Source organism: Clostridium sp. BSD9I1 (assembly GCF_900185645.1).
Lineage (GTDB): Bacteria > Bacillota > Clostridia > Clostridiales > Clostridiaceae > Clostridium_AK.
Genome location: NZ_FYAM01000004.1, coordinates 57,672 through 115,342, shown reverse-complemented (window position 1 = coordinate 115,342; position 57,671 = coordinate 57,672). Strand labels below are relative to the sequence as shown.

56 protein-coding genes, 3 tRNA genes, 1 pseudogene and 1 riboswitch (2 of these 61 cut by a window edge) are annotated in these 57,671 nt (G+C 31.4%); of the genes and pseudogenes, 5 read left to right on the top strand and 55 right to left on the bottom strand.

Annotated elements, in window-relative coordinates; genetic code table 11:
- The 5 genes from BSD9I1_RS01070 to BSD9I1_RS01050 form a co-directional block, all read right to left on the bottom strand.
- On the bottom strand, positions 1–2,186 hold the 5' portion of the coding sequence (locus BSD9I1_RS01070; protein WP_186428756.1) for an ATP-dependent RecD-like DNA helicase. The gene continues 43 nt to the left of window position 1, outside the view; 2,186 of the gene's 2,229 nt are visible here — the first part of the coding sequence; its start codon is at positions 2,184–2,186; its stop codon lies beyond the left edge, outside the window.
- Positions 2,187–2,302: 116 nt separating this feature from the next.
- Complete coding sequence (gene metK, locus BSD9I1_RS01065) at positions 2,303–3,478, bottom strand: methionine adenosyltransferase (RefSeq protein ID WP_186428755.1); 1,176 nt, start codon at positions 3,476–3,478, stop codon at positions 2,303–2,305.
- Between the two features lie 77 nt (positions 3,479–3,555).
- Positions 3,556–3,658, bottom strand: a riboswitch (SAM riboswitch).
- Between the two features lie 135 nt (positions 3,659–3,793).
- Positions 3,794–3,878, bottom strand: a tRNA-Tyr gene (locus tag BSD9I1_RS01060).
- A 6-nt stretch (positions 3,879–3,884) separates the two neighbouring features.
- Positions 3,885–3,959 (bottom strand) — tRNA-Thr (locus BSD9I1_RS01055).
- Positions 3,960–3,981: 22 nt separating this feature from the next.
- Positions 3,982–4,066 (bottom strand) — tRNA-Tyr (locus BSD9I1_RS01050).
- A 329-nt stretch (positions 4,067–4,395) separates the two neighbouring features.
- Here BSD9I1_RS01050 and yyaC point away from each other — a divergent pair.
- On the top strand, positions 4,396–4,947 hold the full coding sequence (gene yyaC / locus BSD9I1_RS01045) for a spore protease YyaC (RefSeq protein ID WP_186428754.1): 552 nt from the start codon (positions 4,396–4,398) through the stop codon (positions 4,945–4,947).
- A 73-nt stretch (positions 4,948–5,020) separates the two neighbouring features.
- Here the strand turns inward: yyaC and BSD9I1_RS01040 are convergent, their stop codons facing one another.
- The 20 genes from BSD9I1_RS01040 to BSD9I1_RS00945 form a co-directional block, all read right to left on the bottom strand.
- The gene (locus BSD9I1_RS01040; protein ID WP_186428753.1) at positions 5,021–6,049 is read right to left on the bottom strand and encodes a rod shape-determining protein; all 1,029 of its coding nucleotides are present in this window, start codon (positions 6,047–6,049) and stop codon (positions 5,021–5,023) included.
- A 94-nt stretch (positions 6,050–6,143) separates the two neighbouring features.
- Positions 6,144–6,398, bottom strand: coding sequence for a sporulation transcriptional regulator SpoIIID (gene spoIIID / locus BSD9I1_RS01035; protein ID WP_035304740.1), 255 nt, complete (start codon positions 6,396–6,398; stop codon positions 6,144–6,146).
- A gap of 107 nt (positions 6,399–6,505) precedes the next feature.
- Positions 6,506–7,234, bottom strand: coding sequence for a M23 family metallopeptidase (locus tag BSD9I1_RS01030; protein WP_186428752.1), 729 nt, complete (start codon positions 7,232–7,234; stop codon positions 6,506–6,508).
- A gap of 138 nt (positions 7,235–7,372) precedes the next feature.
- Entirely contained in the window at positions 7,373–8,413 is a 1,041-nt protein-coding gene (gene spoIID / locus BSD9I1_RS01025) for a stage II sporulation protein D (protein WP_186428751.1), read from the bottom strand.
- A 70-nt stretch (positions 8,414–8,483) separates the two neighbouring features.
- Entirely contained in the window at positions 8,484–9,743 is a 1,260-nt protein-coding gene (murA, locus tag BSD9I1_RS01020; protein ID WP_186428750.1) for a UDP-N-acetylglucosamine 1-carboxyvinyltransferase, read from the bottom strand.
- 20 nt (positions 9,744–9,763) lie between these two features.
- Entirely contained in the window at positions 9,764–10,456 is a 693-nt protein-coding gene (locus BSD9I1_RS01015; protein ID WP_186428749.1) for a YwmB family TATA-box binding protein, read from the bottom strand.
- A gap of 220 nt (positions 10,457–10,676) precedes the next feature.
- Positions 10,677–11,855 carry an acetyl-CoA C-acetyltransferase gene (locus tag BSD9I1_RS01010; protein ID WP_186428748.1) on the bottom strand — a complete coding sequence of 393 codons (1,179 nt, stop codon included), beginning with the start codon at positions 11,853–11,855 and terminating at the stop codon, positions 10,677–10,679.
- Positions 11,856–11,985: 130 nt separating this feature from the next.
- Positions 11,986–13,140: a non-hydrolyzing UDP-N-acetylglucosamine 2-epimerase gene (gene wecB / locus BSD9I1_RS01005; RefSeq protein ID WP_186428747.1), complete on the bottom strand. Its 1,155-nt coding sequence runs from the start codon at positions 13,138–13,140 to the stop codon at positions 11,986–11,988.
- Between the two features lie 18 nt (positions 13,141–13,158).
- Positions 13,159–14,193, bottom strand: a complete 1,035-nt coding sequence (locus BSD9I1_RS01000) for a glycosyltransferase family 4 protein (RefSeq protein WP_186428746.1) — start codon at positions 14,191–14,193, stop codon at positions 13,159–13,161.
- Between the two features lie 14 nt (positions 14,194–14,207).
- Positions 14,208–14,696 carry a cytidine deaminase gene (locus tag BSD9I1_RS00995; RefSeq protein WP_035304730.1) on the bottom strand — a complete coding sequence of 163 codons (489 nt, stop codon included), beginning with the start codon at positions 14,694–14,696 and terminating at the stop codon, positions 14,208–14,210.
- A gap of 115 nt (positions 14,697–14,811) precedes the next feature.
- The gene (gene upp, locus BSD9I1_RS00990) at positions 14,812–15,441 is read right to left on the bottom strand and encodes a uracil phosphoribosyltransferase (RefSeq protein ID WP_035304729.1); all 630 of its coding nucleotides are present in this window, start codon (positions 15,439–15,441) and stop codon (positions 14,812–14,814) included.
- Between the two features lie 21 nt (positions 15,442–15,462).
- Positions 15,463–15,912, bottom strand: coding sequence for a ribose 5-phosphate isomerase B (rpiB, locus tag BSD9I1_RS00985; RefSeq protein ID WP_186428745.1), 450 nt, complete (start codon positions 15,910–15,912; stop codon positions 15,463–15,465).
- Positions 15,913–15,979: 67 nt separating this feature from the next.
- Positions 15,980–16,429 (bottom strand): low molecular weight protein arginine phosphatase, encoded by a 450-nt coding sequence (locus BSD9I1_RS00980; RefSeq protein ID WP_186428744.1) that lies wholly within the window; start codon positions 16,427–16,429, stop codon positions 15,980–15,982.
- A gap of 80 nt (positions 16,430–16,509) precedes the next feature.
- On the bottom strand, positions 16,510–17,562 hold the full coding sequence (locus BSD9I1_RS00975) for an L-threonylcarbamoyladenylate synthase (RefSeq protein WP_186428743.1): 1,053 nt from the start codon (positions 17,560–17,562) through the stop codon (positions 16,510–16,512).
- A gap of 35 nt (positions 17,563–17,597) precedes the next feature.
- Positions 17,598–18,317, bottom strand: coding sequence for a ZIP family metal transporter (locus tag BSD9I1_RS00970; RefSeq protein ID WP_186428742.1), 720 nt, complete (start codon positions 18,315–18,317; stop codon positions 17,598–17,600).
- A 65-nt stretch (positions 18,318–18,382) separates the two neighbouring features.
- Positions 18,383–18,985, bottom strand: coding sequence for a hypothetical protein (locus BSD9I1_RS00965; RefSeq protein WP_186428741.1), 603 nt, complete (start codon positions 18,983–18,985; stop codon positions 18,383–18,385).
- A 25-nt stretch (positions 18,986–19,010) separates the two neighbouring features.
- On the bottom strand, positions 19,011–20,084 hold the full coding sequence (gene prfA / locus BSD9I1_RS00960) for a peptide chain release factor 1 (RefSeq protein ID WP_186428740.1): 1,074 nt from the start codon (positions 20,082–20,084) through the stop codon (positions 19,011–19,013).
- Between the two features lie 93 nt (positions 20,085–20,177).
- The gene (gene prmC, locus BSD9I1_RS00955) at positions 20,178–21,053 is read right to left on the bottom strand and encodes a peptide chain release factor N(5)-glutamine methyltransferase (protein WP_186428739.1); all 876 of its coding nucleotides are present in this window, start codon (positions 21,051–21,053) and stop codon (positions 20,178–20,180) included.
- The gene (locus tag BSD9I1_RS00950; RefSeq protein WP_186428738.1) at positions 21,054–21,986 is read right to left on the bottom strand and encodes a DUF1385 domain-containing protein; all 933 of its coding nucleotides are present in this window, start codon (positions 21,984–21,986) and stop codon (positions 21,054–21,056) included.
- Positions 21,987–21,990: 4 nt separating this feature from the next.
- A complete protein-coding gene (locus BSD9I1_RS00945) occupies positions 21,991–22,572 on the bottom strand; it encodes a thymidine kinase (protein ID WP_186428737.1) in 582 nt (193 codons plus the stop codon).
- A gap of 168 nt (positions 22,573–22,740) precedes the next feature.
- On the opposite strand from BSD9I1_RS00945, the gene rpmE reads away from it, so the two are divergent.
- On the top strand, positions 22,741–22,953 hold the full coding sequence (rpmE, locus tag BSD9I1_RS00940) for a 50S ribosomal protein L31 (protein WP_035304707.1): 213 nt from the start codon (positions 22,741–22,743) through the stop codon (positions 22,951–22,953).
- Between the two features lie 42 nt (positions 22,954–22,995).
- Here rpmE and rho read toward each other — a convergent pair whose 3' ends face one another.
- The 7 genes from rho to ypeB all read right to left on the bottom strand — a co-directional run bounded on the left by rho (position 22,996) and on the right by ypeB (position 29,426).
- Positions 22,996–24,387 carry a transcription termination factor Rho gene (gene rho / locus BSD9I1_RS00935; protein ID WP_373419333.1) on the bottom strand — a complete coding sequence of 464 codons (1,392 nt, stop codon included), beginning with the start codon at positions 24,385–24,387 and terminating at the stop codon, positions 22,996–22,998.
- A 187-nt stretch (positions 24,388–24,574) separates the two neighbouring features.
- Positions 24,575–24,916: a hypothetical protein gene (locus BSD9I1_RS00930; RefSeq protein WP_186428735.1), complete on the bottom strand. Its 342-nt coding sequence runs from the start codon at positions 24,914–24,916 to the stop codon at positions 24,575–24,577.
- 93 nt (positions 24,917–25,009) lie between these two features.
- Positions 25,010–25,315 (bottom strand): hypothetical protein, encoded by a 306-nt coding sequence (locus tag BSD9I1_RS00925; RefSeq protein WP_035304701.1) that lies wholly within the window; start codon positions 25,313–25,315, stop codon positions 25,010–25,012.
- A gap of 106 nt (positions 25,316–25,421) precedes the next feature.
- Positions 25,422–25,844: a DUF1934 domain-containing protein gene (locus BSD9I1_RS00920; protein ID WP_186428734.1), complete on the bottom strand. Its 423-nt coding sequence runs from the start codon at positions 25,842–25,844 to the stop codon at positions 25,422–25,424.
- A 36-nt stretch (positions 25,845–25,880) separates the two neighbouring features.
- On the bottom strand, positions 25,881–26,861 hold the full coding sequence (locus BSD9I1_RS00915; RefSeq protein ID WP_035304697.1) for a DUF814 domain-containing protein: 981 nt from the start codon (positions 26,859–26,861) through the stop codon (positions 25,881–25,883).
- Between the two features lie 12 nt (positions 26,862–26,873).
- On the bottom strand, positions 26,874–27,905 hold the full coding sequence (locus BSD9I1_RS00910) for a D-alanine--D-alanine ligase family protein (protein ID WP_186428942.1): 1,032 nt from the start codon (positions 27,903–27,905) through the stop codon (positions 26,874–26,876).
- 153 nt (positions 27,906–28,058) lie between these two features.
- Positions 28,059–29,426, bottom strand: a complete 1,368-nt coding sequence (gene ypeB, locus BSD9I1_RS00905; RefSeq protein WP_186428733.1) for a germination protein YpeB — start codon at positions 29,424–29,426, stop codon at positions 28,059–28,061.
- A 242-nt stretch (positions 29,427–29,668) separates the two neighbouring features.
- On the opposite strand from ypeB, the gene BSD9I1_RS00900 reads away from it, so the two are divergent.
- A complete protein-coding gene (locus BSD9I1_RS00900) occupies positions 29,669–30,799 on the top strand; it encodes a glycosyltransferase (protein ID WP_035304693.1) in 1,131 nt (376 codons plus the stop codon).
- An 83-nt stretch (positions 30,800–30,882) separates the two neighbouring features.
- Here BSD9I1_RS00900 and spoIIR read toward each other — a convergent pair whose 3' ends face one another.
- The 12 genes from spoIIR to BSD9I1_RS00840 all read right to left on the bottom strand — a co-directional run bounded on the left by spoIIR (position 30,883) and on the right by BSD9I1_RS00840 (position 44,679).
- On the bottom strand, positions 30,883–31,566 hold the full coding sequence (gene spoIIR / locus BSD9I1_RS00895; RefSeq protein ID WP_186428732.1) for a stage II sporulation protein R: 684 nt from the start codon (positions 31,564–31,566) through the stop codon (positions 30,883–30,885).
- A 92-nt stretch (positions 31,567–31,658) separates the two neighbouring features.
- The gene (locus tag BSD9I1_RS00890; protein WP_186428731.1) at positions 31,659–32,843 is read right to left on the bottom strand and encodes a Ger(x)C family spore germination protein; all 1,185 of its coding nucleotides are present in this window, start codon (positions 32,841–32,843) and stop codon (positions 31,659–31,661) included.
- Entirely contained in the window at positions 32,827–33,933 is a 1,107-nt protein-coding gene (locus BSD9I1_RS00885; RefSeq protein WP_186428730.1) for an endospore germination permease, read from the bottom strand. Before BSD9I1_RS00885 ends, BSD9I1_RS00890 begins: the two co-directional genes overlap by 17 nt.
- 19 nt (positions 33,934–33,952) lie before the next feature.
- Entirely contained in the window at positions 33,953–35,410 is a 1,458-nt protein-coding gene (locus tag BSD9I1_RS00880; RefSeq protein ID WP_186428729.1) for a spore germination protein, read from the bottom strand.
- A 14-nt stretch (positions 35,411–35,424) separates the two neighbouring features.
- Complete coding sequence (locus tag BSD9I1_RS00875) at positions 35,425–35,631, bottom strand: CLC_0170 family protein (RefSeq protein WP_186428728.1); 207 nt, start codon at positions 35,629–35,631, stop codon at positions 35,425–35,427.
- A 115-nt stretch (positions 35,632–35,746) separates the two neighbouring features.
- Complete coding sequence (ispE, locus tag BSD9I1_RS00870) at positions 35,747–36,592, bottom strand: 4-(cytidine 5'-diphospho)-2-C-methyl-D-erythritol kinase (protein ID WP_186428727.1); 846 nt, start codon at positions 36,590–36,592, stop codon at positions 35,747–35,749.
- A 114-nt stretch (positions 36,593–36,706) separates the two neighbouring features.
- Entirely contained in the window at positions 36,707–39,331 is a 2,625-nt protein-coding gene (gene cphA, locus BSD9I1_RS00865) for a cyanophycin synthetase (protein WP_186428726.1), read from the bottom strand.
- Between the two features lie 3 nt (positions 39,332–39,334).
- Positions 39,335–40,132 carry a cyanophycinase gene (locus BSD9I1_RS00860; protein WP_035304679.1) on the bottom strand — a complete coding sequence of 266 codons (798 nt, stop codon included), beginning with the start codon at positions 40,130–40,132 and terminating at the stop codon, positions 39,335–39,337.
- Positions 40,133–40,261: 129 nt separating this feature from the next.
- Entirely contained in the window at positions 40,262–41,824 is a 1,563-nt protein-coding gene (locus tag BSD9I1_RS00855; RefSeq protein WP_186428725.1) for an SPOCS domain-containing protein, read from the bottom strand.
- 360 nt (positions 41,825–42,184) lie between these two features.
- A complete protein-coding gene (locus BSD9I1_RS00850; RefSeq protein ID WP_035304675.1) occupies positions 42,185–42,418 on the bottom strand; it encodes a Veg family protein in 234 nt (77 codons plus the stop codon).
- 275 nt (positions 42,419–42,693) lie between these two features.
- Positions 42,694–43,560, bottom strand: coding sequence for a sporulation peptidase YabG (gene yabG / locus BSD9I1_RS00845; protein WP_186428724.1), 867 nt, complete (start codon positions 43,558–43,560; stop codon positions 42,694–42,696).
- A 114-nt stretch (positions 43,561–43,674) separates the two neighbouring features.
- Positions 43,675–44,679 (bottom strand): CotS family spore coat protein, encoded by a 1,005-nt coding sequence (locus BSD9I1_RS00840; RefSeq protein WP_186428723.1) that lies wholly within the window; start codon positions 44,677–44,679, stop codon positions 43,675–43,677.
- Positions 44,680–44,850: 171 nt separating this feature from the next.
- Here BSD9I1_RS00840 and BSD9I1_RS00835 point away from each other — a divergent pair, with 171 nt between their 5' ends.
- Positions 44,851–45,975: a glycosyltransferase family 1 protein gene (locus BSD9I1_RS00835; protein WP_186428722.1), complete on the top strand. Its 1,125-nt coding sequence runs from the start codon at positions 44,851–44,853 to the stop codon at positions 45,973–45,975.
- Positions 45,976–45,990: 15 nt separating this feature from the next.
- Here BSD9I1_RS00835 and BSD9I1_RS00830 read toward each other — a convergent pair whose 3' ends face one another.
- The 3 genes from BSD9I1_RS00830 to BSD9I1_RS00820 are packed head-to-tail and all read right to left on the bottom strand — an operon-like array spanning position 45,991 to position 48,792.
- On the bottom strand, positions 45,991–47,010 hold the full coding sequence (locus tag BSD9I1_RS00830) for a CotS family spore coat protein (RefSeq protein WP_186428721.1): 1,020 nt from the start codon (positions 47,008–47,010) through the stop codon (positions 45,991–45,993).
- Positions 47,011–47,021: 11 nt separating this feature from the next.
- Positions 47,022–47,762 carry a spore coat protein gene (locus tag BSD9I1_RS00825; protein ID WP_186428720.1) on the bottom strand — a complete coding sequence of 247 codons (741 nt, stop codon included), beginning with the start codon at positions 47,760–47,762 and terminating at the stop codon, positions 47,022–47,024.
- A 22-nt stretch (positions 47,763–47,784) separates the two neighbouring features.
- A complete protein-coding gene (locus tag BSD9I1_RS00820; RefSeq protein WP_035304666.1) occupies positions 47,785–48,792 on the bottom strand; it encodes a CotS family spore coat protein in 1,008 nt (335 codons plus the stop codon).
- Positions 48,793–48,970: 178 nt separating this feature from the next.
- On the opposite strand from BSD9I1_RS00820, the gene BSD9I1_RS00815 reads away from it, so the two are divergent.
- The gene (locus BSD9I1_RS00815) at positions 48,971–50,089 is read left to right on the top strand and encodes a glycosyltransferase family 1 protein (protein WP_186428719.1); all 1,119 of its coding nucleotides are present in this window, start codon (positions 48,971–48,973) and stop codon (positions 50,087–50,089) included.
- Between the two features lie 3 nt (positions 50,090–50,092).
- Here the strand turns inward: BSD9I1_RS00815 and BSD9I1_RS00810 are convergent, their stop codons facing one another.
- The 8 genes and pseudogenes from BSD9I1_RS00810 to BSD9I1_RS00775 form a co-directional block, all read right to left on the bottom strand.
- On the bottom strand, positions 50,093–51,364 hold the full coding sequence (locus BSD9I1_RS00810; protein WP_186428718.1) for an ABC transporter substrate-binding protein: 1,272 nt from the start codon (positions 51,362–51,364) through the stop codon (positions 50,093–50,095).
- A gap of 30 nt (positions 51,365–51,394) precedes the next feature.
- Entirely contained in the window at positions 51,395–51,532 is a 138-nt protein-coding gene (locus tag BSD9I1_RS00805) for a hypothetical protein (RefSeq protein WP_186428717.1), read from the bottom strand.
- Between the two features lie 78 nt (positions 51,533–51,610).
- Positions 51,611–52,372, bottom strand: a complete 762-nt coding sequence (larB, locus tag BSD9I1_RS00800) for a nickel pincer cofactor biosynthesis protein LarB (protein WP_186428716.1) — start codon at positions 52,370–52,372, stop codon at positions 51,611–51,613.
- Entirely contained in the window at positions 52,365–53,180 is an 816-nt protein-coding gene (gene larE / locus BSD9I1_RS00795) for an ATP-dependent sacrificial sulfur transferase LarE (RefSeq protein ID WP_186428715.1), read from the bottom strand. The genes larB and larE overlap by 8 nt, the downstream gene beginning before the upstream one ends.
- A 1-nt stretch (position 53,181) precedes the next feature.
- A pseudogene (gene larC, locus BSD9I1_RS00790) lies at positions 53,182–54,383 on the bottom strand (nickel pincer cofactor biosynthesis protein LarC).
- A 69-nt stretch (positions 54,384–54,452) separates the two neighbouring features.
- The gene (locus BSD9I1_RS00785) at positions 54,453–55,058 is read right to left on the bottom strand and encodes a DNA-3-methyladenine glycosylase (RefSeq protein WP_186428714.1); all 606 of its coding nucleotides are present in this window, start codon (positions 55,056–55,058) and stop codon (positions 54,453–54,455) included.
- Between the two features lie 69 nt (positions 55,059–55,127).
- Positions 55,128–57,461 (bottom strand): ATP-dependent Clp protease ATP-binding subunit, encoded by a 2,334-nt coding sequence (locus tag BSD9I1_RS00780; RefSeq protein WP_186428713.1) that lies wholly within the window; start codon positions 57,459–57,461, stop codon positions 55,128–55,130.
- Positions 57,462–57,607: 146 nt separating this feature from the next.
- On the bottom strand, positions 57,608–57,671 hold the 3' end of the coding sequence (locus BSD9I1_RS00775; protein WP_186428712.1) for a VanW family protein. It continues 1,265 nt past the right edge of the window; 64 of the gene's 1,329 nt are visible here — the last part of the coding sequence; its start codon lies off the right edge, out of view; its stop codon occupies positions 57,608–57,610.

The window sequence follows — 57,671 nt, the reverse complement described above, 5'->3', positions numbered from 1 at the left end:
TTTAGCAAAGAATATCTTTCAAAACTTCTATTATTATCTATCATAAATTTCATAGCCTTTATTGAACCTACTAGAACTACTAACTTCTTTGCACGAGTTATTCCTGTATAAAGCAAATTCCTATTCATAAGCATCGGAGGTCCCATAAACATAGGTATGATAACCACTGGAAACTCACTGCCTTGGCTTTTATGTATGGTTACAGCATATGCTAAATCTATCTCATCTAAATAAGTATCTTCATAAACTACTTTTCTTTCTTCATCAAATATTATACTTAAAGTATTTTCTTCCTCATTTATTTCATCTATATATCCTACATCCCCATTAAACACTCCTACCCCTTCTTCTTCCCCATCGCCTTTAATTCTCTTCCACTTCAAAGAATAGTTATTCTTTATTTGCATTACCTTATCTCCAACTCTAAGGACATTATCTCTAGATTTCTTTTCATTTTTCCACTTTCCAGGGGGATTTAATACTTCTTGAAGTCCCTTATTAAGATTTTCTACCCCCAATATGCCCTTTCTCATTGGTGTAAGTATTTGTATATGCTTTTGTTTATCCCATTCCTTATTAAACTTTGGTAATCTTTCACTTATAAGCGCCATTAATATATCCGATGTAGATGAGCTTTCTTCACTATTTATAAAATAAAAGTCCTTATCCCTTCCGTTTAGCAAAGGCATTTCTCCATTATTTATTTTATGGGCATTTACAGTTATCATGCTTTGTGAAGACTGTCTAAAGATGTCTTTAAGCCTTATTACCTTAACACAATTACTATCAATTAAATCCCTAAGCACATTTCCTGGTCCAACTGATGGTAACTGATCCACATCCCCAACAATTATAAGCCTAGTTCCAAGGGCTATAGATTTAAGAAGATTATTCATAAGCATTATATCTATCATAGATGCCTCATCTATAATTACTGCATCACATTCTAGGGGAGTTTCTTCTGTTCTTGAAAACATCATATCTTCATCTTCTCCTGCACCCATTTCTAAAAGCCTATGAATAGTTTTCGCTTCTTTTCCAGTAGCTTCTGTCATTCTCTTTGCAGCTCTGCCAGTAGGTGCCCCCATAAAGACCCTAAGTCCATGTTTTTCAAATATATATGTAATGCAATTTATTATAGTCGTTTTTCCTGTCCCTGGGCCCCCTGTTATAATTTCCACTCCATTAGCTACTGCACCCTTTATAGCTTCTATTTGAGAAGATGCAAAAGATATCCCTCTCTCCTGCTCAAATTCCATTATTTCCTCATCTACATTCAACTCCAACTCATCATATTTCGCTATAGATAAGGTTAGTATCTTCTTTGTTACCCCAAGCTCACAATAATAATAGGGAATAGTAAATATGCATTCTTTATTGTTAACCGTTTCTACTTTTATTTTTCCATGAATTGCACTCTGCATTATTCCCTCTTTTATATCTTCATCACTTACTCCTAATATATCTCTTCCGTCATTTAAGAGCCTTTCCACAGGTATATAGGTGTTTCCCAATGCACAAAATTGATTTATTATATAATTTATTCCGCTCTCTATTCTAAAGGATGAATTCAAATCTATTCCTAAGCTTCTTGCAATCTTATCCGCAGTTTTAAATCCTATTCCTGAAATTTCTTCTGTTAATATATATGGATTTTCTTTTATAATCTTTACAGAATCAGCCTTAAATCTTTTATATATTTTTACACATTGGTTAGGAGTAACTCCATAACTTTGAAAAAACATCATTACAGTTCTTAATTCCTTTTGTTTACCGTAGGACTCATATATAATAGCTATCTTTTTTTCTCCTACACCCTCTATTTCCCTTAACTTCTCTATATCATTTTCTAATACATTTAAAGACTCTTCTCCAAACTTCTCCACTATTTTTTTAGCAGTTACAGGCCCTATCCCAGCTATTACTCCCGATGCTAAATATCTTTCTATACCACTTACAGAATCAGGGACCACTTCCTCACAACTTTCAACCTTAAACTGTTCTCCAAATTGAGGATGAACTGCCCACTGTCCTTTAAGCTTCAAGCCCTGTCCTTCACTAATATAGGGAATGCATCCAACAAAGGTTGTATAATAACTTTTATTATCTTTTAATCTTGCTACTACATAACCATTTTCATCATTTTTAAATATTATCGAATCTACAATTCCCTGTATTTCTTCCATATAATCTTCTCCTGTTCTACTTAATACTATAAGACGATATCTATAATACAATTATAACATAATTATATTGATTAAATAAAAAAACCCCCTTCATGAATTGAAGGGAGTTTTTACTACTATAAATATTTTTTTATTTCTTCTACTTTATTAAGTTTTTCCCATGGTAAGTCTAAGTCATTTCTTCCGAAATGTCCATAGGCTGCCACTTGCTTATAAATAGGTCTTCTAAGATCAAGATCTCTGATTATTGCACCTGGTCTTAAATCAAATACCTTATTTATTATTTCAATAATTTTATCATGTTCAACTTTGTTAGTTCCAAAGGTCTCCACCTCCACTGATACTGGATGTGCAACACCTATAGCATACGCTAGCTCTATTTCAAGCTTATCAGCTATTCCAGCAGCTACTAAGTTCTTAGCAACCCATCTGGCTGCATAAGCTGCGGATCTATCAACCTTTGTTGGATCTTTTCCTGAGAAAGCTCCACCACCATGTCTTCCATATCCACCATAAGTATCAACTATAATTTTTCTTCCTGTAAGTCCAGTATCTCCTTGTGGACCTCCAACAACAAACTTACCAGTTGGATTTATGTAGTATTTGGTTTTTTCATCAAGTAATTCAGCTGGAATAACAGCTTTTATAACATGCTCCATTAAATCCTTATTAATCTGTTCCTGTGTTACTTCAGGTCCATGTTGAGTAGAAATAACAATTGCATCTATTCTCATTGGTTTATCATCTTCATATTCAACTGTAACCTGAGTTTTTCCATCTGGTCTTAGATAATTTAATGTGTCATTTTTTCTAACTTCTGTTAGTCTTCTTGATAATCTATGAGCCATTGCTATTGGCATTGGCATAAACTCTGGAGTTTCAGTAGCTGCATAACCAAACATCATACCTTGGTCTCCTGCGCCAACAGACTCAACCTCATCCTTGCTAGTACCTCTTGATTCTAATGCGTCATCAACCCCCATTGCAATATCAGGAGATTGTTCATCTATTGAAGTCAATACTGAACAAGTATCAGCATCAAAGCCATACTTAGCTCTTGTATATCCTATTTCTCTCACTGTTTCTCTAACAACTTTAGGAATATCAACATAACATGATGTTGTTATTTCTCCCATAACCATAACCATTCCTGTTGTAGCCGTAGTTTCACATGCAACTCTTGCCTTAGAATCTTGAGCCAATATAGCATCTAATACAGCATCAGAGATTTGGTCACAAATTTTGTCTGGATGTCCTTCAGTAACGGATTCTGATGTGAATAATCTTCTCATTTTTGCACCTCCAATGAAAAATATAATATGTAAAATAAAAAACCTCTTCGATAAGAAGAGGCTTAATTTGCATTCCTCTCTTATCTCGCAGAACAAACCTGCAGGAATTGGCACCTTGGTACAAAGTACTTGGTTGCCGGGTTTCATAGGGCCCTTTCCCTCCACCTCTCTTGATAAGAGTTTTCTATTAAATTCACTAGCATATATTAGCACAATAATAATCTTGTGTCAATATCAAGTTTAATTGTTATGTATTCTATGATCGATAATCTATTAAACAAATGAATGTAAAAAAAGACACCGCTTTGGTGTCTTTGGTGGAGGAAGATGGATTCGAACCATCGAAGTCACTGACAACAGATTTACAGTCTGCCCCCTTTGGCCGCTCGGGAATTCCTCCATATAATGGAGCTGGCAATAGGAATCGAACCTACAACCTGCTGATTACAAGTCAGCTGCTCTACCGTTGAGCCATGCCAGCATATGGATATATTAAGTTATTGTGGTGGAGGAAGATGGATTCGAACCATCGAAGTCACTGACAACAGATTTACAGTCTGCCCCCTTTGGCCGCTCGGGAATTCCTCCATTATAAGTTTCATAACTTGTTTAACAAGTTAATAACCTTATTATTAAATTATCTTAGCGCGTTTCCGCACTTAATAACTTCAACATGGATTAGTATACAATCTTATAGTCTAAATTTCAAATGCAATATAGGACTATTAAACAAATCCTTCTTTAATATACTCTATTTTATTCTCATTTACTCCATATTAGACCATTATTTTATTATATTTATCATATTTCTTATAATTGATTTAGCTAATAAAAATTAATATTATCTAAAAAACATCTTTTTTCTTTTAATATTTATCACACAGCTCTCATATAAATTATTAAGGGAGGTGTAACTATTGAATAAAGCTAGAACTCATTTTAACAATTCTTTAGGATATTATGAAATTGGAGAGTTTATAAAAAATTATATTATGAAAGACACTATAATAGTATGTATAGGTACAGATAGATGTATAGGAGATTGTCTCGGCCCATTAGTTGGCACTCTACTTAAAGATAAGAATTTCCCTCTTCCAGTATTCGGAACAATATCTGATCCTATACACGCTTTAAATTTAGATAGAAAATTATATGAAATAAGTTTACTTCATCCTAGTGCAAATATAATAGGAATAGATGCATGTCTTGGTGATGAAGATAATGTAGGAGAAATACAAGCCAGGGATTACCCAATCCATCCTGGAAAAGGCGTAGGTAAAACCCTCCCCCTTGTAGGAAAGTCCTCCATAATAGGAATTGTAGACTCAACTGATGCTAACGTATTTAACAATAACAATATACGTCTTAGTTTAATTTTTAATATGGCTAAAGTAATCTGCGACGCCTTATTTCATGCTTATCATTTAAACTCCAGTACTCTATCAGATATAAAAGACTGCCTTCTATAAAAAATAAGTGCTTTCGCTTATATTCAATAAGACGAAAGCACTTATTATGCTTTTATTTCACTAAAGCATATCATTATAATAATGATATATCATCTCCAGAAAGGGATCCATCTAATTTGTCCAAATAATCTAAAAACTTACCTGTGCCCATTGCTACACAAGAAACAGAATCCTCTACAATACAAACTGGTACCTTTGTAACTTCTTGAATTAACTTATCAAGACCATTTAAGAGGGCTCCCCCTCCAGTCATAACTATTCCTTTATCTGCTATATCTGCAGCTAATTCGGGTGGGGTTTTTTCCAAAACTGAATGTGTGCATTCTGCAATAGAGTTTACAGTTTCGCTTAGGGCTTGCCTCATTTCTTCTGAGGAAACATTTATATTTTTAGGAAGGCCAGACACCAAGTCTCTTCCTCTTATTTCCATACTAACTTCTTCTTCTCTTACATATGCTGATCCTATATTAATTTTTAAATCTTCAGCAGTTCTTTCTCCTATCATGAGCTTGTGTTTCTTTCTTACATATCTTATAATAGCTTCATCAAAAGTATCTCCTGCAACCTTTATAGAAGATCTTACTACTATTCCTCCAAGAGAAATAACCGCAATATCTGTTGTTCCCCCACCTATATCTATCACCATATTTCCACTAGCCTTAGTGATATCTACACCTGCTCCAATGGCTGCAGCTAAAGGTTCCTCTATCAAAAACACTTTTTTTGCTCCAGCATTCTTAGCAGCATCAATAACGGCTCTCTTTTCTACTCCTGTAGCTTCACAAGGTATACAAACCACAACTCGGGGGGAAACCATCTTTTTCTTTCCACAGGCTTTCCTTAAAAAATGTTCTAACATTTTTTCCGTCAAGTCATAATCAGAAATAACTCCATCTCTCAAGGGTCTAATAGCTACAATATTACCAGGAGTTCTACCAATCATTTGTCTAGCTTCCTCCCCTACAGCTAAGACTCTATTATTAGTTTTATCTATCGCTACTACTGAAGGTTCTTTCAAAATAACTCCTTTACCCTTTGCATAAACTAGTACTGTAGCTGTACCAAGATCTATACCCATATCTGTACCCATTTTAAAAAACATCCCTATTATCTCCACCTACTCTTTCCATAACATTTTGCAACAAAATGCAACTTCATATATTTTACGACATAATTTTATTATAATCGGAATGTTTTTATCCTTCAATAGCTTTATACTTCATTTTAGTAGCTTTTCCACCTCTTATATGTCTTTCTGCTTTATTATAATCCAAAATAATTTTGGCTTCTTCTGCTATTTGAGGATTTATTTTAGGCAACCTTTCTGTCATATCTTTGTGTATAGTACTTTTACTAACACCAAATACCTTAGCTGTTTTTCTAATTGTTGCTTTTGAACTTATAATATAATTTGCTACTTCAAGAACTCTTTCTTCAATGTAGTCTTTCAAGGTGGTACCTCCTTAACCCTTCTATATTTATAAATATGCTTATTCATATACTTAAATTACATCTGTCTGGCCATTTTCCGTAAGATGAACGAAAAATGGCCTAAAGTTTAGTATTTTATATACTTATCTGGATTTACAAAATCTTTATCTTTTAATACTGCAAAATGTAAATGATCTCCATAGGCTTCATACATAGCTCTTAAAGTTGTTCTTCCTACAACTCCAAGTTTATCTCCCTTTTTAACCACTTTTCCCGCTGATATACTTACCTTTGAATCTAAATTTGAATATACTGTTTTTAGTCCATTTTGATGATCTACTATTACTTGAATACCGTCTACTGTATCATTTTTTACAGATTCAACTTTTCCATCTAATGCTGCTACAACAGGTTTCCCTAATTCACATTTAATATCTATACCAAAGTTAGGTCTGTAGCTATTGGTGGATTTCCAAAATACAGGTTCTTCAGAATATTGTCTTCCTATAATTCCTTCTACAGGTTTTCCAAACTTAGTATCTACTGTTTTAGATACTGTGGCAGTTTTTTCGGTATTTTTTACTTCTTTATTTACCTTTGTTTCTGTGTTAGTTGTCTTTTTTACTTGTTCTGCATTGTCATAATCTGTATAAGGCTTTTCAGTAACCTGAGCTGTATCCTTTTTCTTCTCTTGCTCCACCACCGATGTTTTATTTTGTTCAATTTTAGCCTGCCTATTATCTCTTGTAGTTACAACAGCTACTGTAGCAAGTATGCATAGGCATAAAAACAGTACAACGTAAAATCCCTCCCTCTTAAAAAAGTTGAAAATTTTACTAAAGTTTTTGTTTTTCATATCAACACCTCCAATTTCTAGTTTGTCCAGAGCTTATCAAAAAATACATTTTATTATAATTTTATTTCCAATTTATTTCTATTTTTTATGACAATGTTTGACATAAAAAATAGAGCTGTCGGTAACCAGCTCTACACTTTAATTTATTTGCTCTATTTTTACTCCCTGATAATAGTGTGTTAATATTTCATTGTAACTTTTTCCACCCTTAGCATATACATTGGCTCCCCATTGACTCATACCCACTCCATGTCCATAACCAGTACACACTATTTGTATATCCTTTTTACCAAAACTGATAACAAAATTCGTAGAATTAAGTCCAAGCATACTTCTAAATTGACTTCCCTTTAAAGTCCTGCTCCCAATTTGTATCTCCTTTACTCCACCAGCTTCAGTTTTACTTTTGATTTTTATGTTAGTTTTTAAACTACTTGATGACACTATGCTTTTATCAAAGTATTCATTTATAATACTCGTTAACTTAGAATAGCTATATATAGAAGTAGATTTATACTTAGGTGCTATCTCTTCTCCTGGACTTTCAACACTTTTTAAATATGGAAGTGAAGTTGAAAACACATCCTTCACATCCTCAGTTTTCCCACTACTTATAGCGAAATAATAAGCACCTTTTACCACTTCTTCGTTGTATTTTAATACTTGTCCCTTAGTTGAATTTACAGCTTCCTCAATTTTACTCCAGTAATAATTACCCTTATCTTTGGGCCATGCTGACATTCTATCCCCTTTATCCATAAAGGCCTGACAATGTACCGTATCACAAATATCTGCATTTTTATCCTTACTACACCCAGAACCTCCAAGGGACTTTATATGTGTCACTGCATAAGTTCTTGCGGCTACAGCTTGAGCCTTCAGTGCTTCTATATGAAATTCCGCAGGCATCTCCGAAGCTACAACTCCCTTAATATAATCTTCTAAACTCATTTCTTCTATCTTTTTTGTTTTGTCTCTATATACCTTCACCTTAATTTCTTTGATAGTCACTATATTATCAGGCTTCATATTATACGTTATATTATTATTTAATTTATCTTGAGGCAATTTATTGCCACCCTTTGCCAAAGGTAGTGATAAAATAACAATAAAGACTATACTAGCTAAAATAAAAATTAAAAATCTCTTTACAAATAAAAAAACATCTTCTGTTCTCATATACATTTCTCCTTTTTATGTTTATATAAAAATATATGAAAACAGAAGATAAGTTATAACTTACCTTTATTTAATTTTCTTCTCTAAATATGTCTGCGCCTAAGCACTTTAGCTTCTTCTCTATATCTACATATCCTCTATCTATATGATATACATCTGTAACACTAGTGATTCCTTCTGCTGCAAGGCCACATAGCACAAGCGCTGCTCCTGCTCTTAGATCTGTGGCTTTTACTTCACACCCTGTTAATTTATTAACACCTTGGACAATAGCGCTTCTTCCATCTACCTTTATATTTGCTCCCATTCTTTTCATTTCTGAAACATGCATATATCTGTTTTCAAATATAGTTTCCGTTATTAAGCTAGTTCCCTCCACGGTACATAAAAGAGACATCATTTGAGACTGCATATCCGTTGGAAATCCCGGATATGGCATTGTTTTTATGTCTGTAGCATTAAGCCTATTAGTTCCATCAACTATTAAAGTTTCTCCTTTAACATCTATCCTAACTCCCATTTCAATAAGTTTTGCTATTACGGGTCTTAAGTGCTGATCATTTGCACCATTTATCTTTATTAAACTCTTAGTAATTGCAGCTGCCACCATAAATGTTCCCGCTTCTATCCTATCATATATAGGTTTATGAGTTATTCCTTTTAGTTCTCTGACACCATCAATTTTTATTGTATCCGTTCCTGCTCCAGTAACTTTTGCCCCCATCTTATTCAAAAAGTCTGCCAAATCTTCTATTTCAGGTTCTTCTGCAGCATTCTCTATTATAGTTTCTCCTTCAGCCAGTACTCCTGCCATCATTATATTTTCAGTAGCACCCACAGATGGAAAATCTAAATAAATTTTCTTTCCTATAAGCCTTTTAGCTCTAGCTTCTACGTATCCATGTCCTATGTTGATTTCAGCTCCAAGGGCATTTAGTCCCTTCAAATGAAGATCTATAGGTCTTGTTCCTATATTGCATCCACCTGGTAAGGATACTCTAATCCTACCAAATCTTGATATCATAGGCCCCATTATCAAAAATGAAGCTCTCTGCTTTTTTACGAGTTCACTACAAGGTTCAACATCACATACAGATTTTGTATCAATTATTATCTTTCTATTCCCTGCATCTATATCAATATCTGCTGATACAGATCTTAGTATATCACTTATAACAAAAACGTCTTCAAGCATAGGAGCATTATCTATAACACATTTATCTCCGCTTAAAATACTTGCCGCTATAATAGGAAGAACTGAATTTTTCGCAGCACTTATTTCAACTTCACCCTTCAAGGTCTTTCCGCCCTTGATTATAATCCTATCCATATATATCCTCCATAAAATTACTAATAAGTTATAGGTATAACTGGTGTAGCTAAGATTATATAATCTCCCGTATCATAACTGCATAAAGCATAGTTGAAATCTACAAACCTTCCTCCAACATTTAATTCATTATATTGATGAGTATGTGCCGTAGTACTTAATCCATTATTTATTTCTATTGTTTTTATCTCTTTTGTATCAAAAGACTTTAATATACCTATAACTTGTTTATTTAACTCTTTCATATTAGAATTAATAGTTTTTCCTTTTACATATTGAAAAAAAACTACTTCCTTTTCGCACTCAATAGAGTTCTTGATTTTTTCTTTTAATTCAGTTAATTTATTTTCATCACTGTATTCTTTTATATTGATAGATATAATATTATCATTGTCTGAATTTATACTTTGAATATATCCTTCAACTTCAGGGCTTGAAAACTCCATATAGTAATTTCCACCATTTTCTTCTATATTAATTTTAGTGCTTTTATCATAATTTAACTTCATGAGAATAGATTTACATGCCTCTTCTCCAGAATTCTGTGTAGAAAAGTTCACTTGAACTCCATACTCCATTACCTGAGTTCCAGTTTTGTTAATTATTTCGGAAAACATGTCTACCTTTTGGTTTGCTTGAGAGTACATCGGAAATTTATATTCCCATATTATTAACATTATGATAACCACAATAACCCATCTTAACTTTTTCATATATTTGCCCTAAAGAGCCTTCCCCCTTTTAATTCATCTTGAAACCTATTTGAATTATGGACAAATACATGCTATTTATTCAATAAATATATTACTAATATATAATTTTAGAGAAAAAGTGTTACTAAAAAGAAATATAATAAAGCCTACACATAAAATTTTACAAAAAAGTAAAGAGATTGAGCAAATTACTCAATCTCTTTATATAAAACTAATTATATTATCTCTCTACTATTAAAGCAGTTCCCATTCCGCCACCTATACATAAAGTAGCTAAACCTTTTTTAGCGTCTCTCTTTTGCATTTCGTGAAGTAATGTTACAAGTATTCTACCACCTGATGCTCCAATTGGATGTCCTAATGCTATAGCTCCACCATTTACATTAACCTTGTCCATGTTAAATCCTAAATCTTTAGCAACAGCTATACTCTGTGCAGCAAATGCTTCATTAGCTTCAATTAAGTCTAAATCTTCAACTGCTATGTTAGCTTTTTCTAAAGCTACTTTTGTTGCATGGAATGGACCATATCCCATTATAGCTGGATCTAATCCTGCTGAACCATAGGATGTTATTTTAGCTAATGGAGTTAATCCTAATTCCTGAGCCTTTTCAGCACTCATTACTACGAATGCAGCTGCTCCATCATTTATACCTGAAGCATTACCAGCTGTAACTGTTCCGTCTTTCTTGAATGCTGGTTTTAATTTTCCTAATTTTTCTATAGTTGAACCAAATTTTGGGAATTCATCTGTATCAAATACCTTTGGCTCTCCCTTTCTTTGTGGTATAACAACTGGAACTATTTCATCCTTGAATTTTCCTTCTTTTATAGCTGCTTCAGCTTTTAACTGTGAGCTTAAAGCAAACTGATCTTGCTCTTCTCTAGTTAATCCCCATTTTTCAGCTATATTTTCAGCTGTCATTCCCATATGGTACTGGTTAAATGCATCCCATAAACCATCAGTTATCATTTCGTCTACTAATTGTCCATTTCCCATTCTTTGTCCCCATCTTGCATCATTCATTACATATGGAGCTCTGGACATGTTTTCCATACCACCAGCTATAATTACATCAGCATCTCCTGCTTTTATCATTTGAGCTGCTAAGCTTACTGCTCTTAATCCTGAACCACAAACTTTGTTTATTGTGAATGCTGAAACTTCCTGTGGAAGACCTGATTTTATAACTGCTTGTCTAGCTGGATTTTGTCCAAGACCTGCTTGTAAAACATTTCCCATTATAACTTCTTGTACATCTTCTGGCTTTATTCCTGCTCTTTTTACAGCTTCCTTTATAACGATAGCGCCTAACTCAACTGCTGGAACATCTTTTAATCCTCCACCAAAAGAACCTAATGCTGTTCTAACTGCACTAACTATAACTACTTCTTTCATTAGTAACCCTCCTAAAATATATATTTTTATTAGAATTTATTTTATAATTCACAAATTTTTCTGTCAACAATTCCATTATAACCATAAATTAAAATTTAATCAATAGATTTTGTTAAAAAAAACACAAAGTTTATATTACTTTAAATTCTTCTGGCTTTTTCGTATCTTTTTTAAAATGATATAATATAGATTCTACTATTCTCTGAGACGCAAAACCATCTCCATAAGGATTTATTGCCTTACTCATTCTTTCATAACAATTTTTATCCTCTATAAGTATCCTTGCATTTTCTAATATATTATCTATATCTGTCCCTACAAGTTTTACAGTGCCTACAGCTACCGCTTCCGGCCTCTCCGTTACATCTCTTAGAACTAATACTGGCTTTCCTAAATGAGGAGCTTCTTCCTGAAGTCCTCCTGAATCTGTCATAATCATATAGCATTTATTCATTAGGTTGTGAGTTTCCTTAGTATCTAGAGGAGAAAGAAGGTGTACTCTATCCATTCCCCCTAAGTATTTATATACTACATCCTTTACTATAGGATTTAAATGGACAAGGTATACCAGTTCCACATCTTCATATCTTTCAACTAATGTTTTTAAAGATTTACAAATATTTTCTATACCCTGCCCCCAATTTTCTCTTCTATGAGCAGTGACCATTATGACCTTCTTATTCTGGTAATCTATATTGTTTAGTTCATTATTTTCAAAAACATAATTATCTTCTACTGTAACATTCATTGCATCTATTACAGTATTTCCTGTAACATATATATCTTCACTTTTTACTCCTTCTAAAAGCAGGTTATTTTTAGAACTTTCAGTAGGTGCAAAATTTAAATCTGCTATAGCTCCAGTAAGCTTTCTATTCATCTCCTCAGGAAATGGAAAGTGTTTGTTATGTGTTCTAAGTCCGGCCTCTACGTGCCCCACCTTAATTTTTTGATAAAATGCAGCTAGTGCTCCTGCAAAAGTTGTTGTTGTATCACCATGTACTAATATTAAATCAGGTTTTTCTTTTTCAAATACTTCTTCTAGCCCTTGTAATACCTTAACTGTAATCCCTGTTAAACTTTGCTTGCTTTGCATTATGTCCAAATCATACTCTGGAGTTATATCAAATAATCGAAGTACTTGATCAAGCATTTGCCTATGTTGCGCTGTAACACAAACTATACTTTCAACCTTCTCATACTTTTTTAGCTCCTTTACCAGCGGTGCCATTTTTATAGCCTCTGGCCGAGTTCCAAATATAGTGATTATCTTAATTTTTCCCATTACTTTACCTCCAGAAAATCATTCTTTGTGTTGAAAAAATCCAAATTTCCATGCAATAATAACTATTAAAATCATTATTGACGCTAATAAGAAATAAGAATTCGCACTACTTATTTGCATAGCTATTATTGCAAAGGCCCCTAGAACAGTACTTATAAGGTACATTATTATAACTGCTTGCTTTTGAGTTAATCCCATATCCAAAAGCCTATGATGCAAATGCCCCCTATCTGCCCCCATTATAGGTTTCCCATTTATTTTTCTTCTTATCATGGCAAATAAAGTATCATATATAGGAAGTCCCAGTGCTAATATAGGCACTGATATAGCAAAGGCTGCTGCTGACTTAATGGCACCCTGTATAGATATGGCTCCTAATAGAAATCCTAAAAGCTGTGCTCCCGTATCCCCCATAAATATAGATGCGGGATAAAAGTTATATGGCAAAAATCCCATTATAGATCCAATAAGTACAGATGTCAGTATTGCCGCTTCCATTCTAGTACTTATATTAAGCAAAGCTATAATAAACAATGTTACAGTTGAAATCAATGCTACTCCAGCTGCTAATCCATCCAGTCCATCTATAAGATTAATAGCATTAGTTATTCCTACTACCCAAATTATGGTGAGAGGTACTGAAAGCCACATTATATTTATATAAGAATCATAGCTGGAGAAAGGATCTGTAACAGATATTATCTTTATATCATATAAAATCAAACACATTGCTGCTGATATTTGAAGCAATAACTTTATAATTGGTTTTAAATCATATTTATCATCTAAAAATCCTGCTATGACAATAATAGTAGCACCTATAATTATTCCCTTTTCCTGTTTAATTAAATGCCCATTTTTTAATATCATTGTAATGATAAAAGAAAAATATATTGCCAATCCTCCTAAAAGCGGAGTTGGCTTTTTGTGTACTCTTCTTTCATCTTTAGGTACATCTATTGCATTTATTTTTATCGCTAACCTTTTTATTAAAGGAGTAAAAAGAAATGATAAGATTGCTGCAATCACTCCTAAGAAAAGCATATTGTCCATATTTATCTCCCCATTTAATATGATCCATCTCCCGCAAGTGAATCATCATTATCTATCCATTGATTTACGAGTATTTCTCTAAATTCTTCCTTAGTATCTCGTATTACTACTTTATCAATTCCTGAATTTATTATAAACCTTTTACACAAAGAACACGGTGATGCATTTTCTACAAATTTTCCTGTTCTTTCTTCTTTTCCTACTAGGTACATAGTAGAACCTATCATATCCTGCCTTCTTGCAGAAATTATGGCATTTTGCTCAGCATGCACAGATCTGCATAATTCATATCTTGTACCTCTAGGCACATTAAGTTCCTCTCTTCTGCAACATCCTAAATCACAACAATTAACTCTTCCACGAGGAGCTCCACTATATCCAGTTGACATAATTTCATCATTCTTTACTATTATAGCTGCAAAATTTCTCCTAAGACAAGTTCCCCTCTCTAATACAGTTTCACATATATCAAGATAATAATTGTTTTTATCTATTCTATCCATAGTTCCTCCGTTTTTACAAATACTTAGTACTACTATGTACTATTCTATACTAAAAAAATACTAATTAAAAGTATAAGTAATTTAAAAGTCGGCTTAAATTAGCCGACTTTTAATATTATTTAGTTCCAAACAATCTATCTCCTGCATCTCCTAGACCCGGTACTATATATCCATGTTCATTTAATTTTTCATCTATTCCAGCTACATATACATCTACATCTGGATGTACATCTGTAACAGCCTTTACTCCTTCTGGGGATGCTATAAGGCACATAAGTTTCATGTTTTTTGCTCCCTTTTCCTTAAGAAGAGCTATAGCATCTATAGCAGATCCACCTGTAGCAAGCATAGGATCTGTAACTATTATATCTCTTTCTCCTATATCCTGTGGAAGCTTGCAGAAATATTCTACAGGTTTAAGAGTTTCTTCATCTCTATATAATCCTATGTGTCCAACCTTTGCTGCCGGGATAAGTCTTAACATGCCATCTACCATACCAAGACCTGCTCTAAGTATAGGAACTATAGCTACTTTCTTACCTGCTAATACCTTACATTTTGTTTTACATATAGGTGTTTCTATTTCTACTTCTTCCACTTGAAGATCTCTTGTCACTTCATAAGCCATAAGCATTGCTACTTCTTCTACTAGTTCCCTAAAATCCTTAGACCCTGTATTTTTATCTCTTATGAATGCAAGTTTATGTAATATTAATGGATGTGCTATTTGTGTTACTTTACTCATTGTTATTCCTCCCTATAATCTCTATTTATTATATTTTGCTTCTATATCAGAAATTTTATCTATTCTATTTTGGTGTCTTCCACCTTGAAACTCAGCACTTAAAAATGTATCAACTATATCAAGCGCCAACCCTAACCCTACTACTCTCTGTCCTAATGCTAATATATTAGCATCATTATGCTCTCTACAAGAATGCGCACTAAATGTATCTGAACATAAAGCTGCTCTTATACCAGTAACCTTATTGGCTGCAATACTTATTCCTATTCCTGTTCCACATACAAGTATACCAAATTCAAAATTCTTATTAGCTACTTCTTCTGCAACCTTTAAAGCATAATCTGGATAATCAATAGACTCCTCTGAAAAAGTACCAAAGTCTTTTAATTCTATGCCCTTGTTTTTTAAATGTTTTATTATTTCCTCTTTTAATGAAAATCCAGCATGATCACTTCCTAATGCTATTTTCATAAAAACACCTCCAAAATAATTATAATTCTTAGTTTACCCACAAAAAAGGAAGATAGGAGTAGCTATTTTAGATACCTTTATCTTCCTTTAATTTATTTAATAATAATATAATACTATTTTTTAATTGTTCAAAAGTATTTTTGTAAACAGAAAGTGTGCCACCATAAGGGTCTAAAATTTCACCTTCTATGCCGACAAAACTATTTAAAGAATATATGTTATTTTCATATGTTGGATAAACTCTTTTTAAATAATCGCATATACTTTCTGTCATAGTAAGTACAAGATCACTATCTTTAATATGTTCTTCTGTAAGTTGTATTGCTTTTCTGTCACTTATATCAACTTTTAAATTTTCCATAACAACAGCTGAAGAATTTAAGGAGGTTTTACTACCACTTACTACAGCTACTCCTGCTGATAATCCTTGATGTAACTGTTCTGAGCAATAATTAAATATAGATTCTGCCATACAACTTCTACAAGTATTACCTGTGCATATAAATAAAACCTTCATAATTACCTCCTTACTTTTTCTTTAACTATCAGTTAATCATTTTATATTAATACTAGCCTTATGTCAATATCAACATAAATTTATATAGATATTATATCAAATCCTGCTGATTTTTTTAACCTATTCATAATAGCAATTCCCATTCCCTTTTCTTCAAATGCTTCTGAAAGAATCACATCAACATTTTTATCATCAAACTTTCTTAAGGTTTCGAATAGGTTCTGTGCTATTACATTTATATTGTTCCTACTTCCCAAGGTTTCTACTATTGCATTATGATATTTATTTAGGGTCTCATCCGTAGCTATTACCCCTACATTTTTCCCTTCCTTGGTATACTTATCTATCAATTCATTAATCTTTGTTATTGTAAAACCTAGGTCACCTTGTATAACTTTTACTGGTGCCTTTGGCGCATAATGCCTATACTTCATGCCTGGGGCTTTAGGCCTTAACTTTTCTTCCGGCTTCTTCATTATACCAGGATCTATATAAACTCCTTTTTCTACTTCCCTTAACATTTCTAACGTAACTCCACCAGGCCTTAATATACACGGAGGATATATTGTACAATCTATAATAGTAGATTCCACACCTACCTTTGACTTTTCCCCTCCAATTATATAATCAACTTTGCCATTTAAGTCTTCTACACATCTTTCCAAATCTGTTGGACTAGGTCTTCCTGAAATATTAGCTGAAGGTGCCGCTATAGGCACTCCTGATGCTTTTATTATTTCTCTTGCCACTTCATTTGATGGCATTCTTATTCCTATACTATCAAGTCCTGCACTAGTGGAACTAGGTATTCTTTCACTTTTAGGTAATATTATCGTTAAGGGTCCAGGCCAAAACCTTTTTATAAATTTAAAAGCAACCTCTGGAACTTCCTCTACTAAGCTTTCTATATCAGATACTTCTGCAATGTGTACTATAAGAGGATTATCTTGCGGTCTTCCTTTAGCCTCAAATATTTTTTTTACAGCTCTATCATCTAAAGCATTGGCTCCCAATCCATATACGGTTTCAGTTGGAAAAGCCACTAGACCTCCGTTTCTCAAAATATATCCTGCTTCCTTTATTGCTTCCCTATCTAAATTATTGTAATTTAGCTTTACAACTTTTGTATCCAAAGATTACATCTCCTTCTAATGTCATTGTTCTTATCCTACAACAACGTGATTATAGCAAGTCCTACAATTATACCTAAAAGTATTCCAAATGTAGTAGTTATTCCTTCCCAAAGCTTATTGGATTCTGGTATCATTTCCCCGCACACTACATATAACATTATCCCTGAAGCAAATGATAAACTTATTCCTAGTGCACTCTGAGAAATATTCCCTATATATAATCCTATAAAGTTTCCAAATATAGTAGGCACCGCTGTAAGAAAAGTATATATAATTATTTTTAACACCTTAGTTTTTGAAGCCATAAGCGGAGCTGCAACCGCTAAACCCTCGGGAATATCATGTAACGCTATTATTATGCTCATTTTTATTCCGAGTATCCCTCCTGTAGCGAATCCACACCCCATTATAATTCCCTCAGGTAAATTATGCATCGCAAGCCCTATAGCTGTAATAAAAGCTATCTTTGCATGCTTGTTTATTTTCTTTTCCTCGGTTTTTTTATCTATAAACGCTACTGTTAGTATACCCATAATACAACATATAATAGTATATACAAAGCTCCACTTACTCAGCGCTTCTGGAATCAAATCAAAGACTACTACAGCAAGCATCAACCCTCCAGAAAATCCTATAAGCCATCCTAATGTTTTATTCGAAGGATTCCTTATAAAAATAGCTATAAAAGAACCGATAAGAGTACCAGCTACTGCTACTACGCTTCCTATAAGTATTATTAAATATAGGTTATCCACTTTAAACCACCTTTAAAAAATATTATCTATATAGATATATTTAATGGTGGTTTTATTTATTCTATTTATAGCGATTCCCTATATTCTTTTATTCTATCTATGGCTTCATAAGTAAATTCTGCATTTACGCATCTTCTGTATATCATATCTAAAAGAACATATTTGTAAAGTTTTCCCTTTTTTATAACTGTGAAAAAATATGATTTCTCAGGATAAAGCATTTTTCTCTTTTTATAGCGATGTGCTATAAAAGGATGCAGCTTAAATAATTTAGAATTAACAGGCACTACATATTCACTTTTAAATTTAGATGAGGTGATCATTATAATTTCAAAATCCTCTTTGCCATCGGACTTTCTCTTGAAACTTTCAGCATGTACTATTTCAATAGCATCGCATAATATGTTGACTTTTTTCTTAAACAATCCTAATTCTATATATAGCCTGTAATTTTCTATAATTTTAAATTTAATATGTTCATTATGTTTTTTTACAAGCATGGATATTATAATTAAAAACTGTATTATACTAGCATATGCAATGTAGAATAACGACAGTTTTTTAGTATAAATCAATATAGCAGGGATTATAAAAAAAACAAAGCACATTAAAAGCATAAATCTTTTATAAGACTTTTGTTGCTTCCTAATGGCTTTATTTATATTCATAATGCCCCTCTCTCTCTTTTAATAATTAATTTCCACCCAAGTTCTTCATCTTTTCCGCTTGTTCTACAGTTATAAGTGAATCTATGATTTCGTCTATATCTCCATCTAAGAAAGATTCTAATCTATATAATGTAACTCCAATTCTATGGTCAGTAACTCTTCCCTGAGGATAATTGTAGGTTCTTATTCTTTCACTTCTATCTCCAGTACCTACCTGGCTTTTTCTATCTTCGGCAATACCAGCACTTCTCTCTGCTTGAAGTCTATCAAATAGTCTAGACTTTAGTACTTTCATAGCTTTTTCCTTATTTTTAAGCTGTGATTTTTCATCTTGACAGGAAACCACAAGTCCTGTAGGTAGATGAGTAATTCTTACTGCTGAATCTGTAGTATTAACACACTGTCCACCATGTCCTGATGCTCTAAACACATCTATTCTTAAATCATTAGCACTTATCTCTACTTCTACATCTTCTACTTCTGGTAAAACAGCAACTGTAGCTGTTGAGGTATGAATTCTTCCACTTGATTCAGTGTCAGGAACTCTTTGAACTCTATGAACTCCACTTTCATACTTGAGCCTACTATATGCACCATTTCCCTTTAGCATAAATACAACTTCCTTAAGTCCACCTAAGTCAGTTTCATTAACGCTCATAGGTTCTACTCTCCAGCCAACTCTTTCTGCATACCTTGTATACATTCTAAATAAATTTGTAGCAAATAAAGCTGCTTCCTCACCGCCAGCACCAGCTCTTATTTCTATAAATACATTTTTATCATCATTAGGATCCTTAGGAAGCATTAATATTTTAAGTTCCTGTTCAAGCACTTCTTGTCTTTGGGAAAGTTCTTTTAATTCTTCCTGCAACATTTCCTTAAGTTCTCTATCTGATTCTTCCTGTATCATTTCTTTATCTGTACTTATATCATCTATAACCTTTTTATACTCTTTATACTTGTTAACTACTATTTCTAAGTCTGAATGCTCTTTACAGAGCTTCTGCCACTCTTTTTGGTTTGTCATTACACTTGGATCACTTATTTTTATGGATAATTCTTCATATTTATTTTCTATAAAATCAAGTCTTTCTAACATAAACTTTATCACTCCGTTATTATATTTTAACAACTACCAATTATATCACAATACATACATTTAAATCAAATACATTGTTTAATACATAATACATTACTTATTATTTAAATAGGCTGTTATTACCCTATCATTTCCTGCTAAATCTTTATAACATTCTATAGCATGGAAATCACTGTTCTTAAGGATTTCAGTTACAGTTTCTCGTTGATCGTGTCCTATCTCTAGGGCAATAAGTCCGTTATTCTTTAAAACACCCTTACTTTCAAGTGCAATTCTTCTATAGAAATAAAGTCCGTCCTCTCCTCCATCTAAAGCTTCATAGGGCTCATAATCCCTAACATCTTCCATAAGGCTCGGAATAACATCTTTTCTTATGTAAGGAGGATTAGAAACTATAACATCATACATCGAACCGTTCTTTATTGCCGCTTCTAGTAAGTCGCTCTTATATACTTTTAACCTATGTGTTGTTTCTTGAATGCTTGAATTTTCATTGGTAACTTCACAAGCTGTATTTGAAATATCAAAACAGTCTATATGGGTTTTAGGACAATAGACTGCTATAGATACTCCTATAGCCCCACTACCACAGCACACATCCGCTATATTCATATATTTATTTTTATTAATGACGGATATTACATTTTCCACTAATATCTCTGTGTCCGGACGGGGAATAAGCACACCCTCTTTAACCTTAAAGTTAAGTCCCATAAATTCAGTATACCCTAATATATACTTAATAGGCATTTTATTTTTTCTAAGTTTAATTAATTCAAAATATCCTTTAGCTTCCTCGGATGATATTTGAAAATCTCTGTTAAGCATTATAAATAACTTATCCCTATTCATAATTTTACCCAATAGAAGCTGAGAATCAAGTATATAATTACAATTATTTGATTCCTTAAGGGTCTTATAGCCCTGCTCTAAAACTTTTCCTATTGTATAAACTTCCCTTGTATCCATTTATTGATTTTCTCCGTTCTCCATTACATCAATGCCTTCAGCCGCTTTAATTGCCTTAATAGCTACTTCTAATTGGCTTAAATCCGGCTCTCTAGTAGTTAATTTTTGAAGCATTAACCCTGGGTAAGCTATAATACCAGACAGATTACTTTTGCTCTTTCCTAACCACTTTATAAGTTCATAAGTTATTCCTGATACAAATGGCAATAGCACTATTCTCCAAAGCATATTTTCCCACCAAGAATTCCAGCCCACTGCTGAAAACAATATTATACTTACTATCATTACCAAAAACATGAAATTAGTTCCACATCGAGGATGGAAACGAGGATATTTCTTTGCTTTTTCAGATATAAGCTCATCGTCTTGCTCATAGCAAAATATAGTCTTATGCTCTGCTCCGTGATACTCAAAAACCCTCTTTATATCTTCTAACTTTCCTATAAAATATAAATAAGCTAAAAATATGCTCACCCTTATTATTCCTTCTATTATATTTAACATAATTGTATTTTCTATTCTTAAAAGCTTAAATCCACTTGCAATTAAATTAGGCAGTATAAAAAATAAAAGAACTGAAAAAATTAATGATATAATAAGACTTATACTTGCTATTATACTGTCACTTTTTTCTTTAAATTTATTTTCAAACCACTTATCAAAGGTAGATTTTTTTTCCTCTTCCTCTTCAAAAAATGAAGCTGAATAATTTAGGGTTTTTATCCCTATTATCAAAGATTCTATTAGAGATACGAATCCTCTTATAATTGGTATGTTAAAAAGCTTATTTCTTTTTGAATAAGGTACAAACTTTTCTAATTTTACTTCAATCTCTCCATTTTCTTTTCTCACCGCAGTAGCAATGCCCTTACTCCCTCTCATCATTACGCCTTCAATAACCGCTTGTCCTCCTACTGTACAGTTCTTTTTCATTGCTTCACCTCTCTCCTAAAACAACGTGACATTTTCTACACCTAGCTTCATAAGATTCCTTAGCCCCTACAAGAACTATAGGTTCATCATAACTCGCTGGTTTACCATTTATAAGTCTCTGAGTTCTAGTAGCTGGGTTGCCACATTTCATACATATAGCTTGAATTTTATCTACAAATTCTGCCACAGCCATAAGTTTTGCAATAGGTCCAAAAGGTTCTCCTTTAAAATCCATATCAAGCCCTGCACAAATTATCCTTTTATCCATGTTTGCTAAATAATTTACTACGTCTATTATATTGTCATCAAAAAACTGAATCTCATCTATGGCTATTACTTGAACATCCTTATCAATTAATTCGATTATTTGATTGCTAACTGTTACAGGTATGGCATCTTCCTTATCTCCACAATGAGAAACTACATCTTCCTTACTGTATCTATCATCAATTTCAGGCTTAAAGACCTGAACCTTTTGCTTAGCAATCTTAGCTCTTCGTATTCTTCTTATAAGCTCTTCTGATTTACCACTATACATCGGTCCTACAATTACCTCTATCCAGCCATGATTCTTTGGTCCATACATAGAAATCCCCCCAGTCTTTAATAAACAAGTATAATTGTAACAGAGAAGCATAATATAATAAAGAGGAAATAATTAAATTTTATTGACTTGCAAATAACCCCTGTGTTATAATTTAGGAGTTAAAAATTCGGACGATAAAGTCTAGAATTCACGAGAGAGGTGAAAAACATGAGAGAAGGCATACATCCAGACTACCATCATGATGCAGTAGTTAAGTGTGCATGTGGAAACACTTTTACAACTGGTTCTACTAAAAAAGAACTAAAGGTTGAAATATGTTCTAAATGCCATCCATTCTTCACTGGTAAGCAGAAGATCGTTGATGCTGGCGGAAGAGTTGATAAGTTCATGAAGAAGTTCAACTTAAAGAACGAAGAATAATTTTTATAATAAATAAACCCGAATTAATTCGGGTTTATTTTTTTATTTATTTAGCTTTTCTTTACCTATTATATTTAAAAATTCAGCATTATTTTTAGTTTTAAACAACATGCTAATTAATTGTTCTGTTACATTTTGAGTGTTACTTTCAGTATATAACATTTTTCTTATGTTAAATGATGCATCATACTCTACTTCTGTTAAAAGTAAATCTTCTTTTCTTGTTCCAGATTTATAGATATCTATAGCTGGGAATATTCTTCTTTCTTGAAGCTTTCTATCTAAATGAACTTCCATATTACCAGTACCTTTAAATTCTTCAAATATCATATCATCCATTCTACTTCCAGTTTCAACCAAGGCCGTAGCAAGTATAGTTAAACTTCCGCCTTCTTCTATATTTCTTGCAGCACCAAAGAATTTTTTAGGCATTATTAAAGCTCCTGGATCAAGACCACCTGAAAGCGTTCTTCCTGTTGGGTTAATTGTCAAGTTATATGCTCTTGATAATCTTGTTATACTATCTAGAAGTATAATCACATCTTGTCCTTGTTCTACCATTCTCTTAGCTCTTTCTAGAACCATATATGCCACCTTTGTATGATGCTCTGGTTCTTCATCAAAGGTAGAGTATATAACTTCGCCATTTATAGATCTTTGCATATCAGTAACTTCTTCTGGTCTCTCATCAATAAGTAATACTATAAGTTTAGATTCAGGATGATTAGTAGAAATGCTTTGAGCAATCTTTTTAAGAAGAGTGGTCTTTCCAGCCTTAGGAGGAGCCACAATAATTCCTCTTTGACCTTTTCCTATAGGACATATAATATCCATAAGTCTTGCTGAAAGGTCCTCTTTTGTGGTTTCAAGTCTTATTCTCTTATTTGGATAAATAGGAGTTAATAATTCAAAGGGTTTTCTTCTCACTGCTCTTTCAGGATTTTCTCCATTTACTTTTTCTACATATAATAAGGCCTTAAATTTTTCTCCTTCCTTAGGAGTTCTAACTTTACCTTGTACTTCGTCACCAGTTTTTAAGTTAAATCTTCTTATTTGAGATGGTGATACATATATGTCGTCCGGTCCTGTTAAATAATTTTTCCCTCTTAAAAATCCATAGTTATTATTTTCTATTATCTCTAATACACCTTTAGCTGTATCTGATTCATTTATCATTTCTTTAAGCTTTTCTTTTTTCTCCTCAGGGCTTACTTCCTGTGGCTTTATGTATTCTTTTTCTTGTTCTTGCACCGGTTCATATTTAGCTTCCACTGTGCTTTTAGGACTTATTTTTTCTCTTAATACTACTCCGTCCTTTTCTATATACATAGGAGATACCTTCTTAATCTCCTCTATAAGCTCTGATTTCTTTAATTTAGATATATTTTTTATTCCTAATTCTTTAGCAATAGACTTTAATTCGTTTACAGTCATATTGTCTAATTCCACATTTGACAAAAAATAACACCTCCTGTGATATTAAATTATATATAATAAATCCTCTGGGAAAATAAAAGAAACTCTTCGAAGGGATACATGCGATAACATTATAACCTATTTTATAAACTTTATCCAGAAAAACTTTAAGCATCAATATTATCAGAGTGGTATTTAAATATCTTTATAATAATGCATAAATCTTATTATTAGTACTATTAAATAATTTAACCTTTTCTATAACCTTTTTATGATTTCCTATATAAAATAATGGTATATAAATTTCTTTACACCCACCTACTATTAAATTAGAATTCAGAAATTCTTGAATACTATATTCATACTGATGATTTCGTCCACAAAGTGGGCATACAATTTCCAAACATACTTGCCTATCTTCAATACTTACATCTTTAATAGAGTCAACTTCATATTTTAAAGAGCTTAATTTGAATATGGAGATTTCTCTTATCTCATATTTAATCATATGGTTTTTTAGAGCTATAGTAATATTTGAATTTATCATTTTTTTCATCTCCAAAAATTTAAAAATAACTAAAATTATATCATTTATAACATTTCTATAAATATTATAAAATTCCTTCTTTTTAGTATATTACTATTTCACTTTCTTATCCAATAACTCTTCTGCTTCAAAGTACATGTCCCTTATTCTTTTATTAAAAAGCATCTTTTCCTCTGCATTCTTCATGTATTCTTTAAAGTTTACCTTGCTTGAAGGAAAGTTTTCATGAAATTCTTGTTGATTTAAACATTCATACTTTTTTAATAGCAAGGCTAACAAATACTTACAATCTTCATCCTCTAATATTTTGAAAAGTTCTCCTTCACTTACGCCTTTATATTGACATAAAAACTCTATTATATTTTTATATCTATTATGTCTATCAAAAAAATAATTCATTTATATTCAACTACCTTCCTTAAATATTTACTTACATTAATGCCCATTTTTTTTATTCTTAAACCTTGTTTTACTACTATATATAAAAAAGCCTCAATAGAATACTCTATTGAGGTCTTATATCTATGGACAAAATAGTGCGAACAGGCTTTTGACCTGATACGCTCATTTCATAATCTATGCGGATTTTTCCTCCATTATCGTTTATATCAATTTTTAAATCATTAGTTGTTATGGCAATTTCTAAAACACCATAGGGAGTATCATAAAGGCATACATGTTTTTTTCTATTTTCAAACTCCATTCTAGCGTCTGTACTTCCCATTCTCAAAAGAATCATCCTTTTTTCATCAGGGTAGATCTTAAAATGAGTAGTGGTACCTTCCATCCCAGATATTTCAGTTTCTTCATATACTACACGATAAAGCCCTTCCATTTTAGCAAATTTACCAACAGAAATTACCTCAATGGAGTTTTTTTCATCATTATCCTGAGTACTTTTAACAGTAATAAGTACTTCCTTTAGCATTAGAACAACCACCTCTTCATATAACTATTACAAAACTTATATTATATATTTATTTATTTCTTCATCAGTAGCTGGAGTAACAGTTATATGATTATTTAATTCTTTAGAAAAATTACCATACTTTATTACCACCTTAGGATTATCTTTTCCTTTAGAATATCTTGCAGTTATCTTAGCTGCCATCTCTATATCCTCATTAGTAGGCTTTCCAATGAGTACTACCATAGATCCATTATAATCTTCAGCAAAAAATATTAAGTCTTCATAATTTAAATATTCTTTTATAGAATTTGCTTCATCTAATGTTCTGGTAGATATTATCTTACAATTAGGTGTAACTCTAAAGTGTCTACCTATTCTCAAAAGATATAATTCTGATGAACTTGGTTCTTTATTATATTCCAATAGTTCCTTCAATCTCTTAGAATAGTTAGGTTCTGTTAACTTACATCCACCAGCAGGAGATGGATAATCAACTACTCCCCACTTTTCAGCTAGTTCCATTTGAACTTTTCTACTTCTTCCGGAAATATCTAAAAGCTTTTCTCTATCTACTAAACCATTTAGCTCCATTTCTGTAGGAAGTAAATTCTTAGCACATAATGGTCTTAATATCTTATCACTATATCCTGATTCATTTTTTACTATATCTAATGCAGAACGGTTTTGAGACATAGGCCTTTGATTTAATACCTCTCCTGTTATTATGAAGTCTGCATTAAGTTCTTCTAAAAGTTTTCCGGAATAAGTCATCATTAAAGCATGGCAATCCACACATGGATTCATATTTTTTCCATAACCATGCTTAGGATTTTTTACTATTCTTAAATGATCATCAGAAAAGTCTACTACATGTAACGGTATTTCTATTTGTTCTGCCATTCTTAAAGCATTTTTTTCATTAAAGAAATTTGATCTAAAGCATATTCCTATTACATCTATACCTTGTTCTTTTATTAGTTTAGCAGCAAGTGTACTATCTAACCCACCTGACATCATCGCTAATGCTCTTGTCATATTCATCACCCTTTATTTATTATTTCTTTCTATTGCAAGTTCGATTAATTCATCTATAAGCTGTGAATACTTTTTACCTGAAGCCTCCCAAAGCTTAGGATACATACTTATTTGAGTAAATCCAGGTAATGTATTTACTTCATTGAAATAAGCTTCTCCTGTTTCCTTATCCATTAGAAAATCTACTCTAGACATTCCTTGACAATCCAATAATGTATATATTTTTATAGCTAATTCTTTTATTTCTTGTAACCTTTCATCTGACAAATTAGCTGGTATTAAAAGCTTTGAAGCTTCATTTTGATATTTCGCTTCAAAATCATAGAATTCCTTTGCAGGTATTATTTCTCCTGGCACAGCACCCTGAGGTTCATCATTTCCAAGTACAGCTACTTCTATTTCTCTTGCGTTTAAAGCCTCTTCTACAAGTATTTTTCTATCATACTTTAGGGCTTCTTCTAGACCACTTATAAGCTCTTGTCTATTATGAGCCTTAGTTATGCCTACTGAAGATCCACTGTTAGATGGTTTTATAAACACATCATATCCAAGCTTGCTTTCTATATTTTCTATTAATTCATCTTTATTTTTATTATAATTATACTCTGTAACAACTACATAATTAGCTTGTTTTATTCCGAAGTTTTCTAGAACATACTTAGTATAGACTTTATCCATACATAATGATGATGATAGAACCCCCGGTCCTACAAAAGGTATTCCCACAAGCTTACATAATCCTTGAATTGTTCCATCTTCTCCATATAAACCATGCATTACAGGAAACACTACATCAACTTCTTTATTAAACAGTATATTTTGAGCGTTCTCCTTTTTATTTTCATTATCTTTTTCCCATAATCCACTTTCTATATTATCTATAGAACCCAGGTATTCATACCAGCTTCCTTCTCTTGTAATTCCTACTATACGTATTTCATATTTAGAATTATCTATATTTCTAAGTACTGATGCTGCCGATACTCTAGATACCTCATGTTCTGTTGATTTTCCCCCAAAAAGAATAGCTATTTTATTCATTATTCCATCTCCTCTTAAAATAATTGGAAAATATACATCATCGGAGTATTATAATATCATACTATACTATTTTAATATATTATTTAAAAATGTAAATACTCACTATGAATAGTTTAATTTTTTTTATGTATTTAATCAATAATTTTTTATTATATTTTACATAGTAAGTTCACCATTAGGGGTGTTTATTATTTGTATTATTCTCTGTTCAAAACCTGTATTTGCATTTATATATACTATAAAGCTTTCTCCATTATATGCTCCTGAAAATTCGTAGCACAATGCCTCTGTATTTACTTCAGTTGGAACAATAGTAAGATTTACAGATTTTACATTTAATTTTTTCCCAACCCTTTGCTTTGCAACTTCTTGTGTAATCTTAGGATTTTCTATATTTCTTTTTTCTAAGTGTGATATAAGATACTTTTCCGCCTCTACACCTATTATTTTTCCATCATCTAATGCCATTTTAACTTTTATTTGATCAGGATATACTATTATATCACCTTGTTTATAAACATAATTTACTATTAAGGTATTATTATAATTTAATGCATATGTTGGATACATATTATCATATCCTAACCCTTGCAAATAATTTCTCCCCAACTCCATTGCCTTTTCCTTAGATATACTTGATGTTTTCACTTGTCTATAATCTAGTATGTATACTACTTTTCCACCGTTCTTACTTATATCACATACTACTTTAGATTTTTCATCTCTTCCCTTTAATATTATATCAAAGGAATATGTAGGAATCTTTGCTCTTGTGTGTTCTTCCTTTAAAGTTATATTTTCTATTCTATTTTTACCTATTGCCTTTTCAGCCACCCCTTGTGCTTCTTCTTTTGAAACTTCCCTTTCCGAACTTATCCTAGGTTTTATGTCTTGTACGTTATCAGAGAATGGCCCATCATATATTAGGGCAGGATATTGTGCTACTTGTTTCTGTATAGATGAAAACTTTTCTACTATAGTTTCTTCACCATTCTTTGCTAGCACTCCAGAAACCTTTTTTCTTATTTCTCCCCATTTTACTCTTCCGCTGTTAATATCATTTGCAACTTCATTTAATGATGCTTCTAATTGAAAAGATTTATTTTTAAGCAATTCTATAGTATTATAATCCTTTTCCTCTAACTCTTTACCCTGAGATGCTGCTTTCCCTAATGAATAACAAAAATCTCCTACCTGAGATAAAAACTTGCTAGTGTTCTGTATCGTTTGTTGTTCTATAGGTAAAGAATGTAGCTTATCATTAGCAATAGCTGCATTTCTAAATATATCTCCAAAAACAATTATACTTTGTTCCCTAGACCCTACTATAGCTGACTTACCCAAATTTACTCTTATATTTTGCACAGAATTTATAAGCTCATACATATTTTTACTATACTCTGCTTGTAGATAGTTTCTATAATCTGTTCTTTCCAACGTCATTAATATAGCAAATGTAGTAGAAAAAACTACTATTAGTGTTACTATTATGGTATACAACACTCTTTTATTTCTTATCTTCATACCAATACCTCCTATCTGGATAAATTTCTTTTTTATTATCTGTAATAACCTTTATAGTTATTCATTACCTAAATTTAAAAGACTCCCCTTTACTTGTGTGGTATAATGTATTTGTAATAAAGTTATCTAACTATTAAATCATATTGTTAGTTACTTATATTTTTAGTTAAAATAGTGTACAATATCTAATGTGAGTTTTTGCTAATTTTAGGAGTTTTACAGGAAGGGGACATACTTAGATAATGAAAGCTTTGATTTTTTCAGTATCCGCAGGCGGAGGGCATAAACGTGCAGCTGAAGCAGTAAAATCCTATATTGATATTTACGATAATAATAGTGAAGTAAAAATAATAGATACAATAAGATACATAAATCCCTTAATAGATAAAGTTGTAATAGGAGGATATCTAAAAACTATAAAACTATCTCCTAATCTATTTGGCAAGCTTTATGATTATTCTGAATCAGACTACGGGATTGCAAACTTAAGTGCTAAAATAAATGAAATATTAACTTATAAACTAATACCTCTTATAGATGAGTTTAAACCGGATATCTTAATTTCTACTCATGCATTTACTACAGAAATGATATCCATTATAAAGATGAAGCATAAGAAAAACCTACCAACAGTTTCTGTAATAACTGATTATGCTTGTCATAGCTTTTGGCTTCATCCTTATATAGATGCCTATATAGTTTCAAATTCAGATATGGCTAACGAGATGGTGTCTAAGGGAATAGATAGAGATACTATATACAATATAGGAATACCTATTAAGCCTGAGTTTTTTAAAAAATATGATTCTGCAAAAACTCTAGAAGATATAGGACTTTCCCCAAATAAAAAGACCATTCTCATTATGGGAGGCAGCTTAGGTATTGGTAAAATAGAGAACATATACAAAAAGCTTTTATTTCTAGATAAAGACATACAGATAATAATAGTTACAGGTAGGAACAAACGGCTATATGATGAACTCATTAAAATTAGGGATAATTTTCAGACGAAGCCTACTTATATCATTGGCTTTACAGATAATGTAAACAAGTATATGCAAGCTTGTGACTTGCTTATTTCCAAACCTGGTGGACTCACTGTTACAGAAGCTTTAATATGCGGAGTTCCTCTCGCAATATTTTCTCCAATACCGGGCCAAGAAGAAAAAAATGCAGAGTTCCTGTTAAAATATAATCTTGCTATAAACTTAAGCGAAAGCAAGAATTGTATAGATGCTATAGATTATCTAATTTCGAACGAGGCAAAACTTCAGGAAATGAAAGATAATTGCAGAGAATTTTCAAACCCACATGTCGGCGAAAACTTATATGATATATTGAAAAGCCTACTAGATAAAAGTTCTTTAAAATAAAGGTCAATGGTAAATTCTATCGAATTATGCCATTGACCTTTGTTTTAGAATATTAACTTATACTTTAATTAAGCAAATTCAACTCATATATTAAATACTTCTTTTATCAGCTCAAATAACTTAAATTTAACAACTATCTTATTTTCATCTTTAGAGTTCTCTTTATTTTCCTTGCTTTTATCTGTATCATTCTTTTTTACAGTATTATCTACAGACTTATATTCTTCATCTGTAAACACAGCTTTCATTTCTTTTTCTGTTTCCTTTTGTGCTATGTTTCCTTTTGTAATATCTACAAAGCATAATGGCGGAAACATAATACACCACCAATTCTGTCCCTTACCTTCCCCTATTATTATTCTATATGCTTCATAATTTCCTGCTGGCAAGGTTATACTTCCATAAGTCTTAACCGGAAAATTTTCATGAGATAAAGTTGTGTTCAATGTGTATTTATATCCATTTTCTTTTATTACTCTTTCTGATATTTTTCTTATTTCATTATCGTTTTCAGTTATTATCTTTCTTGATTCATCTATACTCTTTGAATTTTTGAGTTTAGGTGTCATATATTTTAACACTTCATTTCTTACTTTTAACTTAAGCTTTTGATCATAATTTAAATCACTATTTGCTATTACATGAAACCTTATAAGCTTGTCTGCAATTCGCTTTTGCATAAAGCTTGTCTTAAATTCAGATCCATAAATACTTATAGTTATAAATGCTAAAAATATAGTAATAATAGCTATAAAAGTTTTTTTCATAATTTTTTCCCCCTAATATATCTAAACTTTTCCCCTACTGTACTAGCTATTATTACCAGTATTTTTTTAAATAATCACTTATTTATATTTTTTTATTTTACTTGACCTATTCTTCTCACATTAACTACACAGTTTACATTTACCTTAGCACTTTTATATACCTCATCCCAATTATCCTTAACTTTATTCCATATAAACGGGTGAAACTTTTGAACATATTCCCTAAGATCCAATAGATCTGATTCGTATTTACTTTGAAGTGCTTTTACAAGCCTTTCGTTTTCATCCTTCAATGATTTACCCAAGTTATTTTCTAGTTCCTCAATAAACGTTCTAGAAAGCACTTCCTTTCCAACATAATATCCTTTAATCTCTCCTTCTAAATTTAAATTAATATCAAACTCCAATTTATCATCATTTTCCTTAACTTTTATTTTCTTCTCAATTCCTTCTATTTCAAAATCAATAGGGTGACCTTCCTTATATACCACTCTCTTTCCTCTTTTAAGCTTACCCTGTAAAATCTGAATATCTTCAGTCATATCCACTGATAATGTATCTACCATCTTATAATTTTTTACTATACCTGTTCCTGCAAGTTTAAGTTCATTCTTTTCTCTATCTAACGATATACAAGGAACAGTAACATTTCCAGATGTAATTAAATCATTCAAAAATTCATCCAAGGTTATTGGTATTACACCAATTTTTCTATCGCTGCCTTTTATAAGCCCTCCTAAGTAGTTATCTAAGCTTTTCTCCATCTCAGGTTTATATTTTAAGAAATCTTCTACTTTTCCAAGGGTCATAATAACTAGCATAGTCCTATTTAAGGATGGTTGTCTTTGGAGATAATCCACAACTTCCTTTGCTACATCAGGATGTGCAAAAAACTCACTTCCTAACAAAATCATTTCTGTGTGCGCAAAACTTATACTTCTGCTACTTTTTTCTATAGCTTTAGATATAGCATCCTCCATGGAATAAGCTTCCGTAGTTATTGTCTTTGTTTCTGCAACTCCTCCTTGTTGCGGTCCCAACTGACTTATATCCGGAAAATTGTAGGATACACTTAGCTTTTTAATATCAACCTCTGCAAATGGATCTCCAGGCTTTATTTTTTTAAGTTCATCTATCTTTCCTATATCTGTCCCTATATCTATTCCTATGGTAGAAATAAAGTATCTTCTATCTATTTCAACTTTATCCCAACAACCATTAAGTAATATACTCATACTTAATAAAAGTGTTAATAAAAGCTTATTGCGGCTTCTCATTTATATCCCCCCTCCTTTTTCTAGGTTTAAAGATAAGCAGCGCAAGAGGAATCAGTACTATATTTATAAGAAATAATATAGGACTGACGAGCGAAGATATTTCAGATACATCTTGAACATTTTTAGGATATAGAGCAACAAGATATGTTAAAGGTATAATTATGGCTGCCCCTAGCTTTATGTCCTCTAAATTAAATATCCTTTTTGTCATATCCGCAGCAAAATAATACTGATTTACAAAGGTAGTCATATAAAAAATAATCCATATACTCATAAATATCCCTTCCCATCTTTCTATAAACGAGCCTGGTATATTTATATTTCCTATCATACTTACAACTGGCCATAATAGAATTGAAACTTGTTTTTCCCCGAATGTAGCTACTGTAAGAACAAAGGTAATCAAATAAAATACTGTTGTAAATATAATTCCTCTTTTTATAGCCTTCTTTGTATTTACTTGCTCTTTTACCAAAGGAAGAATTAAGAATAGTATCGACAATCCACCATATCTAATTATCGATGTATTTAAACTAGTTATATATTTAATTGGTTTAGCATCGAATGCAGGCAATAGATTAGTAAAATCCACATTGTATAAACACACCATAAACACTACTCCAATTGGTATAAACATAAGCCAAAATGAAACTTCATTAAATTTCACTAAGTTATCTACCTCTGCTCTAATTAAATAACTTCCAACCAGTATAGTTACTAAGAATAAAAACTCTATTGGAGTCCTTTCTAATAAGTATAGTTTTATTTCCTCTCCAAATACTCTGAGCCCAAATGCTGAAAATACAACGCTATATATTACAAAACTTAGTCCTACAATTTTACCTAGCATTTTGCCAAAGGTCCCCTCAATTATTTCCTCAAAGTGCTTGTAAGAACTATTTTTCATTACTTTATATATTAAATAACATAAGAACCATGCTATAAATCCACCGACGATTATAGGTATCCATCCATCATTTCCAACTATTTCTGAAAGTTCTCTTGGATACGAAAACACATTAACTCCTAATAAAGTAACTGCAATTGTAGAGAAAAGCCCATATCCTGTTGTAAATTTTTTATTATCCATATCACTTTCTCACCCCTTTTTACTTTTGCCTTATTTTATCCTTAGTATTTAAATACTTAGGTCTTTCCTTAAACGAATTCCAAGGTAATCTTATGTATACATCTTTAAAATCCCTTATATTAGGATTGACAAGTGGTGATAAGTACGATATTCCAAAACTTTTTAGCCTTATAAGATGAATTAATAGCAATACAAGCCCTAGTACTATTCCATATAAACCTATAAATGAAGCTACAATAATTAATAAAAATCTTATAATTCGTATTGCCATAGCTACTTCATAATTAGGTGTTGTAAAATTGGTTATAGTTGTTATTGATATAATTATTATCATTATGGGACTTACTATCCCAGCACTTACTGCCGCTTGACCTATAATTAATCCTCCTACTATACCTATAGTTGAACCAATAGGTTTTGGCAGCCTTACGGTAGATTCTGTAAGCAATGCTAAACTCACTTCCATAATAATGGTTTCTACAAATGCCGGAAAAGGCACACCTTCTCTAGAGGCTGCAATAAAGTAAGCAAGTTTTGTAGGAGATATAGATACATGAAAAGAAGTTACTGCTACATATAATGCTGGCAATACAAGGGACATAAATACTGCAATTAATCTTATAATTCTAAACATACTTCCATATGCCCATCTTTGATAATAATCATCTGGAGATTGAAAAAACACCGGTAAAGTTGCAGGTACTATCAATGCAAAGGGTGAATTGTCTACTAATACTGCTACCCTTCCTTCATATAATGCACTTGCTACTACATCCGGCCTTTCTGTACTTTGTACTTGAGGAAATATCGACCACTTACTATCTTCTATTAGCTGTTCAACATATCCACTATCTAGTATAGAATCTATACTTATTCTTTCTATTCTTTTTATAGTCTCATCAACTATAGCTTTATCAGCTATGTCTTCCATGTACATAATCACTGTATCAGTTTTAGATCTACTTCCTAGACTTTTAGGTATAACTTTAAGACGAGTGTCTCTTATCCTTCTTCTTACAAGGGCTGTATTAAATCTTATAGTTTCAGTAAACCCATCTCTACCACCTCTGACAACAGTTTCTCCAGATGGCTCTGATACCCCTCTAGCTGGCCAAAAACGTGTTGCTATAACATAGCAAGCTGTAAAATTATTAATGAATAACATAGTATCTCCAGACATCATGGAATTTACAGCTTTACTTAAATCCTTTTCCTCTCTCATATCAGATACAGTCAGAAATCTTTTCTCAATATCCTCAACCTTTATAGATGTCTTCTCCAACATTAAACTCTCAAGCACGAAATTGTTTATAAGAATTTTGTCTGCCATACCATCTATATATATTAATGTGGCTTTGTTTTCTCCTATGTAAAATTCTCTATATACTATGTCAGATACATCCTTAAGCAAGCTCTTTATGTAATCTATATTCTCATCTAAATTGGAGTAAATTTTATTTCTTATTTCCTCTTTCATAATCCGCACCTCCTTTATAGCAATATCATTCTAGTTATATAAAGTACTGCAGCAACTATAGTACTGACAAAAGATATTGATTTACATTGTCTTGCAGCTCTACACATATTTTCTCTTTTAAAGTAGTTATAATCTAACATGTATAATACAAAACTTTGTATTAAGATAAGTATTAAAAAATATCCATCGAATAGCTCCAATAAGTCTAATAATATATTCATAGTTAACCTCACTTAAATAAATAATTTGCTTTACTTATTTTCTCTAATCATTATCTTATTTATACATAAAAAAGACTTAGGACATACTTAATATAGTCCTAAGTCTTTTTTATATCTACGGTATAATTGTTTTAGTCAAAAATACTTGATTATAACTTCTTATAGCTTCCTTATAGCAATTTTCCGCTTTATGTAAATCATCAAAAACCCCATATACTGTAGGTCCGCTTCCACTCATCAAGGTCCCAAGAGAACCATTTGATTTAATCATTTCCTTTATGTCTCCTATTATAGGATTTTGTTCTACGGTTACTTGCTCTAATACATTATTTAAGCCACTTCCTATTTTAGTTAAGTTGCCTTCATCAATCCCTTTAAGAATTTTATCTATTGATGGATGAACATAACTTTTGCTATCTATTTTATTAAATACTTCTTTTGTTGAAACCCCAAAGTTTGGTTTAACCAGCACTAAAATACAATCCCTTAAAGGTTTCAAAGGCTTTATTATTTCCCCCACTCCTTCACACTTAGCAGTTCCTCCAACTATGCAAAATGGAACATCTGCACCTATTTCCCTTCCTAAATTTATCATTTCTTCCTGAGATAAGTTTTTATTGAATATTATATTAAGCATCTTAATTACTGCAGCTCCATCAGTACTTCCCCCTGCAAGACCCGCCTCTACAGGTATATTCTTTTTTATTTTAATCTTAACTCCGCTATTTATATTATAAGTCCTTATAAACAGTTCTGCTGCCCTATAGGCAATATTGCCCTTATCGTTAGGTAAATTAGCATTATCACAGATTAATTCTATTCCCTCATCACTCTTCTCAACATCAACTTCATCCCATAAATCTATAGTTTGCATAATCATTTCCAAATCATGATATCCATCGACTCTTTTACCTATAACATCTAAGAACAAGTTTATTTTTGCATAAGCCTTTAATTTCATAATTCCTCAATCCCTTTGTATAAGTTTTTTATTAATTTATTATAATATACCCATTAAAAGAAAGCTATAAAATAAAGCAGCATCCCTTTATAAAATGCTGCTTTATTTTATAGCTTATACGCACGTTAACACTTCTTTAATATTTATGTCCTTATTCATATTAATTTCATTTTTTACAATATCTAATAATGGTTCATACTTTTCAAAGAATACTATAATCAAATCTCCCTTTCTAGAGTTTTTGATTGCTTCTAATAATGCATCTTTTTCATTTAATACTACATTTACATTCTTAGTATTAAAATTAGTTTGTCGTACGCCTCGTTCTAAAAGCTCTGCTACTTCCCCTACTTTTCTTCCTCTTCTATCTTCATCCTCTTTTATATAAATATAATCAAAATTTTCTCCCGATATCTTTCCTAAACTTAATATATTTTCATCTTTTCTATCTCCTGGAACTCCTATTATTCCTATGAGCCTCTTACATCTTAGTTTTTTTGCACCTTCTAGTACAGCCTTATATCCTTCTATATTATGCCCATAATCTAATATTACAGTTATATCATTTATCCTATACATATTAAATCTTCCCGGATTATGTTCCTCATCCGGATAAAAATTTTTCATGCCCTTTCTTATAAGTTTAAGATCTATATTTAAACCTATAAGTGCTGCACAAGCAGCCATAGCATTTTCTATATTGTATTCTAATTTACCATCTACTGTAATTTTTATATCCTTTACCTTGATTATAGGGGTCATTCCTTCATTATTTTCTAGACAAATGTAGTTATTTTCTATATAAATTGACTTTCCTCCATTTTTTATATGTTGCAATACATCTTCGTTATGCTTATCTTTAGAAAATAATATTATATTACTTTTTATTCTACTTCTTATGCTCATACTCATTTTATCATCTGCATTTAATACCACGTAGCCATCATCCTTAACAGCTTCTCCTACAAGGGATTTTACAAATGCCAATTCTTCAATAGAATTTATTCCATCTAACCCTAAATGATCTGATGCTATATTAGTTATTACCCCAACATCTGCTAAATCATATGCTAGGCCTTTCCTAATTATTCCTCCCCTTGCCGTCTCAAGCACTGCCGCATCTACATCCTTATTAAGAAGAACCGTCATCGCACTATTATATCCAGTTGTATCTCCCTTACTAATACATTTATTGTTTACATATATTCCTCCTGTAGTAGTCATTCCAGTTCTATGTCCCACTAAGGATAAAACATAAGATATTAATCTTGTTGTTGTAGTTTTTCCATTAGTTCCTGTAACCGATACAACAGGAATTTGATTTTCTACATTTTTAAACAACATATCGATTATAGCCCCTGATACATTTCTTTGCTGTCCCTCATATGGAATTTCATGCATTCTTATTCCTGGTGCAGCATTTATTTCTATAATCACACCATCTATAGGTTTACTTATATCTGTACAGCACACATCTATACCACATATATCTAAACCTACAGCCTTTGCCGCTCTAACACATATATCTATATTCTCATCACATATAGAATCGGTGTAATCCACCGCTACTCCCCCTGTTGATAAATTAGCATTTTCTCTTAGCGATATTTTCTCTCCCTCTTCAGGTATTGATTCTAGATAATATGAATTTTTTGATATATAGTTTATTAGCTCATCATTTATCTTTATTTTAGTTAGAGGTTTTTCATGTCCCTCTCCTCTTCTTGGATCTTTGTTTAATTTCTCAATAAGCTGTTCTATAGTACTCTTCCCATCTCCAGTTACATATGGTGGTATTCTTTCTGATACTGCTACTACCTTACCATCTACCACGCAAACCCTATAGTCTTTTCCTACAACATATTTTTCTATAATTATTTCCTTGTATTCCTTAATTATAGTCTTATATGCTTTTATTAATTCTTGCTCATTTCTTAGGTTCACCAAAACTCCCTTGCCCTGATTGCCAAATCTAGGCTTTAATACTACTGGAAATCCTATTCTATCTGCAAGCATAAGCATTTGAATAGGACTCTTCACCTCTTCCCCATCTGCTACCGGAATACATTGTCTTTGAAGGATATTTTTTGTAAGTAGCTTGTCACATGCAATATCCACCGGAATGCATCCAGTATTGTTGCTTACAGTAGCTTCTATTAACTTAGAAGTGCTGCCATAACCTAACTGAAATACACTACCCTCATTCAATCTAATTGCAGGAATACCTCTTTTTTTAGCTTCTTCTAAAATAGCAAGTGTACTCGGCCCTAGTTCTTCAGATATCAGAGTATTCTTTAACTTATTAATATCTTTATCCATATTAATATCTTCATTTTTTATAAGTGAATTTATCAATGACACTGCAAGTTTACCTGTATCTATACCTGTCTTTTTATATTTATATTCATAAATTATGTAATAGTGGTCCCCATTTACTTCTCTTGCCTTTCCATATTTAGCCTCTATGCCTAATTTATTTTGAATAGCAAGTATCATATGTTCACAAATATGTGCTAGATATGTACCTTCATTTAATCTTTTTACGAATCCACCTTCTTCATCTATGCCACATCTATGTTCCCTTAATTCAGGCAAAATTTGTAGCAATCCACTATTAAAATTTTCTATCTTATTGCTTGGAACATCACTATATCCTTCTAAATCTAAATCTAATTTTATACAAGGCCTATGACTATAGATATTTCTACCTTCATACCAAGCTATCTCTATTACTTTCATTTTCTAAGGTGTCCTCCTATTTAAATCATATTTATCATCTTTTTTTAATATGTGCATTTTAATATTACATATAGATAATATTTCATCTGGATTTTGCTCAGAAACATTGGTTTTAGTAATTTCACTTCCATCAATTACATATACAGCCCCAGAACCTATTACACTAAATTGAGCTTCTCTATTAACTATAATAGCAGTATCTTCATCAATACCAATTCCTATACTTTCAGGATTTTCAGATATTCCTACTAATAATCTTCCAATTCTTCCCCTTTGAGCAAAATGCTGATCTATTATTACACCTTTTATAAGACCCAGTCCAGGGGCCATTTTTAAAGTACATTTTCTTGGAGATTCTTCCTCGGGACCTGTCACAATCATAGTATCACTCATAACAGAAGCCCCTGCAGAAGTCCCTACAAACATACACCCTTCTTCATACCTCTTTTTCATCATTCTATACAAAGGAGTACCTCCAATTAGACTGGTTATTCTTAATTGATCTCCACCTGTAAAAAATACTATGGAAGCTCTTGAAATTAAATTTACATGATAATCATCATAAGCATCTTTTCTTTCCTTAACGTTCAATATTGCTATATTCTTTACCCCTAATCCAGAAAATATGTATTTATATTGATCCCCTAATTCTTCTGGTACTCCTGATGCCACTGTTGCTATAAGCAATTCATCCTTATCCTTATCAATATGAGAACAAACTTCTTTTAATATATTCTTATCGCCTTCTTTATCCTCTGCTCCTCCTATTATTATTAAATTGCTTTTTATTCTTTCCTCCAAAACTCAACACCTCTTTCCGCAGGTATTTTTTATTTTTCCCAATTTAAACCCACTTATTCATGCAAAATAAAAAAACACAACATCCTCCTGTACAAATACAGAACATGCTGTGTTTTAAATAATTTATTATCAGAATACTAATCTTCCAGGTATCAATAGTTTTTCACCTGGCTTAACCATATCCGGTGAGTCAATACCATTCATTTTCATTAAATCATCCATAGTTGTAAAATACTTCTTAGCTATTTTCCATAATGTATCTTCCTTTTGAACAATATATATTGTAATGCTGCACTTTTTCTTTGTAACTTCATCTTCTACGGATTCAAGTTCTACTAAGAATTCTTTATTAACTGGCGCATTTACTCTTACATTCAATTCTATTAGCGCCTTTATGGCTATATTCCCAGCTTCTATAGAAGCTTCTAAATTTTCTAAAAGTGCCTTTGCTATAGCCTGCATATCCAGCTTACATCCTGAAATATCTACTGTAGCACTAAATGGAAGTTCTTCTCTTATATTTTCAACAGACTTATTTTCATCATCTACCTTGTACATTACTTCTGCCCTAACTACACCTTCTACTGCTACCTTTTCCTCCATTACTTTCTTATCAGTAATACATACATTTCCACTAGCCATAATTACTTCAACAGGCTTTGGAGACTCTCTATCTATTTCAATATCTCCCTTAACTACTGTTTCTGTATTAACATTTCCAACCATGTCATTAAGTTCATAGCTTTCTTTTTTCATGTTTAATATTGCATCAGGTGAATATATGTCCTCTAGAACATCCATCTGTTCTTTATTAAGAACCTTTGTAGATGTTTTAACATTAACCTTTGCTTCAACTACTCTATTTTCCGCAGCTTCATCTTCTTTTACTTCAATTTCTACTGGCTCTACATTAAATTCAGTAAATCCCTCCATAAGTGGATTGATTCCATCAAATTCAAATTCGTTATTTAATACCACTTCTTTTTCTAAGCAAGCTATATCTGTTGTATCCTTACCCCTATACAAAACGTACAAAACAGCATTAGCTTCTACGTTTATTTTATTCTCCATAATATTTATATTTTTCTTTTTTAAATTTATATTGGTTTTTAACACATTACCTATTTGAGGCTTATCTGCAGGAACCGCTAAATTTATATCTGCTTCTAAGTTACCCTTTATAGTTCCCACAATTTTATCTATTTTAGAAGTATTTTTTAGCATTTGAACATTTTTATCTCCATCAACATCCTTAACTATTTGAAAGTTATTATTTTTATACACTTCAGCTTTTAATTTTACTATGCCTTCTACCATTACCTTTCTTTCATTTAGTATGTTGCATCCCATGTGTTCAACGTAACACTCAACATCACAATCCATTCTATGTTCTGCACCTTTTAACTCTATTTGATTAGAGAATTTATTGTTGTAAGTCACATTGTGTATGCCAAGTTTTTCATCTTCGCGAGCCTTATAAATTACATTATGCTTTACCTCACCTTCTACTAAAATCTTATCCTGCTGCACTTCTTTATTAGTTATAACAGGCTTTGACTCTACAGTCAGTATTTCCACTACATCTGGATGGGTATCAGGTATAACATACTCTCCTTTAACTATTGTATCCGCCATATTTTCCCCTAGGAGCTGTTCGCATTCTATATTTTCTCTTATCAACTCTATAGACATAATCATATTCCCCCCTATTATAAACCTACTATCTATATATATAGTAGATTGGTAATAAATATGATAATTTTTAATTATTTAGTTTCTTACATAAACGAGGTTTTTATCAAGCATTAATATACATATTTCGTCATTTTTTTATGTTTTACATCTATATTTTTTTGAAAACTTCTTAATAATTGTTGACATATATCTTATTTTGGCGTATTATAAAATTAGTTGTTGACCATATAACCTCTCATAAATTCTCAATACCCTTTTATACCATAGTCGAAAGATGGAAAAGCCATCTTTCTTTTTTATATGCAGACAAAAAAACAAAGCAGCGATATCATCACTGCTCTTTTATTATGTGTTTTATTATGCATAAACCAATTGAACTGTCTTTGTCAATACATCTGAATAACTGTAAGTCACTGTCCTCTGGGCGTCACTGTCTAACCTTACTACAAAGATGCTAGGGTAAGTTTTTTCAATAGTGCCTTTGTTAACAAAAGTTCTTCTTCTGCCTCCGTTAGCCTTTAGTGTTACGCTTTCCCCTACATGGTTTTCTATATCTTTTTTTATAGAAGCCAATACATTTCCTCTTTCCACACTAAACACCCTCTTTCTACATAATACATTATATAACATAGCTTCATTTTTGTCAATAAACTTATAATTTTATCTTGATTTTTATACTTTGTCAATATTAATTTTTTGTAAACTATGCTATTTTTAAAACGTATACATATATTATTCCTTTTCGACTTAATCCTCATATAGTATTCCCTTACTAGTTTGGCATTATTCATAAAAATGTAATAAAGATATGCATGAGAATTCTTTGCATATCTCTATTACATTTCATAAGATTTCTTTATGTTTAATTATTTTAAATACTGTGATTTTGGAAATCCCTCTCTATATTTTCCTCTTGTTTGAAGCCCACCTATCCCCTTTACTCCTGTAATGGTATTTTCTAATGCTTCAGGTATAGATACCACTTTTTCTATATTTGTGTATGCTATTTTTTCACATAGAAATACAGGATCAAGGCAATGTATTAAAACTCGATTAGGCGAACTTGCAAAATTAGCACCTGCGTCTAAAAGAGCTTCATAATTAGACTGACATGCTCCTGCAAAGATAACTAAATTATCATACCCTGGTTCATAATTTCTAAGCTCAGATACAGTTTCAACATAATACTTAGAGTTTCTATAGTTATTTATGTCTATATAATCTCTTGTTCCTTTAGTTACTGCGTCATGGCCTGTTATAACTACAATATCGGGCTTTACTGTCTTTACTAGCTGAAGCACCTGTGAAGGTTGATCCTTTTCTGCAATCACTCTTCCGATGACATCTAATCCTAATTGTTTATACACCTTTAAACATACATCTAGGTACTCTGAATCTCCATCAACATGAAGTATTTTCCCTGGCCTTCCAAAAGACAGTTCATTATTATTGCCTTTTATCACTTTAAACTCTCTTCTATAAAGATCTTTTCCTGTTCTACCTAAAAGAATCTTTTTTATTGATGAATTTACTTTTCTGCTAAAAACTTGTTCCTGCTTTGTATCTTCTTCAGCCACTACTTCCAAATCCTCTTCTACTGAATCCGCTATTATTCTAAGATTTATTCCTTTAAGTGTATATATTTCTCCATCATCTGTTTCTTTTATATTTATTATCTTAAATGTAATATCTTTTCCATAGGACTTTCTTACTACTATATCTCCTATCTTCAATAAAAACATCTCCATACACCCTTAATTTCATTATATATAATATGTATGTTTCCTTAGTTAAGTGCAAAATTATTGGCATGTACTACTTTTTATAAGTAATACATGCCTTAATTACTATTCCTCTTGATTATAGTATTTTTTAAATTCATCAATAAAATTAATATATAAATCCTGTTCAGCTATTAATTCCTCCATTTTATTATTAAAGGTATTGGTTGGCCAATTAACTTCATTATAATAATATCTATTACAAAGTCTCCAAAACCTTTGTGGGAATAATAAAAAGGCAAATAATACCTTATACTCATCTGTAGACAATGGACTTATCTCATTATAAGCACTTATAATTAAATGTGCGTATTCTATATTCCACTCAACTCTTTTAAGAACCTTTATTATAAAGGAAGAAATATCATACACTCTTACTTCCCTCTTACAGTAATCGAAATCTATGACATTTACATCATTATTATTATCTATTATTATATTATGATAAGTATAATCATGGTGACAAAATGCCTTTTCTTCTTCTGTTGTTCTGCAAATCTCCATATAATTAGATGAATTTAATACCTTCATTGCTCTTTTACCTAAGTCTTTATAAAACTGGATTGTCTTTAAATAATTCATTTCAAAGCTATTTTTATTACTTCTTTTACGAGTCATGTCCCTCATTTTTTCAAAAGATCTAACCCTTTTCTCCATAAGATGAGGCCATCTTCCTAAATCACTTTTAAGTTTGCTATTTTCTGGAGGTTCATATCCTTTGGAAACAATATGCATATATGCAAGCTTTTGAGCTGCTATATAGAGGTCTTCCTTGTTTCTAAAATCTGCTTCTCGTCCATCAATCCATTCGGATAATGTGTATATGTCCTCATTTACTAGAGCATATGGATTCCCATCTACATTAAGGCAATATCTATCCACTCCACTAAATCCCTTGTTTATAAGATGTTCCTTTGCTCCATATACAAACAATAATTTTTGCACCCCGTAATTTATTTTCTTTAGACATTTGATACCTTTATTTGTTTTTACTAAATAAACTCCTCTATTTGGTTTAAGGCTTTCAATTTTAATGTCGAACTGCCTTTCTATTTCAAATTCTCTCATCATAGTAATCACCTCCTTATAATTTATATGAAATAAACATATTATTTAGAAGTTAAATTAATGTATAAATTGTATAATATCCATCATATGATTTTTATATAAGAACTTTTATTAACACTTTCAATCCATGTCTAATATAATAAAATATAACCACTATAAGGAAGGTTAGTTCGTATGAAGATAGGTATAGACGGAAGGGCTTCTCAATGGTATAGAGGAACGGGCATAGGTACTTACACATATCAGCTTATAAACTATGTAAATAAGGTTGACTCCCTAAATGATTATATGGTTTTTATGCCTCAAAACTCTAAATATGATATTAATTTTAACTCTAATTTTTCCATAAAAAACATTACAGAAAACTGCAAAAACAATTTCTGGGACGAGGTTAACATCCCAAATATACTAAAATCTAATGAAGTAGATCTTTATCATGTTCCACAAAACGGCATCGGAAGTCCTGAGGAAAAAAAGTGCCCCCTAGTGATAACACTTCATGATGTTATACCTTATAGAATGCCAGAAACTACTAGTGAAGGTTATCTAAAGTTATTTCAAGAAAAACTACCTGAAATAGTATCAATGTGTGATGGTATAATAACAGTATCTAATTTTTCAAAGGAAGATATTATAAAAGCATTTAATTTTCCAAGAGAAAAAATATTTGTTACTTATTTAGCTAGTGAGGATATTTATAGGCCTATAGATAAGCTTGTTAGTAAACAAGTAGTAAAAGACTTTTACGGAATAAATAACGACTTTATCTTATACGTAGGAGGTTTTAGCCCTCGTAAAAATATAATAGGTCTTATTGAATCATTTAGTAAGGTTATCGCCCACTATAAAAAGGATATAAAGCTTGTCATTGCAGGCAAGAAAGGTAAGTCTTATGAAATATATAAAAAGCGCTGCGAACAACTTCATATAGAAGATAAGGTAATATTTCCTGGATTTATTTCCATAGATCATATGCCTTATTTTTATAATGCAGCAAAACTCTTTGTATATCCATCCTTTTATGAAGGTTTTGGACTTCCCCCCCTGGAAGCTATGGCATGTGGTGTACCAGTTGTGGCTTCAAACCTTACCTCTATACCTGAGGTAGTTAAGGATGCTGCACTACTTATAGACCCTAACAATATAGACGACCTATTTCATTCTATTTCCAAGGGGCTAATGGATGATAATCTCCGTGAAAAACTTATTTTGAAAGGGCTTGTACGTTCCTCTGAACTTACCTGGGACTCTACTTCACACAATACTATGATTGCATATAGTAAAATACTTAATAGTTAAAAAGCTGTGTGTCTATTAAACTAGACACACAGCTTTAAATTCATTTAAAAATTCCTGCCTAAATTCTTCCTTCTCTATTTTCTTATTTAATCTATCAATAAACACTTCATTAGTCCAGTTTTTTCTTCTTCCATAGTAATCTCTACAAATAGAATATATCTCTTCAGGAAATTTTAAAATCCCATATAATACTTTTAGTTCTCTACTTTCAATTGGGTTTATGCTCATGTATTCATTTAGTATAACCTTAGCCTTTTCTAAATCAAAAGCAAAATCTTTAATTACCTTTAATGTGAAGTTTGCTAAGTCATGTACTTTTAAATCTATCATAGCATAATCAAAATCTATGAAGTAGGCCTCGTTATCCTTTATTATAATATTGTGATACGCTAAATCATGATGACATAAAACTTTCTTATCTTCTTCACTGCAAAGCTTGTAGTAACAAGAACCTTCAAGTATTTCTATACTCTCTTCAATTTCTTTTATATAAAAATCAACATACTTTAAAAAGTTAATATCAAATTCATTTTTATTTTCATGCATTTCAGCAATTCTCTTAAAAAACTTCATTTCATCTATTCTTCTTTTAAAGTTATCGATAAGTTTTCCATTGTTATCTTTACCTACAAGCTTACACCTAAATCCTTCCGATGCTGAATGCATTTCTGCCAACCCCCGTGCTGCAATAGAGATATCTATGGGATTATTAAAATCACATTCCATTCCCTCTACCAAATCTATTAAGCAATAAACCTGACCCTCAAAACTTATAAATATTTCTCCATCTTTACTTTGATGAAAATTCATTACCCTACTAAACTTTTTCTTTATATATTCCAAACCATTATATATAAATGTTAGCTCTTCCATACTGTAATCTATTTTCTTTAATATCTTATTTCCTTTATTTGTACTTACAAAAAATACGCTTCTAAGTGGATATATATCATATATTTCTACATCAAACTTATTAAATAATTCAGTATCTAGCGCATATCCACAAAGATATAATTTTTCATCATATACTTCCATTAATATCCCCCCTATATTAAGCTATCTCCATCCTGCCTCATAGCCCTTACTAACTTTTCAAAACATTCTTCTGGGGTTAAGTCCTTTTTTCTATATCTAGTACATATTCTTACAAAATCATAAGGATAGGACAGGAGTCCAGCAATAAAACTATAGCTATCGTTCATTAAGAATTCTATAGAACAAAACTCTCTTATAAGCTTTTGATAATCCAACTCATATTTTTTTTTCTTATACTTTCGAAGTAAATAAAAGCAATCTATTTCCACCATATCATAACTACACTTATTTGGATTTTTTATTTGTAAGATATTATCTTCCGTTAAATTTATAAAATCTTCAGTCCCTATACATATCTCCTTATTTTTCATGCTTCTTCTTATAAGATCCAAGTAGCCATTTTCATAAATAGTTTTAATCGACTTCTCTCCTCTTTCTATATAGAGTTCTACGTTATTTAAAAGAAGCATTTCAAATTTATTTTCTACCCCTTTTGATTTTAATACTTGTTCTTCTCTTTTTAACTTTTTAAGTCCTACCTTAAAATCTTCTACAAGCTTTCCTATATTATTTTCTAATCTATTTTTAAAAATTACTTGCCCTCCTATAGTTCTTTTGTGAAATTCATCTATAATCTTCATTTGTTTTATCAAGTTCTCTTCATTTATAGCTATACTATCATAACTAAATTTGTCTACTATATCTATATTTTTATCCTTTAAATATTGTTCAAATGTAACTATAGTCATCATATTATTTATTCCACCTCCAGTTCTACTTATAACTTATAGATTTAAATTCATCTACAAAATCTTGCCTATAGTCCTTATCTTCATATATTTTAATAAGCTTATTAATAAAAAATTCCTCTCCCCAAGGTTGTTTTTCCTCATAATATTGTATTCCCAATTGCCAATAAGCTTGAGGAAATTCTATTAAGACTGCCATAATTGGAATATCATCATTATCTAATGCGTATACACCATTATAAGAGTCTAATATAAGCTTTGCATTATCCACATCCCACTTTCCATTTTTCATAACCCTTATAATTAAACTACTTAAATCATGCAGGTGGGTATCTAAAAGGCAGTAGTCAAAATCAATTATATCTATATCTCCACTTTCTTCTATGAGCACATTATGATGAGCATAATCATGATGACAAAAGCCCTTGAGCTTATATTCTGATACCATCTTTGAAAGATATTTGGTATTTGATAGGTTTCCTAATGTTTTATCTATTCTTCCCAGTTCCTCTTCCATGGATTCCAAATATAAATTATCAAATTCTGTTCTTTGAGCTTTTGAAAGTATTGCATCTTTAAATTTTAATAAATCTCCTTTTTTCTTTAAAAAATCTCTGGACCAATTAAACCATCCTGTTCTTACTTCCATTTTTTTATCCACTATAAACCCCAAGCTTTTTTTATGAAGATCTGCAAGCTTTGATGCAGCTGCCATAACATCTAATGGATTACTATAGTTACATTCCCTTGCATTTATCCAAGGAGTTAAATATGCAAAATAAGAACCTATTTGTACATACTCACCTCCATCCTTGTTTTTTATTATTGTAGGAGTGCTCTTAAATTTTTTATTTTGTAGATGCTTTATAGCTCCAATTACAAATAAAAAACGAGAAAGATTATAATTTATAACCTTCAAGCAGTAATCTCCCTCTTCCCCTGATATTTTGTATACATTTTTTATCTTTGTCATGTCTAATACATCTAAATTATATTTATCTTGTACAACTTGTTTTACATTGTCTATGTTCATACAGCCTCCTCATAATATGCATACTTATATTTTTATTATATGAATTATATGGCTTTGAGGTGACATACATATAATATAGGTTTATTTTAGCTTATAAGGCACATTTTCGTATTTTAATAATATTAATAATATATATACACATAATTTCAATCTATAAGCTTTAACAGGAGGTAGATGTATGAAAATAGCCATTGATGGAAGAGGTATAAGTTGGTATAATGGCACAGGTATAGGAACATATACTGAAAATTTAGTTAAAAATATGATCAACTTAGATAAAGAAAATGAATTTTTTATTTATTGGTGGGGAAAAAACTATGATGAATTTAAAAGAGATAATTCTCATATAATACTTAGCTCTAAAAAACATAAAAGTTTCTTTGAAAAATATTACTTTGGTGAAAATTCAAGAAGAGAAGGTATAGATTTATTTCATGTACCTCAAAATGGTATAGGCTTAGATGAAAGCATTTCTTGTAAAAAGGTAATCACTATTCATGATTTAATTCCATATATAATGCCTGAAACTGTTGGGGATGGATATTTAAACAAGTTTTTATCTTCTCTACCAAAGCTTGTAGAGTTAAGCGACGGTATACTTACTGTATCCGAATACTCCAAAAAAGACATACTTAGATTTTTCCCCATTGATGAAAGTAAAGTTTATGTTACCCCCTTAGCTGCGGACAAAAAATATACACCTTTAGACAAAGAGAAGTGCAGGCAGGCTCTTGAAAAAACTTATAACATAACTAACCCATTTATATTATATATAGGGGGCTTCAGCCCAAGGAAAAACGTTAAATCCCTTATACTTGCATTTTCTAAAGTATATAAGGATTTACCTAAGGAATATTCACTAGTTATTACAGGTGCAAATAAAGATAACCTAGAAGAGTTATTTAATCTAAGTCAAACCCAAGAGATATATTCAAGAATAAAGTTTACTGGATTTATACCAGAAGATCATCTTCCTTGGTTTTATAATGCCTCTGATGTTTTTGTATATCCCTCTTTATATGAAGGTTTTGGACTCCCTCCTTTAGAGGCAATGAGCTGCGGCACTCCCGTTATAGCCTCTAATATTTCCTCTATTCCTGAAGTTGTTAGAGATGCAGGAATACTTATAAACCCCCTAAATAGGCAAGAATTAGAGGCTGCCTTATTAACAACACTGTCCAGTGAAAGCATTTTAAATGAATTAAGTGAAAAGGGATTAAAACAATCTAAGTTATTTTCTTGGCATAATACAGCCTTAGCTACATTGAATGCTTATAAAAAAATACTGGGTTCTTAAGATTTAGAACCCAGTATTTTTAAGTTTTTCCTTTAATTCTTTTTCAACATCTAAAGTATTTTCTTTTAAGTTTTTCTTTTCTTTTATAATGTCATATATATGCTTTTCGAATTCATCTTTTATATAAGGATAGTTAACACCATACGGATTATAAAACGATTGCTTTTGTACATTACTTAAAAATTGCCATGCCTTATCCGCTCCAAAGTATTCTACGGGATTTAATACGGCCTTGCTTTGTTGAATATTTAAATTACATGGAAATATAGAGTATTGTGCAAATAAATCAAGCTGCAATTTTTCATTGTCTAATAAGAATTCAAAAAATCCATCAATTAAATTATTATATTTACTGTTATCTAATGCAATTAGATTATTTCCATTGATAGACACAAACTTATTTCCACCAGCTTCAAATGAAGGCATCGCCGCAATTTGAAACTTTCCCTTGAGCTCAGGAACGCTTTCCTCTAATATCTTAAGTTCTTTATAATTTGCAATAAACGATACTACCTTGCCAGATTTTATGGAGTTTAAGGAAAACCTCTGTTTATCATCTTTTAAAATTCCCATTTTTCTTAACTCTCTTATCAAGTTAATTGACTTCATGGATTCAGATGATGATATATACATATTATTATTTGAGTCTATCAATACCTTATTTAATTGGCTTAAGAACATCTCATAGTAATCAATGGAGTTTCCAGATAAAAAGCTATATGATATTTTAGAATCCTTTTTAAGCCTTTCATATTCATTTATGTAATCATCCCAGGTATTTATGTCCTCTATTTTAATTTTATACTTAGAAAATATATCCTTTCTATAAACCATAACATATGGATTGCTTTCTATAGGTACAGCATATATCTTTTCATTAAGAGATATATTATTCAAGGTTTCCTTTTTAAATAAGTTCTTACGACTACTTACTATACTAGTTACATTTCTCAAGTCATCCTTATATTTTTTTATATAGTAAGGAGTGTCCCTATCTTGTATCATAAATATATGAGCCTCATTTTGCAGCTTATCTTCTATATTTAAGTCTTTCCCACTAACTAATTTTATGTTTATAGTAGCTTTAGGATATACCTTTTTAAAAGCTTGTGCCACAAACTTCATGCTAGCTTCATATTCTTCGCTACACCATATATTTATTACACCCCGTATGTTTTTAGGAGAATTAGATTCACCTATACCTTTACAAGAAGAAACACTAATAAAAAATATAAGAATTAGAAAAAGTGAAATGAATCTCTTATATCTTTTCATATTTACATCACCTTTTACAACCCTTTTAATTTATAATTTCTTTAACACTTTCATTAATACACTAAAATTACTTCCTGATTCTTCACTTATTTTTATTAAGTGCACTTTATCTATACTTCCATTTATTAATATATCCATGCCGCCTACTTCATATCCTTTAGAAAGCATACATTTTATTGTAATCCTTTTAAGAACTTCTTATAAGTATTCCTTATATCTAGAGTTATCCTCTCCATAAATCATGAATTATATATCTTTATCACCCAATTTATTAATAATACTTGCGGAATATCCCGCTCCAAACCCATTATCTATGTTCACTACAGTAACTCCGCTTGCACAACTGTTAAGCATACATAAAAGTGCAGATAGTCCATTAAAATTTGCCCCGTATCCTACACTTGTTGGAACTGCAATAACTGGTTTATCTACAAGGCCACCTATTACACTAGCTAAAGCGCCTTCCATTCCTGCCACTACAATAACTACCTTTGCTCCTCTTATATCATCCAATCTATTAAACAATCGGTGTATCCCGGCAACCCCTACATCATATATTCTTTTTACTTCATTTCCAAAGGTTTCTGCAGTTATGGCCGCTTCTTCAGATACAGGTATGTCAGAGGTTCCTGCAGTAACTACAGCTATATAGTTTGAGCTCTTTTTCACCTCAGTTTGTATAATTCTTATTATTTTTGCTTCCTTGAAATACTGAGCTTTGTCACATATATGTTTTACTTCTATATACATTTCCTCTGTAGCCCTTGTAGCTAGTATATTATTTCCCCTTGTCATCATAAATTCTACTATGCTTTTTACTTGCTCTACAGTCTTTCCTGCACAATATATTACCTCTGGGTAGCCTACTCTAAGTTCTCTATGATTATCTATGTTTGCAAAACCTAAGTCCTTAAATGGCAGTTCCTTTAATTCATTTAATGCCTCATCTATCCCTAAATTATCTTCTTTAACCTTTAAAAGAAGTTCCCTTAACTCCCTTTCATTCATTATCCATGCCACCTTTTATATTTACATTCATACTTCCTGTTCTATATCCTTCTAAATCTAATGTCACATATTTATAACCTACATTCTTTAAACCTTCTATTATACTTTTTCTTACGTCCTTATCTAAAAGGTTATTTATTTGTTCACTATATACTTCTATACGAGCTAAATCTCCATAACTTCTTATACGTGCACCCTTAAAACCAGCTTCAGCTAAATAATTTTCTCCCTTTTCAATTTTATTAAGCTCTTCTAATTTTATTTCTTCCCCATAAGGAATCCTAGATAATAAACAAGCATAGGATGGCTTGTCCCAAGTAATAAGCCCTAATTCTTTAGATATTTCTCTTATATCCTTTTTAGTAAGTTTACATTCTAATAATGGACTTTTTATATTAAGTTCCTTAAGGGCTCTCATCCCTGGTCTATAATCCTTTGTATCATCTAGATTGCTTCCATCCACTACATAATCTATTCCCATTCTATTTGAAAATTCTTTTATTTTACTAAATACATGTGTCTTGCATATATAGCACCTATCTTCAGGATTATACTTTATCTCTTCTAGCATAGGAAACTCTAAGAAATAATGTTCTATTTTTAACTCTTTTATTATACTTTCTACTTCTTTTATTTCTCTATCAGGTATATATGGTGCCTTTACAGTTATGGCAATAACGTCCTTACCTATTGCATCTTGGCAAACCTTTAATAAAAAAGTACTATCTACTCCTCCAGAAAAGGCAACTGTAATCTTTTTAAGAGATTTTATATAGTTTTTAAGGTCTTCATACTTCTCATTATACAATTTATTCACCCCATACTTTCAAATTTTCTATTTCCATTTTTATATCCTCGTATAATGTTATAAAAGGTATACTTCTCTCTAAAGCAATTGCTTTTATATCCTCAAATTCAGGCTTGTATTTAACTAAATCTCCATCAATATAACATGCTTTTACTTTTATTTCTCCATAAGAAGTGCTTATACTTTTTATATCTCTATCTAAGATACTCTTTTCTACCTTGTATTTTCTAAATCCTATAGTTGTTGTTTCATTAAACAATATATCTGTGATACTTTTTTCTTTTTCTTCTGTATGTAATACAGATAGCTTTATAGCTGGTCTTCCCTTTTTCATAACTATAGGAGTTAAATATACATCTTGAGCTCCAGAGCTTAAAAGCCTATCTATTACATATGGATAAATCTCTGAACTCATATCGTCTATATTACATTCAGTTACAAAACACTGTTTTTTTTTTCTTCCTTTTCAGCAATAAATACTCTAAGTACATTAGGTATTTTATCAAAATCCTTGTATCCTATGCCATAACCAACCTTTAATATCTTAAATTCCTCTCTATCTGTAAACTGTTTTACTAAAGCTTTTAATATGGCAGCTCCAGTTGGGGTAGTTGCTTCAAAAGGCACACTTCCCTTTCTTATTGGTACATCCTTAAGTATTTCTACCGTGGCTGGCGCAGGTATTGGCAGCACTCCATGAGCGCAATGAACAAATCCACTACCTACCTCTACAGTAGAACAAAATATTTCTTCCACATCTAAGTAATCACAGCATATTGCTGCTCCAACAATATCTATAATAGAATCTGTTGCTCCAACTTCATGAAAATGAACTTCATATAATTTCTTATCATGAACTTTGGCTTCTGCTTCTGCTACTATCTTAAATATATTTAAACTTAAGTTTTTTACTTTCTCTTTAAGATCACTATTTTTTATTATATCTTCTATATCCCTTAAATTTCTATGATGATGGTGATTATGTTCATCATGATGGCGATGAGACTTTAAATCCACATTTACCTTGGTTCCTGATATTCCATTTTTAACTTCCTTAGTTATATTTAATTCATATTCATCATTTATATCAAGTTTCTTAAGTTCTTCTACAAGATATTCTTTAGGAACTCCTAAATCCATCATAGCCGCTAAATTCATATCTCCACTGATTCCTGAAAAGCAATCATAATACAGTATATTCATAAATTCCACCCATCCCTTTATCTATAAAAACTAAATATTTTAATATATTATAATTTTACCACATTTTACTTATTTAGATACATATGGATTTCCCGAAACAAAAAATCTCCAAGGGTAATGCTTAGCTTCCTCAGCATAATCAATCCCAATTCTAGAGGATTCTCCAATTTCAAATTCTTCTTTGTTACCTTCTTCTATGTATATCCTATCTCCTAATAAATCCTCACCATTCATGCTCCTATCAATATTAAAAGCCATACATAATTTAGAAGGGCCGCTGGTTAAGTTAATTATATCTCTTTTCTTTAGTTCATCATAGTTCTTGTTAAACCTTCTTTTACTCATAATTTCTTTTCCTTGTAAAGGCTCAACAGCTCTTATTAATACTGCCTGAGCTATCCCTTCCTCCCTTGCTACTACATTCATACAATAATAAAGTCCATATATGAAATACACATAAGCAACTCCAGGTTTTCCATACATAACCTCCACTCTTTTGGTTCTACGGCCACCATAGCTGTGAGCAGCCTTATCTTCTAGCCCCATATATGCTTCTACTTCTACAATCTTCCCTGAAGTTATTATATTATTTTCAACAGTGACTAAGTTTTTTCCTAAGAGCCCCTTTGCTACTTTTAAAGTATCTCTATTATAAAATTCTCTTGACAGCTTCATGCCAAATATCCTCCTTTAAAGTTTACAGCCTGGTATTAACATACCAGGCTGTAAACTCAACTAAAAATTTTATAAAACGTTATTTATTATTATTTTATCTTTTTCTACACCTAGATCTATAGTTGAGCCTTCCTTAATACGTTTTTGGAAATAAGCCTCTGTTATCTCATCTTCTAAATATCTTTGAATTGCTCTTCTCAAAGGTCTCGCTCCATATTTTTCATCATATCCCTTTTCAAGAATAAGATCTTTAACATCCTGATTAACCTTTATTTGTATATTCTTTTCAAATAGCTCTTCTTCCACCTCTTTAATCATTAAATCTACTATTCTATATAACTCTTCTTTTGCAAGCGGTTTAAATACTATTGTTTCATCTACCCTATTTAAAAATTCTGGTCTGAAAGTGTCTTTAAGTGCATCTCTTACCTGAACCTCTAAAGCTTCATAATCACTACTGCCAAATCCTATTTTGCTTCCCTTAAAATTTGTTCCTGCATTGGATGTCATTATAATTACCGTATTATCGAAGTATACAGTTCTTCCTTGACCATCTGTAAGCCTTCCATCATCCAATATTTGAAGTAACATATTAAATACATCTGGATGAGCCTTTTCTATTTCATCCAATAGCACTACAGAATAAGGCCTTCTTCTAACTTTTTCTGTAAGCTGGCCCCCCTCATCATATCCAACATATCCCGGAGGTGCTCCTATAAGCTTTGACGAAGTATGCTTTTCCATATATTCAGACATATCCACTCTAATTAACGCTTCCTCGCTTCCAAATAATTCAGAAGCCAATGCCTTTACAAGTTCTGTCTTTCCTACCCCTGTAGGCCCTACAAATATAAAAGACGAAGGTTTTTTCTTTTTCTTAAATCCTAGTCTATTTCTTCTAATAGATTTTGCCAAAGCATTTACAGCTTCTTCTTGCCCTATTACTCTTTCATGAAGCTTATTTTCTAAGTTTAATAATTTTTCTCCTTCGTTTTCCTTTACCTTATGAATTGGAATTTTTGTCCACGCCTCTATAACAGAAGCTATGTCTTCTATAGTTAACTCGGCACTATTGCATTCATCTTCAATTTTCTTTAGTTTTTCTTTAATTCTAAACTCCTGTGTTTTATATTCAGCTGCCCTTTCATAATTTCCATTGCTAGCTTCTTTCATTATTTCTTGTTGTATTTTTTGAAGTTCTTCCTTTAAAGATTTTACTTCCATAATACCTTTATTTTTTAAGTTTGCTCTAGAGCTAGCTTCATCAATTACATCTATAGCTTTATCAGGAAGATATCTATCGTTTATATATCTTTCAGAAAGTTTTACAGCTTCAATTATAACATCATTACTTATATGAACTTTATGATAATCTTCATAGTATTTCTTTATACCCATTAGTATTTCTATAGCTTCTTCTATAGTTGGCTCTTCTACGAGTACAGGTTGAAATCTTCTTTCAAGTGCTGAATCCTTTTCTATGTGTTTTCTGTATTCCTCTAAAGTAGTTGCTCCAATAACTTGTATTTCACCTCTGGCTAATGCGGGCTTTAATATATTAGCAGCATTTATAGCTCCTCCCTGAGCTTCTCCTGCCCCCATTATATTATGAATTTCATCTATAACTAATATAATATTTCCTTCTTCCTTAGCTTCATCAATTATACTTTTCATTCTTCCTTCAAATTGTCCTCTAAATTGAGTTCCTGCAACTACTGCTGTAAGATCTAATAAATATACCTCTGCATCAAATAGCTTTGCTGGAACTTCCTTTTTAGAGATTCTAACTGCTAATCCCTCTGCTATTGCAGTTTTACCTACCCCAGGTTCTCCTATAAGTATAGGATTATTCTTAGTTCTTCTATTAAGAATTTGAATTACCCTATCTATTTCCCCATTTCTTCCTATTACAGGATCAACCTCACCATTCTTAGCTCTTTCATTAAGGTTTATACCATACTTATCTAAGTTATTTCTTTTCTTTTTAAATACATTATTTTTCGTCTTTATATTGCTTTTATTTTCACCATATTCATAGTCCTTGCCATCTTCAAAACCCCTAAACATATTCTTAATTTCATTACTCTCAAATACATCCTTTGTTTCATTTTTCTCTAGAGATGTTTCATTGCTTGCGGTTAAACTATTTATTATATTATTAAACATATCATTATTAGCAAATTCATTTAAATCTACATTTTCAAGCATACTATTTAACTGCTCTGTATAACTCTCCATATCATCTGAACTAATTCCTGTAGATTCTAAAAGTTGGTTTAATGCTGGAAGGCCCATCTTTTTAGCACAGTCTATACAGACTCCCATTATTTGAGGCTTTCCTCCTTCTATTTTAGAAGTAAATATCGTGGCTACATTTTTATGACATATTGAACACAATTTCATAACATCATCTCCATACTCTATAATGTCTTATATCCTATAAGTTCATGTAAATATAGTATATCATAATTAAATATTATTATTTTACAAAATTTATGAATTTATTTTAACCATTATAATAACATAAAATAACTAGCTTTGACAGCTAGTTATTTTTTTATTCCTACCTTTATAACTTCATTTGTCATATCATAATTATCATTTGAAATTAGC

Excerpts from the sequence above, each read along its gene's own strand:
- prfA (WP_186428740.1), bottom strand. The coding sequence starts at position 20,084 with ATGTTAGAAAGACTTGATTTTATAGAAAATAAATATGAAGAATTATCC.
- BSD9I1_RS00995 (WP_035304730.1), bottom strand. The coding sequence starts at position 14,696 with ATGGATAGAATAGATAAAAACAATTATTATCTTGATATATGTGAAACT.
- BSD9I1_RS00885 (WP_186428730.1), bottom strand. The coding sequence starts at position 33,933 with ATGGATAATAAAAAATTTACAACAGGATATGGGCTTTTCTCTACAATT.
- BSD9I1_RS00900 (WP_035304693.1), top strand. The coding sequence starts at position 29,669 with ATGAAAGCTTTGATTTTTTCAGTATCCGCAGGCGGAGGGCATAAACGT.
- BSD9I1_RS00950 (WP_186428738.1), bottom strand. The coding sequence starts at position 21,986 with ATGAAAAAGAACTGTACAGTAGGAGGACAAGCGGTTATTGAAGGCGTA.
- BSD9I1_RS00915 (WP_035304697.1), bottom strand. The coding sequence starts at position 26,861 with ATGACAAGAGCATTAGCGATGATGTCAGGTGGGTTAGATAGTACACTT.
- BSD9I1_RS00835 (WP_186428722.1), top strand. The coding sequence starts at position 44,851 with ATGAAGATAGGTATAGACGGAAGGGCTTCTCAATGGTATAGAGGAACG.
- BSD9I1_RS00780 (WP_186428713.1), bottom strand. The coding sequence starts at position 57,461 with ATGAAATTGTGTTCAATATGTCATAAAAATGTAGCCACGATATTTACT.
- rpmE (WP_035304707.1), top strand. The coding sequence starts at position 22,741 with ATGAGAGAAGGCATACATCCAGACTACCATCATGATGCAGTAGTTAAG.
- BSD9I1_RS01030 (WP_186428752.1), bottom strand. The coding sequence starts at position 7,234 with ATGAAAAACAAAAACTTTAGTAAAATTTTCAACTTTTTTAAGAGGGAG.
- BSD9I1_RS00820 (WP_035304666.1), bottom strand. The coding sequence starts at position 48,792 with ATGAACATAGACAATGTAAAACAAGTTGTACAAGATAAATATAATTTA.
- BSD9I1_RS01015 (WP_186428749.1), bottom strand. The coding sequence starts at position 10,456 with ATGAAAAAGTTAAGATGGGTTATTGTGGTTATCATAATGTTAATAATA.
- BSD9I1_RS01010 (WP_186428748.1), bottom strand. The coding sequence starts at position 11,855 with ATGAAAGAAGTAGTTATAGTTAGTGCAGTTAGAACAGCATTAGGTTCT.
- BSD9I1_RS00980 (WP_186428744.1), bottom strand. The coding sequence starts at position 16,429 with ATGAAGGTTTTATTTATATGCACAGGTAATACTTGTAGAAGTTGTATG.
- BSD9I1_RS00825 (WP_186428720.1), bottom strand. The coding sequence starts at position 47,762 with ATGATGACTATAGTTACATTTGAACAATATTTAAAGGATAAAAATATA.
- rpiB (WP_186428745.1), bottom strand. The coding sequence starts at position 15,912 with ATGAAAATAGCATTAGGAAGTGATCATGCTGGATTTTCATTAAAAGAG.
- BSD9I1_RS00840 (WP_186428723.1), bottom strand. The coding sequence starts at position 44,679 with ATGATGAGAGAATTTGAAATAGAAAGGCAGTTCGACATTAAAATTGAA.
- BSD9I1_RS00785 (WP_186428714.1), bottom strand. The coding sequence starts at position 55,058 with ATGAAGCTGTCAAGAGAATTTTATAATAGAGATACTTTAAAAGTAGCA.
- BSD9I1_RS00945 (WP_186428737.1), bottom strand. The coding sequence starts at position 22,572 with ATGTATGGACCAAAGAATCATGGCTGGATAGAGGTAATTGTAGGACCG.
- prmC (WP_186428739.1), bottom strand. The coding sequence starts at position 21,053 with ATGGATACAAGGGAAGTTTATACAATAGGAAAAGTTTTAGAGCAGGGC.
- BSD9I1_RS00880 (WP_186428729.1), bottom strand. The coding sequence starts at position 35,410 with ATGAAAGAGGAAATAAGAAATAAAATTTACTCCAATTTAGATGAGAAT.
- spoIID (WP_186428751.1), bottom strand. The coding sequence starts at position 8,413 with ATGAGAACAGAAGATGTTTTTTTATTTGTAAAGAGATTTTTAATTTTT.
- BSD9I1_RS00810 (WP_186428718.1), bottom strand. The coding sequence starts at position 51,364 with ATGAAAAGATATAAGAGATTCATTTCACTTTTTCTAATTCTTATATTT.
- rho (WP_373419333.1), bottom strand. The coding sequence starts at position 24,387 with ATGACTGTAAACGAATTAAAGTCTATTGCTAAAGAATTAGGAATAAAA.
- BSD9I1_RS00830 (WP_186428721.1), bottom strand. The coding sequence starts at position 47,010 with ATGGAAGTATATGATGAAAAATTATATCTTTGTGGATATGCGCTAGAT.
- ispE (WP_186428727.1), bottom strand. The coding sequence starts at position 36,592 with ATGAAATTAAAGGCTTATGCAAAAATAAACTTGTTCTTAGATGTTATA.
- wecB (WP_186428747.1), bottom strand. The coding sequence starts at position 13,140 with ATGGGAAAAATTAAGATAATCACTATATTTGGAACTCGGCCAGAGGCT.
- BSD9I1_RS00920 (WP_186428734.1), bottom strand. The coding sequence starts at position 25,844 with ATGCTAAAGGAAGTACTTATTACTGTTAAAAGTACTCAGGATAATGAT.
- BSD9I1_RS00930 (WP_186428735.1), bottom strand. The coding sequence starts at position 24,916 with ATGATAAATTCAAATATTACTATAGCTCTAAAAAACCATATGATTAAA.
- BSD9I1_RS00875 (WP_186428728.1), bottom strand. The coding sequence starts at position 35,631 with ATGAATATATTATTAGACTTATTGGAGCTATTCGATGGATATTTTTTA.
- BSD9I1_RS00815 (WP_186428719.1), top strand. The coding sequence starts at position 48,971 with ATGAAAATAGCCATTGATGGAAGAGGTATAAGTTGGTATAATGGCACA.
- ypeB (WP_186428733.1), bottom strand. The coding sequence starts at position 29,426 with ATGAAGATAAGAAATAAAAGAGTGTTGTATACCATAATAGTAACACTA.
- BSD9I1_RS00925 (WP_035304701.1), bottom strand. The coding sequence starts at position 25,315 with ATGAATTATTTTTTTGATAGACATAATAGATATAAAAATATAATAGAG.
- spoIIR (WP_186428732.1), bottom strand. The coding sequence starts at position 31,566 with ATGAAAAAAACTTTTATAGCTATTATTACTATATTTTTAGCATTTATA.
- BSD9I1_RS01040 (WP_186428753.1), bottom strand. The coding sequence starts at position 6,049 with ATGTTTTTTAAAATGGGTACAGATATGGGTATAGATCTTGGTACAGCT.
- BSD9I1_RS00805 (WP_186428717.1), bottom strand. The coding sequence starts at position 51,532 with ATGCTTTCTAAAGGATATGAAGTAGGCGGCATGGATATATTAATAAAT.
- BSD9I1_RS00965 (WP_186428741.1), bottom strand. The coding sequence starts at position 18,985 with ATGAATATAAATAAAGCCATTAGGAAGCAACAAAAGTCTTATAAAAGA.
- BSD9I1_RS00855 (WP_186428725.1), bottom strand. The coding sequence starts at position 41,824 with ATGTCTATAGAGTTGATAAGAGAAAATATAGAATGCGAACAGCTCCTA.
- larB (WP_186428716.1), bottom strand. The coding sequence starts at position 52,372 with ATGAATGAAAGGGAGTTAAGGGAACTTCTTTTAAAGGTTAAAGAAGAT.
- cphA (WP_186428726.1), bottom strand. The coding sequence starts at position 39,331 with ATGAAAGTAATAGAGATAGCTTGGTATGAAGGTAGAAATATCTATAGT.
- upp (WP_035304729.1), bottom strand. The coding sequence starts at position 15,441 with ATGAGTAAAGTAACACAAATAGCACATCCATTAATATTACATAAACTT.
- BSD9I1_RS00890 (WP_186428731.1), bottom strand. The coding sequence starts at position 32,843 with ATGAGAAGCCGCAATAAGCTTTTATTAACACTTTTATTAAGTATGAGT.
- BSD9I1_RS01000 (WP_186428746.1), bottom strand. The coding sequence starts at position 14,193 with ATGGACAATATGCTTTTCTTAGGAGTGATTGCAGCAATCTTATCATTT.
- murA (WP_186428750.1), bottom strand. The coding sequence starts at position 9,743 with ATGGATAGGATTATAATCAAGGGCGGAAAGACCTTGAAGGGTGAAGTT.
- metK (WP_186428755.1), bottom strand. The coding sequence starts at position 3,478 with ATGAGAAGATTATTCACATCAGAATCCGTTACTGAAGGACATCCAGAC.